51 protein-coding genes and 2 pseudogenes (2 of these 53 cut by a window edge) are annotated in these 57,671 nt (G+C 37.2%); 30 read left to right on the forward strand and 23 right to left on the reverse strand.

The genetic code is table 11. The annotated features are described in order from the left end of the window. Positions 1-190: 190 nt before the first annotated feature. From C0T34_RS13390 to C0T34_RS13405, 4 genes are all read right to left on the reverse strand, one after another. Complete coding sequence (locus tag C0T34_RS13390; protein WP_006535062.1) at positions 191-394, reverse strand: HHA domain-containing protein; 204 nt, start codon at positions 392-394, stop codon at positions 191-193. A 45-nt stretch (positions 395-439) separates the two neighbouring features. Beyond that, complete coding sequence (gene tomB / locus C0T34_RS13395; protein ID WP_098941100.1) at positions 440-802, reverse strand: Hha toxicity modulator TomB; 363 nt, start codon at positions 800-802, stop codon at positions 440-442. A 631-nt stretch (positions 803-1,433) separates the two neighbouring features. Further along, positions 1,434-4,583 carry an efflux RND transporter permease subunit gene (locus tag C0T34_RS13400; protein WP_098941099.1) on the reverse strand — a complete coding sequence of 1,050 codons (3,150 nt, stop codon included), beginning with the start codon at positions 4,581-4,583 and terminating at the stop codon, positions 1,434-1,436. Positions 4,584-4,597: 14 nt separating this feature from the next. Continuing rightward, positions 4,598-5,791, reverse strand: a complete 1,194-nt coding sequence (locus tag C0T34_RS13405) for an efflux RND transporter periplasmic adaptor subunit (RefSeq protein WP_098941097.1) — start codon at positions 5,789-5,791, stop codon at positions 4,598-4,600. Positions 5,792-5,915: 124 nt separating this feature from the next. Between C0T34_RS13405 and acrR the strand changes: the two genes are divergently transcribed. From acrR to mscK, 3 genes are all read left to right on the forward strand, one after another. Continuing rightward, positions 5,916-6,560 carry a multidrug efflux transporter transcriptional repressor AcrR gene (acrR, locus tag C0T34_RS13410; protein WP_098941096.1) on the forward strand — a complete coding sequence of 215 codons (645 nt, stop codon included), beginning with the start codon at positions 5,916-5,918 and terminating at the stop codon, positions 6,558-6,560. Between the two features lie 28 nt (positions 6,561-6,588). Then, a complete protein-coding gene (locus C0T34_RS13415; RefSeq protein WP_098941094.1) occupies positions 6,589-6,942 on the forward strand; it encodes a DsrE/DsrF/TusD sulfur relay family protein in 354 nt (117 codons plus the stop codon). Positions 6,943-7,110: 168 nt separating this feature from the next. Continuing rightward, a complete protein-coding gene (gene mscK, locus C0T34_RS13420) occupies positions 7,111-10,491 on the forward strand; it encodes a mechanosensitive channel MscK (protein WP_231039478.1) in 3,381 nt (1,126 codons plus the stop codon). On the opposite strand, the gene rsmS is transcribed toward mscK, so the two are convergent. Together rsmS and C0T34_RS13430 are read right to left on the reverse strand one after the other, a co-directional pair. Further along, positions 10,492-10,656 carry a pleiotropic regulatory protein RsmS gene (rsmS, locus tag C0T34_RS13425; protein ID WP_098941092.1) on the reverse strand — a complete coding sequence of 55 codons (165 nt, stop codon included), beginning with the start codon at positions 10,654-10,656 and terminating at the stop codon, positions 10,492-10,494. Between the two features lie 11 nt (positions 10,657-10,667). Beyond that, entirely contained in the window at positions 10,668-11,210 is a 543-nt protein-coding gene (locus tag C0T34_RS13430) for a primosomal replication protein (RefSeq protein ID WP_098941091.1), read from the reverse strand. A gap of 137 nt (positions 11,211-11,347) precedes the next feature. On the opposite strand from C0T34_RS13430, the gene apt reads away from it, so the two are divergent. The 11 genes from apt to yjiA all read left to right on the forward strand — a co-directional run bounded on the left by apt (position 11,348) and on the right by yjiA (position 24,533). Then, positions 11,348-11,899: an adenine phosphoribosyltransferase gene (apt, locus tag C0T34_RS13435; protein ID WP_036911661.1), complete on the forward strand. Its 552-nt coding sequence runs from the start codon at positions 11,348-11,350 to the stop codon at positions 11,897-11,899. Positions 11,900-12,152: 253 nt separating this feature from the next. Beyond that, entirely contained in the window at positions 12,153-14,126 is a 1,974-nt protein-coding gene (gene dnaX / locus C0T34_RS13440) for a DNA polymerase III subunit gamma/tau (RefSeq protein ID WP_109850303.1), read from the forward strand. A 54-nt stretch (positions 14,127-14,180) separates the two neighbouring features. Further along, positions 14,181-14,510 carry a YbaB/EbfC family nucleoid-associated protein gene (locus C0T34_RS13445; RefSeq protein WP_023580840.1) on the forward strand — a complete coding sequence of 110 codons (330 nt, stop codon included), beginning with the start codon at positions 14,181-14,183 and terminating at the stop codon, positions 14,508-14,510. Further along, a complete protein-coding gene (recR, locus tag C0T34_RS13450) occupies positions 14,510-15,115 on the forward strand; it encodes a recombination mediator RecR (protein WP_069368552.1) in 606 nt (201 codons plus the stop codon). The genes C0T34_RS13445 and recR overlap by 1 nt, the downstream gene beginning before the upstream one ends. A 245-nt stretch (positions 15,116-15,360) precedes the next feature. Further along, on the forward strand, positions 15,361-16,029 hold the full coding sequence (locus C0T34_RS13455) for a VWA domain-containing protein (RefSeq protein ID WP_226892329.1): 669 nt from the start codon (positions 15,361-15,363) through the stop codon (positions 16,027-16,029). After that, positions 16,029-16,784, forward strand: coding sequence for a PP2C family serine/threonine-protein phosphatase (locus C0T34_RS13460; RefSeq protein WP_098941087.1), 756 nt, complete (start codon positions 16,029-16,031; stop codon positions 16,782-16,784). The genes C0T34_RS13455 and C0T34_RS13460 overlap by 1 nt, the downstream gene beginning before the upstream one ends. Next, positions 16,778-18,253, forward strand: a complete 1,476-nt coding sequence (locus C0T34_RS13465; RefSeq protein ID WP_109850304.1) for a DNA-binding protein — start codon at positions 16,778-16,780, stop codon at positions 18,251-18,253. The genes C0T34_RS13460 and C0T34_RS13465 overlap by 7 nt, the downstream gene beginning before the upstream one ends. 15 nt (positions 18,254-18,268) lie before the next feature. Then, entirely contained in the window at positions 18,269-20,776 is a 2,508-nt protein-coding gene (locus tag C0T34_RS13470; RefSeq protein ID WP_109850305.1) for an energy transducer TonB, read from the forward strand. Positions 20,777-21,112: 336 nt separating this feature from the next. After that, positions 21,113-23,263, forward strand: a complete 2,151-nt coding sequence (locus C0T34_RS13475) for a carbon starvation CstA family protein (RefSeq protein ID WP_098941082.1) — start codon at positions 21,113-21,115, stop codon at positions 23,261-23,263. 60 nt (positions 23,264-23,323) lie between these two features. After that, the gene (locus C0T34_RS13480; protein WP_004245057.1) at positions 23,324-23,530 is read left to right on the forward strand and encodes a YbdD/YjiX family protein; all 207 of its coding nucleotides are present in this window, start codon (positions 23,324-23,326) and stop codon (positions 23,528-23,530) included. A gap of 22 nt (positions 23,531-23,552) precedes the next feature. After that, the gene (gene yjiA, locus C0T34_RS13485) at positions 23,553-24,533 is read left to right on the forward strand and encodes a GTPase (RefSeq protein WP_109850306.1); all 981 of its coding nucleotides are present in this window, start codon (positions 23,553-23,555) and stop codon (positions 24,531-24,533) included. 192 nt (positions 24,534-24,725) lie between these two features. Here yjiA and C0T34_RS13490 read toward each other — a convergent pair whose 3' ends face one another. Continuing rightward, the gene (locus C0T34_RS13490; protein WP_098941080.1) at positions 24,726-26,048 is read right to left on the reverse strand and encodes an L-serine ammonia-lyase, iron-sulfur-dependent, subunit alpha; all 1,323 of its coding nucleotides are present in this window, start codon (positions 26,046-26,048) and stop codon (positions 24,726-24,728) included. Between the two features lie 661 nt (positions 26,049-26,709). After that, positions 26,710-26,949, reverse strand: a pseudogene (locus tag C0T34_RS13495) (C4-dicarboxylate ABC transporter); the annotation flags it as partial. Between C0T34_RS13495 and C0T34_RS13500 the strand changes: the two are divergent. Then, positions 26,941-27,036: pseudogene (locus C0T34_RS13500) on the forward strand (transposase); the annotation flags it as partial. The pseudogenes C0T34_RS13495 and C0T34_RS13500 overlap by 9 nt on opposite strands. Before the next feature lie 178 nt (positions 27,037-27,214). Here the strand turns inward: C0T34_RS13500 and pepT are convergent. Beyond that, positions 27,215-28,468 (reverse strand): peptidase T, encoded by a 1,254-nt coding sequence (gene pepT / locus C0T34_RS13505; protein ID WP_109850307.1) that lies wholly within the window; start codon positions 28,466-28,468, stop codon positions 27,215-27,217. Between the two features lie 459 nt (positions 28,469-28,927). On the opposite strand from pepT, the gene C0T34_RS13510 reads away from it, so the two are divergent. The 3 genes from C0T34_RS13510 to C0T34_RS13520 all read left to right on the forward strand — a co-directional run bounded on the left by C0T34_RS13510 (position 28,928) and on the right by C0T34_RS13520 (position 30,956). Further along, positions 28,928-29,545 (forward strand): hypothetical protein, encoded by a 618-nt coding sequence (locus tag C0T34_RS13510; protein WP_098941076.1) that lies wholly within the window; start codon positions 28,928-28,930, stop codon positions 29,543-29,545. A 109-nt stretch (positions 29,546-29,654) separates the two neighbouring features. Further along, positions 29,655-30,638: a hypothetical protein gene (locus tag C0T34_RS13515; protein WP_109850308.1), complete on the forward strand. Its 984-nt coding sequence runs from the start codon at positions 29,655-29,657 to the stop codon at positions 30,636-30,638. Between the two features lie 3 nt (positions 30,639-30,641). Further along, positions 30,642-30,956: a hypothetical protein gene (locus tag C0T34_RS13520; protein ID WP_109850309.1), complete on the forward strand. Its 315-nt coding sequence runs from the start codon at positions 30,642-30,644 to the stop codon at positions 30,954-30,956. Positions 30,957-31,023: 67 nt separating this feature from the next. On the opposite strand, the gene C0T34_RS13525 is transcribed toward C0T34_RS13520, so the two are convergent. Next, positions 31,024-32,364 carry an MATE family efflux transporter gene (locus C0T34_RS13525; RefSeq protein WP_098941073.1) on the reverse strand — a complete coding sequence of 447 codons (1,341 nt, stop codon included), beginning with the start codon at positions 32,362-32,364 and terminating at the stop codon, positions 31,024-31,026. Positions 32,365-32,564: 200 nt separating this feature from the next. Here C0T34_RS13525 and C0T34_RS13530 point away from each other — a divergent pair, with 200 nt between their 5' ends. Further along, positions 32,565-33,464, forward strand: a complete 900-nt coding sequence (locus C0T34_RS13530) for a diaminopimelate dehydrogenase (protein ID WP_098941072.1) — start codon at positions 32,565-32,567, stop codon at positions 33,462-33,464. Positions 33,465-33,550: 86 nt separating this feature from the next. Here the strand turns inward: C0T34_RS13530 and C0T34_RS13535 are convergent, their stop codons facing one another. Both C0T34_RS13535 and C0T34_RS13540 read right to left on the reverse strand, forming a co-directional pair. Beyond that, positions 33,551-34,378, reverse strand: a complete 828-nt coding sequence (locus C0T34_RS13535; protein ID WP_098941071.1) for a phosphoenolpyruvate hydrolase family protein — start codon at positions 34,376-34,378, stop codon at positions 33,551-33,553. 16 nt (positions 34,379-34,394) lie between these two features. Next, on the reverse strand, positions 34,395-35,606 hold the full coding sequence (locus C0T34_RS13540; protein WP_098941069.1) for a Tm-1-like ATP-binding domain-containing protein: 1,212 nt from the start codon (positions 35,604-35,606) through the stop codon (positions 34,395-34,397). A gap of 232 nt (positions 35,607-35,838) precedes the next feature. Between C0T34_RS13540 and C0T34_RS13545 the strand changes: the two genes are divergently transcribed. The 3 genes from C0T34_RS13545 (at position 35,839) to C0T34_RS13555 (ending at position 39,285) form a co-directional block, all read left to right on the forward strand. After that, positions 35,839-36,471, forward strand: coding sequence for a TetR/AcrR family transcriptional regulator (locus tag C0T34_RS13545; RefSeq protein WP_098941068.1), 633 nt, complete (start codon positions 35,839-35,841; stop codon positions 36,469-36,471). 64 nt (positions 36,472-36,535) lie between these two features. Beyond that, positions 36,536-37,168 (forward strand): PAS domain-containing protein, encoded by a 633-nt coding sequence (locus tag C0T34_RS13550; protein WP_075674283.1) that lies wholly within the window; start codon positions 36,536-36,538, stop codon positions 37,166-37,168. Between the two features lie 218 nt (positions 37,169-37,386). Beyond that, positions 37,387-39,285 (forward strand): hypothetical protein, encoded by a 1,899-nt coding sequence (locus C0T34_RS13555; RefSeq protein WP_109850310.1) that lies wholly within the window; start codon positions 37,387-37,389, stop codon positions 39,283-39,285. A gap of 56 nt (positions 39,286-39,341) precedes the next feature. On the opposite strand, the gene C0T34_RS13560 is transcribed toward C0T34_RS13555, so the two are convergent. After that, the gene (locus C0T34_RS13560) at positions 39,342-39,752 is read right to left on the reverse strand and encodes a GNAT family N-acetyltransferase (RefSeq protein ID WP_098941066.1); all 411 of its coding nucleotides are present in this window, start codon (positions 39,750-39,752) and stop codon (positions 39,342-39,344) included. A gap of 112 nt (positions 39,753-39,864) precedes the next feature. Here C0T34_RS13560 and C0T34_RS13565 point away from each other — a divergent pair, with 112 nt between their 5' ends. Beyond that, entirely contained in the window at positions 39,865-40,920 is a 1,056-nt protein-coding gene (locus C0T34_RS13565; RefSeq protein WP_098941064.1) for an AbrB family transcriptional regulator, read from the forward strand. 123 nt (positions 40,921-41,043) lie between these two features. Here the strand turns inward: C0T34_RS13565 and C0T34_RS13570 are convergent, their stop codons facing one another. Next, positions 41,044-41,394, reverse strand: coding sequence for a YacC family pilotin-like protein (locus tag C0T34_RS13570; RefSeq protein WP_098941063.1), 351 nt, complete (start codon positions 41,392-41,394; stop codon positions 41,044-41,046). A 213-nt stretch (positions 41,395-41,607) separates the two neighbouring features. On the opposite strand from C0T34_RS13570, the gene cueO reads away from it, so the two are divergent. After that, positions 41,608-43,188: a multicopper oxidase CueO gene (cueO, locus tag C0T34_RS13575; RefSeq protein WP_109850311.1), complete on the forward strand. Its 1,581-nt coding sequence runs from the start codon at positions 41,608-41,610 to the stop codon at positions 43,186-43,188. Between the two features lie 159 nt (positions 43,189-43,347). Then, positions 43,348-43,890, forward strand: a complete 543-nt coding sequence (gene hpt, locus C0T34_RS13580; protein WP_098941060.1) for a hypoxanthine phosphoribosyltransferase — start codon at positions 43,348-43,350, stop codon at positions 43,888-43,890. 71 nt (positions 43,891-43,961) lie between these two features. Here hpt and can read toward each other — a convergent pair whose 3' ends face one another. Continuing rightward, complete coding sequence (gene can, locus C0T34_RS13585) at positions 43,962-44,615, reverse strand: carbonate dehydratase (RefSeq protein WP_036932822.1); 654 nt, start codon at positions 44,613-44,615, stop codon at positions 43,962-43,964. A gap of 783 nt (positions 44,616-45,398) precedes the next feature. Here can and C0T34_RS13595 point away from each other — a divergent pair. The 4 genes from C0T34_RS13595 (at position 45,399) to C0T34_RS13610 (ending at position 48,789) form a co-directional block, all read left to right on the forward strand. Continuing rightward, a complete protein-coding gene (locus tag C0T34_RS13595; protein WP_098941059.1) occupies positions 45,399-46,334 on the forward strand; it encodes an ABC transporter ATP-binding protein in 936 nt (311 codons plus the stop codon). Beyond that, positions 46,331-47,101: an ABC transporter permease gene (locus C0T34_RS13600; RefSeq protein WP_098941057.1), complete on the forward strand. Its 771-nt coding sequence runs from the start codon at positions 46,331-46,333 to the stop codon at positions 47,099-47,101. The genes C0T34_RS13595 and C0T34_RS13600 overlap by 4 nt, the downstream gene beginning before the upstream one ends. A gap of 186 nt (positions 47,102-47,287) precedes the next feature. Beyond that, positions 47,288-48,520 (forward strand): MFS transporter, encoded by a 1,233-nt coding sequence (locus C0T34_RS13605; protein ID WP_109850313.1) that lies wholly within the window; start codon positions 47,288-47,290, stop codon positions 48,518-48,520. An 86-nt stretch (positions 48,521-48,606) separates the two neighbouring features. Beyond that, the gene (locus C0T34_RS13610; RefSeq protein ID WP_098941055.1) at positions 48,607-48,789 is read left to right on the forward strand and encodes a DUF2526 family protein; all 183 of its coding nucleotides are present in this window, start codon (positions 48,607-48,609) and stop codon (positions 48,787-48,789) included. 100 nt (positions 48,790-48,889) lie between these two features. Here the strand turns inward: C0T34_RS13610 and htpX are convergent, their stop codons facing one another. The 5 genes from htpX to C0T34_RS13635 all read right to left on the reverse strand — a co-directional run bounded on the left by htpX (position 48,890) and on the right by C0T34_RS13635 (position 54,508). Beyond that, the gene (htpX, locus tag C0T34_RS13615) at positions 48,890-49,855 is read right to left on the reverse strand and encodes a zinc metalloprotease HtpX (protein WP_098941053.1); all 966 of its coding nucleotides are present in this window, start codon (positions 49,853-49,855) and stop codon (positions 48,890-48,892) included. A 76-nt stretch (positions 49,856-49,931) separates the two neighbouring features. Beyond that, a complete protein-coding gene (locus C0T34_RS13620) occupies positions 49,932-50,492 on the reverse strand; it encodes a LemA family protein (RefSeq protein ID WP_098941051.1) in 561 nt (186 codons plus the stop codon). A 304-nt stretch (positions 50,493-50,796) separates the two neighbouring features. Next, complete coding sequence (locus tag C0T34_RS13625; RefSeq protein WP_109850314.1) at positions 50,797-51,615, reverse strand: DmsC/YnfH family molybdoenzyme membrane anchor subunit; 819 nt, start codon at positions 51,613-51,615, stop codon at positions 50,797-50,799. 2 nt (positions 51,616-51,617) lie between these two features. Continuing rightward, complete coding sequence (locus C0T34_RS13630; protein WP_098941048.1) at positions 51,618-52,169, reverse strand: 4Fe-4S dicluster domain-containing protein; 552 nt, start codon at positions 52,167-52,169, stop codon at positions 51,618-51,620. Positions 52,170-52,171: 2 nt separating this feature from the next. Then, positions 52,172-54,508 (reverse strand): molybdopterin-dependent oxidoreductase, encoded by a 2,337-nt coding sequence (locus C0T34_RS13635; RefSeq protein WP_098941047.1) that lies wholly within the window; start codon positions 54,506-54,508, stop codon positions 52,172-52,174. Positions 54,509-54,739: 231 nt separating this feature from the next. Between C0T34_RS13635 and C0T34_RS13640 the strand changes: the two genes are divergently transcribed. Continuing rightward, positions 54,740-55,429, forward strand: coding sequence for a helix-turn-helix domain-containing protein (locus C0T34_RS13640; RefSeq protein WP_109850315.1), 690 nt, complete (start codon positions 54,740-54,742; stop codon positions 55,427-55,429). A gap of 64 nt (positions 55,430-55,493) precedes the next feature. Here the strand turns inward: C0T34_RS13640 and efeB are convergent, their stop codons facing one another. Beyond that, the gene (gene efeB, locus C0T34_RS13645) at positions 55,494-56,759 is read right to left on the reverse strand and encodes an iron uptake transporter deferrochelatase/peroxidase subunit (RefSeq protein WP_109850316.1); all 1,266 of its coding nucleotides are present in this window, start codon (positions 56,757-56,759) and stop codon (positions 55,494-55,496) included. Beyond that, positions 56,749-57,671 carry the 3' portion of an EfeM/EfeO family lipoprotein gene (locus C0T34_RS13650; protein ID WP_098941044.1) on the reverse strand. 1 nt of this gene lie beyond the right edge of the window, so 923 of the gene's 924 nt are visible here — the last part of the coding sequence; only part of the start codon is in view: it crosses the right edge, with 2 bases visible at positions 57,670-57,671; the stop codon is at positions 56,749-56,751. The genes efeB and C0T34_RS13650 overlap by 11 nt, the downstream gene beginning before the upstream one ends. Further along, positions 57,662-57,671: the 3' portion of an FTR1 family protein gene (locus C0T34_RS13655; RefSeq protein ID WP_109850317.1), read on the reverse strand. Its footprint extends 827 nt past the window's final position; only the last 10 of its 837 coding nucleotides appear in the window; its start codon lies off the right edge, out of view; it ends in the stop codon at positions 57,662-57,664. Before C0T34_RS13655 ends, C0T34_RS13650 begins: the two co-directional genes overlap by 11 nt.

The following is a 57,671-nucleotide window of genomic DNA, read 5'->3' on the forward strand; positions in this document are numbered from 1 at the left end:
ATAAATGGAAGGAATATTTGGGTAAAGCAGTGCAGTCATGCCGTAATAAGTCAACGGCATGATGGTGTGTAATCATTCTACTGATAAGAGAACGTGAATAAAACGATATCTAAATTAAGAAATAATAACCCTACTACTATAAAAAATAAAAATAGCAAAAATAAAACTAAGGCAATTAAATAGAACTAGATTATCTTACAAATTTCCAAACAGATGCTGGGATTTTATCATATAGCTTATTCATTGTGAGTTCTGCTAAACGGTGGTCTGCGGCTGAATAAAACAGCTCCAGTTCATCATCAGAGAGTTCATATTTGTTTTTTTCAATCACACGTTCTAATGTTTCGATTGAAGTACATTTTCTTAAACGCATTAGATAGTCTGTCTTAGTCATGTTGTCTTTTCTCTATTATTAAAATAAAACTAAAGATAATTAAATTTACTTAATATAACTTTTTGGGTTTTTGGCAATGAGAGTTAAAAGTGACAAGTTTAACTCTTTCCAATTATTGATATCTGAGTAAGAAATTGATGCATTACCAAATAAACGATAAGTCTCTTCAAGGTACTCTTCTATAAGCGTATTAATGACATGTTTATCTGGGTATTTAATCTTAAATTTCCAACTAAAGTCCATAATGTGTTCAATTAGGACATTAAGGTCAACGCTTTTTGTGCTACTCAGATCATTGTGCCAAACTGTGCTACCTTTATCTAATGAGCCTAAAGCTTGCTGCAATAGCTCTTCACATAAAAATGACAATTCAGCTAAATCTACTTTTTCTGGTGAATATTCGTCCATAATATATCGTAATTGAATTAATAGAAAATATTCATTAATAATGATAAATGCTTAAAATTGAACTTATTAACGAGAGACATCACATAATTCATTAATGGATTAATAAAAAACATAAACTTGAAAATGGGTGTTTATATTTACTCGTATGCTAAAAGAGTTTAATAGTTATATTTATTATTTCTAACAAATTAATAGCATATCAAAAGATAATACTAAGCACTCAATTGCACACAAATGAGTTTGAAATTTATACAATAAGCATTTCTTTGCTTAATATAGCACTATTATTGCATAAGTCACTATCTGAACAACAGAATTTTGTCTATTTTCGTAAAAATCAACAAATCTCAATTAAAGAGTGTTTTTCTTAACGTAATGATTATCTTTGTTTTTATTATGATTTGAATGTTTAAGCGTGCAATTGAGGCATAATTATCGCTGTTATTTATAAATAACAGAACTGTTTAATTTTGACAAAAAGTCACATATAAGAAAAAAAATAAAATGAGTTTATTGATTAAAGAGATATTTCTTAAAAATAATATAATGAGATAAGTTTTCATTTAAAACAATACATCAATAGATAAAGAAAAAGGTCGCTTGCGCGACCTTTTTGGTATTCTCACTCAAATTAGTGTGAATGATTTGGATGTTCTAAATCTTCATTTTTCTTCGCGAATCGTCTACGGATCACGACGAAGAAAATAGGAACAAAGTAAATAGCAAGGGAGGTTGCGGCAATCATACCACCAAATACACCTGTACCTACTGAGTTCTGAGCACCAGAACCTGCACCGTTACTTAATACTAGAGGAATAACCCCTAACATAAAGGCCAGTGAAGTCATTAGAATTGGACGTAGACGCATTCTAACAGAGTCTAACGTTGCTTCTATGAGTCCTTTACCTTCTTTCTCCATTAAGTCTTTGGCGAATTCAACAATTAAGATTGCGTTTTTCGCCGATAACCCAATGGTTGTTAAGAGCCCAACCTTAAAGTAAACGTCGTTCTCAAGGCCCCTTATTGATGTTAGTGCAAGTGCACCAATAACACCCAGTGGAACGACTAACATAACTGAGAACGGTACTGACCAGCTTTCATAAAGAGCAGCAAGGCAAAGGAATACGACTATCAAGGAAATGGTATACAGCGCAGGCGCTTGGTTACCCGATAAACGTTCTTGATATGACATTCCTGTCCATTCATAACCGATACCGCTTGGTAATTTACTTGCGAGATCTTCCATCATCAGCATTGCGTCACCACTACTTTGACCTGGTGTTGCACTACCTTGAATTTGAACTGCTGGTAAACCGTTATAACGCTCTAAACGAGGAGAGCCGTATAACCAAGGATCTTTACTTGTATCAATGAAGGATGAGAATGGAACCATCTGACCGACATTGTTACGAACATAAAGATTACCGATATCTTGTGGCAACATACGGAATTGTGAGCCAGCTTGAACGTAAACTTTCTTAACACGACCACGGTCGATAAAGTCGTTAACGTAGCTACCACCAAACATCGTACCTAATGTTGAATAGATATCGCTAACTGCAACGCCTTGAGCTTGTGCTTTTTCTAGGTCAATATACAGACGATACTGTGAAGTATCTTCCTGACCATTAGGGCGCACACCCATTAACATTTGAGGCTGTTGCGCTGCCATTCCAAGTAATTGATTTCGGGCCTCCATGAGTTTTTCGTGACCGAGGTTAGCTTTATCTACTAACTCAAATTCGAAACCACCCGCAGAGCCTAACTCAACAATTGCTGGAATATTAAATGAGTAAACAAAGGCTTCCTTAATTTGGGATAATGCCATATTGGCACGACCTACAATTGCCGGAACTTTGTCTTCATCTGCTTTACGTTCATCCCAATCGTTCAATACAACGAAAACCAGACCCATATTTTGACCTTGACCACCGAAGCCGAAGCCACTAACGGTAAAGACAGATTTAACGAGTTCTTTTTCATCGGTATTGAAGTAGTCATTTACTCTTTCTAATACGCTTTGAGTTTGTTCTTGTGTTGCTCCAGCAGGTAACTGAACCATTGTCAGTAATACCCCTTGGTCTTCTTCTGGCAAGAACGATGCAGGTAAGCGAACAAACATTAACGCCATACCCGCCACTAATAAAACGTAAATCAATAAGTAACGACCAGTACCACGAAGTGTACGGGATACGCTGTCAGTATAGTGATGGCTACTCTTTTCAAAGGTACGGTTAAACCAACCAAAGAAACCAGTTTGCACACCATGACTGCCTTTCGGTATTGGTTTTAACATAGTCGCACAAAGTGCGGGTGTTAAAATCAATGCAACGAAAACAGACAGAACCATTGCTGATACGATGGTGATAGAGAACTGGCGATAAATCGCACCTGTTGAACCACCAAAGAATGCCATTGGAATAAATACCGCAGAAAGCACAAGAGCGATACCGACCAATGCACTTTGGATTTGTCCCATAGATTTACGTGTTGCTTCTTTAGGTGATAAACCTTCTTCTTGCATAACACGTTCGACGTTTTCTACCACAACGATGGCGTCATCCACCAGAAGCCCGATGGCAAGCACCATCGCAAACATCGTCAAGGTATTTATCGAATAACCAAACGCTGAAAGTATGGCGAAGGTACCTAACAATACAACAGGTACTGCAATTGTTGGGATTAACGTAGCACGGAAGTTCTGTAAGAACAGATACATAACTACGAATACCAGCATGATAGCTTCAATAAGCGTTTTTACCACTTCGAAAATAGAGATCTTAACGAATGGTGTTGTATCATAAGGATAAACGACCTCTAATCCTGCCGGGAAGAACGGCTCCATTTCAGCTAATGCAGCACGCACAGCAGTGGCTGTATCTAATGCGTTAGCACCTGTTGCTAATTTAATACCGATACCGGAAGCAGGTAAGCCATTAAAGCGAGCAATGGTACTATAGCTTTCAGCACCCATTTCAACTACACCAAGATCTTTTAGCTTAACCTGTGAGCCGTCAGTATTGACTTTCATCAGGATGTCAGCAAATTGTTCCGCGGTATTGAGTCGAGTTTGAGCAATAATTGATACGTTTAAACGCTGGCCAGGAACAGGAGGTGTTCCCCCTAATTGACCTGCTGCCACTTGGTTATTTTGCGCTTTAATTGCGCCAATAACGTCAAGTGTTGTCATGTTATATTTCACCAATTTATCTGGATCTAACCAAATACGCATTGCGTATTGGGTACCAAATAACTGGGTTTCACCCACACCGGTTACACGGCTTAATGGGTCTTTAATCGTTGCACCCACATAGTCTGCGATATCATCTTGTGACATTGAACCGTCATTTGAGATGAAACCTGCAACCATCAAGAATGAACTTGAGGATTTATCAACACTAATCCCTTGTTGTTGCACTTCCTGAGGTAATAACGGCATAGCAAGTTGCAATTTATTTTGCACCTGTACTTGCGCGATATCAGGATCAGTACCTGCTTCAAAGGTCAGAGTGATATTCATCATACCGGCTGAGTCACTGGTCGCAGACATATACACCATGTTATCGATACCATTCATATTCTGTTCGATAACTTGGGTAACGGTGTTCTGCACAGTGGTAGCGTCAGCACCAGGATAAACCGCAGAGATAGAAATCGCTGGCGGCGCAATCGTTGGATACTGGGCAACAGGCAGTTTGATGAGTGCCAGAAGACCTGCGAGCATGGTAATTATCGCAATTACCCACGCAAATATCGGTCTATCTATAAAAAACTTAGGCATGGATCACCGACTCCTTATTGAGGATTCTTAGCTGGCTCAGTTTGTTCAGGTGATGGCTTCGTATCTAAATTCTCTTCTTGAGGCGTTACTGTCATTTTTGGTTTTGCTTTTTGCAATCCAGAAACGATAACGCGATCACCAGCCTGAACACCACTATTAACGAGCCATTTATTACCAACAGCTTGTGACACTTCGATGGTACGAACTTCAACAACGTTGTCTTTATTAACAATCATTGCTGTTGCATCACCACGCGCTGTACGAATAACAGCTTGTTGTGGGATCAAAACTGCATTTTGGCGAATACCATTTTCTAACTTAGTGCGAACAAACATACCTGGTAATAATTCCCCATTAGGGTTAGGTACGATAGCACGCATAGTAATTGAGCCTGTTGTCTCATCAACAGTCACATCAGAAAATTCTAAATGGCCTTTCTGTGCGTAAGCTTGCCCATTAGTCAGTGTTAAATGAACAACAGGTTTGCCTTGCTCTTGGCGAATAACGCCACTTTCAATTTCATTTTTGAGCTTCAGGTAATCTTCACTCGACTGCGTCACATTGACGTAAATCGGATCGATTTGCTGAACAGTTGTCAGTGCAACTTGTTGCCCTGGAGCTACAAGCGCACCTTCGGTGACACTTGACTTACCTGAACGACCTGAAATTGGTGATGTTACTTTGGTATATCCAAGATTAATTTTTGCTGTTGTTACAGCAGCTTCGCCTGCTCTAACAGCGGCAACAGCCTGTGCGTACTGAGAAGTTGCAGAGTCAAAATCTTGTTTACTGACATAGTTTGTACCCAGCAGAGGCTTATAACGCTCTACAGTGAGACGAGCTATTTCAGCATTAGCTTTAGCTTTCGCCAGTTCAGCTTGTGCACTATTTAAAGTTGCTTCAAACATGGCTGGGTCGATTTGGTACAAAGATGTACCTGCTTCTACATAGCTACCTTCGGTGTAATTGCGTTTTAAAATAATGCCGCCAACTTGAGGACGAACTTCAGCAATACGGAAGGCTGATGTACGACCAGGTAAATCAGTGGTGATTGTCAGAGCTTGTGCTCCTAAAGTCACAACACCCACAGCCGGTGCAGGAGGTGGGCCCCCAGCGGACTGTTTAGCTTTGTCGTCACATCCAGCAAGAACCAAGCTGCCTGATAGCACTAACAGAGCCAGAGGCAAAACCCCTCTGTTTTTTCGCATAAGAAAACCTCTATTCAAACGTTGTTTCCCGGGATAAAAATAATTAAGTTGATGATTGGTTGCGATGTATAGTACAAACATACATGAATGTATGTAAATTAACTTCAGTCAAAATCGAGGATTAATGGCACGAAAAACTAAACGGCAGGCACAAGAAACAAAACAGCAGATTATTGATGCTGCACTTAGGCTGTTTACTGTGCAAGGCGTTTCTGCCACATCACTTTCAGATATTGCATCCGCGGCAGGTGTTACCCGTGGCGCAATATATTGGCACTTTAAAAATAAAGTGGATTTATTTACTGAAGCGTGCGAACTCACCGACTTAAAAATAGAATCTTTAGAAATAGAGTATCAAACAAAATACCCAGATGATCCACTATTTGTATTAAGAGAATTGCTTATTTACATATTGACATCAATTGTCGATGATCCCAAACATAATGCACTTTTAGAAATATATTTCCATAAATGCGAATTTGTCGGTGAAATGACACCAATTGTTGAAATTCGCAGAGAATTGTGTGCAGCAGATCACTCCAGAATAGAACAGTCTTTATCTCGTTGTATTGAAAAAAAACAACTTCCTGCCGACCTTAATTTAAGAAGATCAGCCATCATGTTAAGAGCAATGATGACAGGTCTTGCCGAAAACTGGTTATTTTCACCAGAAAGTTTTTCTATCAAAGATGAATGTCAATATTTGGTTGATAGCTTTATTGATATGATAAAGTACAGCGCAAATATGAGAATATCAGCGCCATCTTAATTTATTATTAAACTTGAGGAAGATGTTTATGAGTAAGGTATTAGTTATTGCTAATGGTGCCGCTTATGGTAATGAATCATTATTTAACGCACTGCGTTTATCAATAACATTAAAAGAACAGCATCCAGAAACTGAATTAAATATTTTTTTAATGTCAGATGCGGTAACAGGGGCTTTAGCTCGCCAACAACCTAAGGAAGGTTATAACTTACAGCAAATGTTGGAAATTCTAACAGCACAGAACGTTCCAGTTAAACTCTGTAAAACATGCACAGATACCCGTGGTATTAGTGATTTACCGCTTGTTGATGGCGCAGAATTAGGCACATTAGTAGATTTAGCTCAGTGGACATTAGACGCTGATAAAGTACTGACTTTCTGATCACTATTTCGTTTTCTCAGGCGAGAAACAAGCCAAGCAACTTGTGCTGTTTACAATGCCAATTTAAAGCAATTGGATTATAATAATAAACAGTTTTTCAATATTAATTGAACAAGTTGCTTAACTATGCGTACTCAAACTTTTTTTTCTCAGTTTAATAATCGAATAATGACGACTATATTCGTCACGGTTATTATGTTTATTTTTTGGAGTTTCTCCATCACCTCAGTTTTAGCTGCGGTACCTAGTAATTTACCTACTCAAGAAAGCATCCAAAACCAGCTTAATTTATTAAACAAACGTAGTGAGTTAAGTGCAGAAGATAAATTAACGATTGCTGACTTTGAACAATCGCTCTTATTACTTGATAACATTCAACAGTTAGAAAAAAAATTAGCAAGTTATGACAAAACTGTAGAGCAATTACCTGAAAAACTGCGTAATGCACAAAATCAACTTAATCAGTTAAAACAGAAAGCCGCTAATAAAGAAGCAGAAGACTATCAAAAGTCACTAAAAGCATTACCATTAGCAACATTAGAGTCACAATTAGAGACTGTCTTACAATCATTACAAAAAGCGCAAGACGATTTAGCAAATTACAGCAATGAACTTATTGTGTTACAAACACAACCAGAAAGGGCGCAATCTGTTTTATTTAATAATTCAGAAAGACTGCAACAAATAAGAACATTATTGAATAAAAGCAGTGCAGATAAAGCGCAAATGCGACCTTCAGCAGTACAATTATTACAATTAGAGCAATATTACCTTCAACAACAGAATAATTATCAAAAACGTACTTTACAATCTAATGTGCAGTTGCAAAGTTTATTACAACTTCAGCGTGATTATAGCTCTGCTTACATCGATCTTTCTCAAGAATATGCTCAACTCATTCAAGAAGAGATCAGTGATAAACGTTTAGATAGTTCAGAAGAAACAGCGAAAGAGGCACAAAGTGCAGGGCTTGAAAATCAGGTCATTAATAATAATCCTTTCTATTTGGCACAAACAGAAATCAATAAACATCTTAGTGATAAGTTGATTGTTACAACTCAAAATAATAATGAGTTAAACCGCCATAGCCTAATGGTCAAAAATCGTTTAGACAGAGCTATTCAATCTGAGCGAAATTTAAAAGAACAAATTGATGTGCTTAAAGGAAGCTTATTGCTTTCTCGTATTTTATTTGAAGAGCAGGTCGATTTACCTGATGGTATTTTCATTAATAATCTGCCGGATAAAATTGCAGACTTACGTTTAGAGCAGTTTGAAATAAACAAACAACGCGATCAGATAATACAGCCAAGTATTTATATTGATCAGTTGATGCATGAATATCAAGTTGCTTATCCTGAAGTGACAGATCCCAATGCACAAAAAGAGCTACGTAGCGCATTAGAATTACTTGTTGATGCTCGACGTGAATTACTTGATAAGCTCAATAATCAATTGGGTAATCAAATCTCGGGTTCGATTAACCTACAAATGGATCAACAGCAATTACGCAGTGTGGTGAGTTCACTTGAAAATACATTGGCTCAGCAAATTTTCTGGGTAAGCAGTAATAAGCCAATTAATCTCAATTGGTTCTCAACATTTCCTGCTCAGGCGGTTGCTGAGTTTCAAGGTTTTAAACTTAATTGGTCAAATGAAAATCTGCTGATCGGGGCTAAGAAATCACTTCCTGTTCTTATTGTGCTCGTTTTGTTCGGCTTAATACTGATTTGGCAACGTAAGAAACTTGATATCCAGTTTGAAAAACTCAATGGGGATATTAATAAACTCAATAAAGATTCCCAGTTACATACCCCTCTCGCACTGGGAATTGTCTTTCTAAAAACACTACCTCTATCTTGTTTCGTCTTAGCAATAGGATATTGGCTAATCAATAGCTTTAATGTGCAACAAGAATTTATCTGGTCTTTCACTTGGCAATTTGCAGTATTTTGGCTGATGTTTGAGTGGTCTTATCGCTTAATGTCTGACGATGGTGTTGCTGTAAAACATTTTAAAATTCCAATGGAACGAGTCCAACAAAACCGTAAACGTTTATTGCGACTCTCTCTTCCTATGTTGCCTATTATTTTGCTTTCTGCTTATGGGATTAATAATCCATTATTGCTGGTGGGCGATGTTATTGGGCAGTTGATTGCAATTATTTCACTATTTGGTATTAGCTTATGCGCACTGCCATTTTGCCGTGAAATGTGGCAAGAGAAAGGCAATCATGTTGTTAGAACCGTAGTAATTACCTTATTAACGTTTTCTCCTTTAATTTTAATGGGGCTGGTTATTTTTGGTTATTACTATACGGCGTTACGTTTGGCAAATCGTTGGATCGATAGTTTATATCTGCTTATGTTGTGGTTTATTGCTTACCACGCCAGTTTACGCGGATTAACCGTTGCCGCTAGAAGGCTTGCTTATCGCCGAGCTCTTGAACGTAGACAAGCTATGTTAAAAGAGAAAAAAGAAGGTGAAGATAACAGCCTTGAACCTATTCAAGAGCCACCAATGGATATGGATCAAATCAATCAGCAATCATTAAGACTAACAACGATGATCTTATTTATCATCTTTGCTTTTAGTTTCTATGGAATTTGGTCTGATTTTATTACTGTATTTACCTATTTAGATGGAATAACGCTCTGGAGTTACAATTTACCAACAGAATTAGGTAATGTTGTTAAGGCAGTTACTGTTGCTGATCTATTATTGTCTGTTTCTATTATGGCAATTTCTTGGTTTATGACGAGAAACTTACCGGGGCTATTAGAAGTATTAATTTTATCTCGTATAAAACTGCAACAAGGTGCTTCTTACGCAATCACAACTATTTTGACCTACATTATTATTGCTATCGGAACCATCGTATCACTGGGAATATTAGGCGTAGCATGGGAAAAATTGCAATGGTTAGCCGCAGCTTTAACGGTTGGTTTAGGGTTTGGTTTACAAGAGATATTTGCAAACTTTGTGTCTGGCTTAATTATCTTGTTCGAAAGACCTGTCAGAATTGGTGATACCGTTACTATTGGTACTTATTCCGGTACAGTTAGCCGAATTCGTATTAGGGCAACCACAGTGACTGACTTTGATCGCAAAGAAGTGATTATTCCAAATAAAGCGTTTGTAACCGAACGGCTTATTAACTGGACATTATCTGATACGGTGACTCGTATTATTATTCAAGTGGGCGTTGCTTATGGATCTGACCTTGATAAGGTCAAAGAGATCTTAATGAAAGCCGCTAAAGATAATGTCAGAGTGATGACTGAACCAGAACCAGTGGTGCTATTTACTGAATTTGGAGCAAGTACCCTAAATCATGATTTGCGTTTTTATGTCAGAACATTAGGTGATAGAAGTATTGCAATAGATGAGGTTAACCGTGCTATTGATAAGCTATGTAATGAAAATAATATCAATATCGCGTTTAACCAACTTGATGTCTACTTGCATAATAAACAAGGTGATGAAGTACAAGAGATAAAACGTCCTCTGGATGGCTCAACACCTGAAGCCAATACGCCTTTCGCTTAATTAAAGAGATGAACGGGTAGATTGTGTCGCCAATTTTTTTTCATAATCTTGGCGCACAATCTCAAGCGCTTCTAGTGCTGTTTTAGGATCAATATGGTGGCTTTCAAGTAAATAGATAAGATCGACTGCCAATTGAACAGACTCAGGTGCTTCTTTTAAACTCATTGTCACTCCTTTTAAAATTTATCTTCTTGTTTCTCAATGCTCTTTTCGATAGAAAACAGGGCGTTTTTGCAACGCGCAAGGCGATTTTCAAGCGCAGCAATCTCTTTTTGTAACTCTTGTTGCTTTATAAAGCTTTGTGCTTGCGTTAATGAAAGTTCTCTATCTTGGATCATGGATTGTAATCGACGTTCATAATCCTGATGTTGGGCAAGCTTTTGGTATAAATCGACACTTTTTTTTCGTTGAGTAAGCTGGTTCTCTTGCTTTCTTAGTGTTTGTGTCGATAATTCACGAGTTAATGCTTCAATTTGTTGTAGGATTTGTGTGGCCAGAAATTTAACCTGCTGGCTTCGTTGTGCCTCAACACAAGCGATTAACTGGGTAAAATTATCGCGGATCTGTTGCATATAGCCACCAAGGGAATCACTTCGGCGGTGGAACAGTGCTGTGTCGAAGCAAGGTGCTGCAATTTTTTTGTTTGCAATAGGCGCCACTGTTTCGGCAAGATTGTCTATCTGTTTTTTAAACAAGCTTAAAGGATCGGGTTTATTCATCTGGTTCTTGTCCCTGTTTTGATAAAAACATGAATTGACTTAAAGCAACAAAAAAGAGTTGTTAACTGGCTTTCTGTTGCATTTTAACGGCATATTGCATAGATTCTATCGTTTCGTTTTTTATTATGGCACTGATTATGACTGCTAACGCGCAACAACTGCAATTTATTAAAGACAGTATTGAAACCATTCCTGATTATCCAAAAGAAGGGATATTATTCCGTGATATCACTACGTTATTGGATAATCCTGCTGCATATCAGGCAACCATTGATTTATTGGTAGAGCACTATCAAGGTCAGGGTATCACTAAAGTTGTGGGTACCGAAGCGCGTGGCTTCTTATTTGGTGCTCCTGTTGCCTTACGCCTAGGTGTTGGTTTTGTTCCTGTTCGTAAAAAAGGTAAATTGCCTCGCGAAACGCTCAGTGAAACTTATGATCTGGAATACGGCACAGATACTTTAGAGATCCACAAAGATAGCATTACGGATCAAGACAAAGTGTTAATGGTTGATGATTTACTGGCAACGGGGGGCACTATTGAAGCAACTGCTCGTCTTATCCGCCGTTTAGGTGGTACTGTGACAGAAGCCGCTTTCATTATCTGCTTACCTGATTTAGGCGGTATCGAACGCTTAGAAAAACAAGGTGTTCACAGCTTTACACTGGTTGATTTTCCAGGACATTAATATCTTCACTGTTTAGAGAAGGGCTTATGAGCTCTTATCGTAAACACAAGTAAAAGTGCGGGTGTTTATATATCGTTTATAAGTTTTTCTATTTTTATAAATGTATATTGCCCGCACAATTGTTACTTTTTATTTTATCTTCAATTTCTGCTGGTTCTTTCATCAATATCTCATTTGTTTCTTACAAATCTCGCTCAATAGGTCGTCCCTGTGTTAGCATAGAGATAAATCTTGTTCAAATTTAGCGGAATCAATGAGCTATCAGGTACTAGCCCGTAAGTGGCGCCCACAAACTTTTAACGATGTTGTTGGTCAACGTCATGTGTTGACGGCTTTAGCTAATGGTCTTGATCATCAGCGACTTCATCACGCCTATCTTTTTTCTGGCACAAGAGGTGTTGGAAAAACCACTATTGCCCGATTATTTGCCAAAGGGCTTAATTGTGAAACTGGCATTACGAGTAAACCTTGTGGTCAATGTGCAAATTGTCTTGAAATAGAACAAGGGCGTTTTGTCGATTTAATTGAAATCGATGCCGCATCTCGTACTAAGGTAGAAGACACCCGTGAATTGCTTGATAATGTGCAATATGCGCCTGCTCGTGGACGTTTTAAGGTCTACCTAATCGACGAAGTTCACATGCTTTCTCGTCACAGTTTTAATGCGCTATTAAAAACATTAGAAGAACCGCCAGAGCACGTTAAATTCTTATTGGCGACGACCGATCCACAAAAATTACCTGTCACGATTTTATCGCGTTGCTTACAATTTCATCTGCGTGCATTAGATATTGACCAGATTGCGACACAACTCGAAAAAGTGCTTGCAGCCGAGCATATTGAAAATGATGTAAGAGCGCGTCAACTTATTGCGCGTGCCGCTGATGGCAGTATGCGAGATGCATTAAGCTTAACAGACCAAGCTATTGCAAGTGGCGAAGGTGTTGTCAGTGCGGAAGTGGTTAGTCAAATGCTCGGCACGATTGATGATACTCAGCCTTTAGCATTGATTGAAGCGCTGGTAAAAGCCGATGGCCAACAGGTTATGTCGCTGGTTAATGAAGTTGCTTCAAGAGGTACTGACTGGGAAAATTTCTTGGTTGAAACACTCTCATTACTGCATCAAATTGCAATGTTGCAATTATTGCCTAGTGAAGAAAATCCTCAAGAGCAATTTACTCAAGAACGCTTACGTTTATTGGCTAAATCTGTTTCTCCACAAGATTTACAACTCTATTATCAAACCTTATTAGTAGGGCGAAAAGAGCTAGCTTATGCACCAGATAGACGTATGGGCGTTGAAATGACGCTGCTACGTGCGCTTGCTTTTCATCCTAAAACAGTGATTGACGAAATACCTTCTGCGCCATTAGCACAAACGTTACCTTCGGCATCACTGCCTGTGAATAGAATGTCTGAACATTATGCTCCACAAGCGGCGCAAACGCATTCGTCTCAAATGGCTCACCAACCTTCTTCACCAATAGAAAATAGTGCTTCATTAGGCAATAGTCCCGCAGCACAACTTTTAAGAGCAAGGCAGGCAATAAAGGGGACTGAACAACAAACTCCGCCAAAAAAGTCTGAACCGGCTACGCCTAATCGGGCTAAGCCGGCTGCTAGTGCATTAGAGCGGCTAGCAGCCGTGAGTGAAAAACGCCAGCAAGTTGCTAAGCGTCAGACTAATGCGCCTGAAAAGAAGAAAAAAGAAGAGTACCAGTGGCGTCCACAAAACCCTGAATTAATGTCAACGCAAGAGGTTGTTTCTTCACCAAAAGAGATCAAAGAAGTTCTCGAATATGAAAAAACGCCTGAATTAGCAGCAAAAATTGCTAAAGAGTCGCAAGAAAGAGATGTTTGGGCCGCTGAAATTGACAAAATGCCGTTACCTAAATTAGTACAACAACTGGCATTAAATGCGTATAAAGAGACAGTAAGTGAAGAAAACGTTATTTTGCATTTACGAACTAAACAGAAACATTTAAATTCAGCAAATGCGTTACGCACGCTCACTAATGCGTTAAGTGAATTGCATGGAAAAGCAATTTCACTCACAATTATAGAAGATGATGATCCTGCGGTAAAAACACCGTTGGAGTGGCGACAAGCCATTTATGATGAAAAATTGGCGTTATCGCGTCAATCGATTATTACGGATAAAACGATTCAAACATTACAGCAATATTTTGATGCTGAACTGGATGAAGAGAGTATCCGACCTGTTTAATCGCAACATGTTGTATGACTTCATACTGTGTGGCTTTTACAAAGAGAGACAATTATGTTCGGAAAAGGTGGTTTGGGTAATCTGATGAAGCAAGCCCAACAAATGCAAGAAAAAATGCAACAAATGCAAGAAGAGATCGCAAACTTAGAAGTGACCGGTGAATCTGGCGCTGGCTTAGTTAAGATCACTATCAATGGTGCTCATAATTGCCGTCGCGTTGAAATCGATCCTAGCCTGCTAGAAGATGACAAAGAGATGCTGGAAGATCTAATTGCTGCTGCCTTTAATGATGCTGCGCGTCGTATTGATGAAACACAAAAAGAGAGAATGGCCTCTGTTTCTAATGGTATGCAATTACCACCAGGCTTTAAGATGCCATTCTAATGCAAACCAGCCCACTTCTTGAATCATTAATGGAAGCGTTGCGTTGTTTACCCGGTGTCGGGCCTAAATCAGCGCAACGAATGGCATTCCAACTGCTTCAACGTGATAGAAGCGGTGGTATGCGACTTGCACAAGCACTCACGCGTGCAATGTCTGAAATTGGTCATTGTTGTGATTGCCGAACCTTTACTGAAGAAGAGCGTTGCACCATCTGTGCCAATGTTCGTCGTCAGCAAAATGGGCAAATTTGTGTTGTCGAAAGTCCTGCGGATATTCATGCTATCGAGCAGACAGGGCAGTTTGCGGGTCGATACTTTGTTTTAATGGGGCATTTATCCCCTTTAGATGGTATTGGGCCTATGGATATTGGTTTAGATAGACTTGAAGAACGCTTAAGCCAAGAGACTATTTCAGAAGTGATCTTGGCTACAAACCCGACCGTTGAAGGTGAAGCTACAGCCAATTACATTGCTGAAATTTGTGCTCAGTATGATATTGCGGCTAGCCGAATTGCTCATGGAGTACCCGTGGGCGGTGAGCTTGAAATGGTCGATGGTACAACGCTTTCGCACTCTATCGCTGGACGCCAAAAAATCCACTATTAACATCATAAATAATTTATTAAAAAGCACCTTTTTACTTTATGTAATGAGGTGTTTTTTTTTCATCTAAAAGCTCGAAAAGTATCTCAGATTTAGCCAAAAACTAGCTTAATGAGCTTTAAGGCAAGATTTTTATTAGATATATCTTTATCTTCAATTCATTGCTTTTTTCTTTCTGATGAATTTCTTGTCTTTATGTTACATTAATCATTATCATGAAAAATAATAACTGAATGATGGAGCATCTTATGATCCCTGACGTAGCCTTGGTTGATAATAGTGAACAAAGAACCCCACTGATCTTAGTATTAGATAGCTCTGGTAGTATGTATGGACAGCCTATTCAACAACTAAATGAAGGCCTTAAGCTACTAGAACAAGAACTAAAAAATGACGTTATTGCGGCAAAACGTGTGCGTATTTTAGTGATTGAATATGGTGGATATGACCAATGTACAGTTCATGGTGATTGGAAAGATGCAATGGACTTTACGGCACCTGTTTTAGAAGCAAATGGTACAACGCCTATGGGGCAAGCCATTACGCTAGCGCTTGAAGAGATTGAAGCTGAAAAACAGCGCTTTAAACAAGCAGGTGTTGCTTATACTCGTCCTTGGTTGTTTTTAATGTCTGATGGTATTCCTACAGATCAATGGGAACAGGCTGCACAGCTTTGTCGCCAAGCCGAAGAAAGTCAAAAAACAGCGGTATTTCCTATAATGGTTGATGGTGCATCAGCGGAAGTCATGGGGAGCTTTAGCCGTAATGGTGTTAATGGTGTGAAAATGCTTAAAGGACTGCAATTTAAAGAATTGTTCTTATGGCTAAGTGCCAGTATGCAGGTGGTTTCTCAATCTACACCGGGTGGCACTGCACAATTACCTTCAACTGATTCTTGGGCGAGTGTACCTGTTTGATGAATGATTGGTTAGCTTATGGGGCATCTGCGACAGGCATAGCCCATCAAGAACGTCAAATTCCCTGTCAGGATGCTTATTTTATTCGTCGCAAAGGTGAATATCTTATTGCTGCGGTTTGTGATGGAGCTGGCTCTTCTCGCTATAGTGAACAAGGTGCTCAGCTTGTTGCTCGGTTATTTACGCTACGAATTACAGAGTGGCCAAATATTGATTTGTTAACCGAAAAACAGATAACACAAGGGGCTAAGCAACTTATTGAAGATATTCGCCTCCAGCTCGCCGAATATGCAGAAATAAAACAGTGTGCGCTTAATGAATATGCATCAACACTGGTTGCATGTTGGGTTGGTGATGATAGTGGCTATTTGTTCCATTTGGGTGATGGTATTGCTGTGGTGGAATACTGCGATGATACAAGTTATGTATCACAGCCAGAAAACGGAGAATATGCGAATCAAACTTGGTTTGTGACATCAGAAAATTGGGAAGCACACTTGCGCGTTATTCCCCTAAATAAACCAGTAAAACAAGTTATTCTGATGTCTGATGGTGTACAGCCTTTTGCTATGAATAAAGCGTGTGATGCCCTTTATGAACCGTTTATTACCCCCGTGATCCGTTATTTAAAAACAGTTTCAGAAGATAGCGGAAGTGAGGCGTTAGCAGGGACTTTAGCTGATCCTCGAACACATTCAATCACAGGTGATGATAAAACCTTAGTTATTTGCATCAGGGATGAAGAGTTGTGGTAAAAGCGAGAAAAAAAGGGATAGCTCAGCCAGTATCTACGCAACTACAAGATGAAAACGGCAAGATTTATCAAATAGGTAATTTGATAAAAAGCGGTGGTGCAGGTAGCGTTAGCCATATTAATAACGCGCCTTTCCAAGTTTCAAAAGTTTATCATGACAAAATTGATAAAGCCTATTATCTGAAAAAGATCACGGCGATGCAGAAATTAGAACCTGCATTAAAGCCGGTCTCTGTTAACGATACTCCTATTATCCAACTCGCATGGCCCCAAGCTCGTTTATACAATAGCCAAAAGCAATTTGTTGGCTTTGTTATGCCTGAACTTGATGTCAAAAATACTATTGAGTTGGAATACATTCTTCAAGAACGCCAAGCCAAAGCTCATGGGTTACCTACGGGAATGGGGGCGAAAGTTAGTCTCGCATATAACCTTTGTTCATTGATTGATGCTTTACACCAACAAGGGCATCGCATTATTGATATGAAACCGCTGAATTTGCGGTTTTATAAATCAAGTTTGTATATGTCTCTTCTAGATTGTGATGGATTTAGTATTCAAGGTGAGAATACACGTTATCCCGCAGGACAATTTACCGTCGAATATTTAGCGCCAGAATTTCAAGCCAAGCAAACTATTCCTGAAGCAGAGGAAGAGTGGCAAGACCGATTTGCCTTAGCGGTAATTATTTTCCAATTGCTTAATTTTGGTATTCATCCTTTTAGTGGTCGCCCTAAAAACGACACTGTACCTACGGATATTCCAAGGCGTATTGCTGGGCGTTTTTACGGTTATGGTGTAAAAGCGCATAATTTAATTACACCTAGTGTGGCGAGTGGACATAAACAATTACCCGATACATTAAGAACACTCTTTGATAAAGCGTTTTCTGGTGCGCCTTCATTAAGACCAAGCGCCAAAACATGGGCTACGGCGCTTTATGAATATGCACAACCTGAAAAGCAGCAAATGTTGGTTTGTCAGAAAGATAAAAACCACCAGCATTTTGCGGGTAAAGCCTGTGCTGCATGTGCAAGACAAGCTCAATTACAACAAGTTGCAACGACTCAAAAACAAAATGAAACGCAACGAGAGCAGGTAGGTCAAACCAGAGTACAAAATGCTACTGTTAGACAAGCGACAAGACGCACAGCTCCGCCTAAACCGCGACAGCCTCCTGCGATTTTTATTGCTATAAAACAAGCAATAAGCAAAGTTCCTAGGGTTATTTTACATACCGCAATTGCCATGTTGGTTCCTGTGATATTTGGATTATTGCTGATGAGTTTTATTCCGCAGGGTATAAGTAGTGGGTTAGGCTCCAATTGGGTATCGGATTTAATCAAAGCGGATTATATTGAACAAATACTAATAACAATGTTGAGTGTGGTGTTTTTAATGGTTTCAGCCATTATCTTGTTAGTTATTTTTGTTTTCCCTTCAATGCATATTTTGAAAAGAAAGCCATAGTTTAGGGAAAATAATATGAAAAAAAGAATAAAGCTGATCCTCATTATTATTGGCGTTATAACGTTACTGTTCCCTTTTTGGTTGCCAGCCTTCCTAGTTTCAACCTTTAGCTTGATTGATGGTTTTAATAGTAAAATTCTCCCCGCATCAGTTCGCTTTGATGAGCGTAATTTCTTACTGGGATTATGGCTAGGCTCTCTCATTATGACGATTGTTATGTTATTGCAATCGTGGAGAGCTAAAAATATTTACTATTTATTTGGCGGAGGGCTAGTGCTTTTAATGGCGCTAGGTGTGTCATTTTCGGTGATCCCAAAGAATGAATTAGAAGATCGTCGTCGTTTTGTTTTACAAAATATCGAACAATCTGAATGGCAAAATTTTCATTATTTTGTTGTTAATAGTGAAGATGATATTCGTAAAATTATTCGGTCTAATCAAGCTAAAGCATTGGCATCTATTAACGCTATTGAAAAAGCACGAATAGCTTTACCGGGATTAGATTATTTTAGTGATGATGTGGCTGCTGCGACAAAAGCGAAAGAAGCTTATTTAATTCATACAAAAGGAACACCAGAACGTGCGGACGCTTTAAAAACACTCAATTTTTATGGCGACTGGCTATTAAATCAACCTGAGATTATGGTTGCTCAGGCATTAGCTTCCCTTTCAAATAGTCATGATGCTCAATTAACGCAATCAGGTATTAATGTTATTGCTGTTGCCCCCTTATCACCTGAGGCATGGCAAGTTTTAGCATTGACTTATATTGCTCATCGCTCTCCCGATGCTCAGATTGAAAAAGCGATGTTAGCTTTAATGGTGGCTGATACGTTGAAACAGGCTAAGCAAGGGCATAATGATATTTCAGTACAACAATTGTTGAAAAAAGCAATTTCAGAGCTTACTGAAAATCAGCGCCAGATTTATCAAATATTGCAAGCGCGTGTTATCGAAGATCGTTTTTATCGACAAAACAGTACACCACCAGAAGAAGTCACTAAGCTTGCTAATCAGCGATTACCAGTGAGTAATGCAATTAATAATGATTTAACCACTTATCTTGAAATGCAATCAATGATGGGAAAAGAGTATCCCGGAGAAGTGATTGTTGAATCACCTAATGAAGTGAAAAACTTAACTGAGATCCGTTATCCAACCATCAGAAGATATATCCCTAGCGCAGAAGTTATTTTATCCGTTGATGTTGATCCTCAAGGGCGTATTTCAGGGCTTTGGGTGCAAAACAGTAGTGGTGTTGATGCTTTCGATGATCAAGCTGTGAGTGCTGCTCGTCATTGGCGTTTTATGCCAAATAAAGACGGATATCGCCAACGTGTAACAGTGCGTTTTGAAAGCACTCGCCTTGGTTGGAAAGAGTATGCTGTTAAGCTGCAATCAACATTGATAAAACTGGTTAAAGCTTACGCAAGACAAGAAGCTAAAGGGATAATACTTACCGAAAATGATTATTCAGAATTGAAAAAACAAGCGCCAGAATTAAACGATGAAAGAGAAGTAACTCGCTCTAGCTATGATCCTTATGCTTCTTATTACCCTAGATTATCGCAAAAACAGCAAGAAAAGCGTGCAACGTTACAAGCAATCTTAAAAGAGTTGCAGACATTGCCTAATGGCGAGAATAATCATGAAAATTGGGATAACAGTATTCGCTTTTTAAATGAAAAACTCGTTATGAATCAAGATAATGATGATGTTGTTAGAATGGTTGCGCGTTTTGAGTTGCAGTATTACAACGTGGGAACTAACAACTTAGCTAGATCACCTAATATTTATCCGCAAGATAAAGAATATTGGCAAACTTTATTATTGAAAGCGCGTACTCATTTTGAACAAGCTATTGCATTAGATCCTGAGCGTGAAGATATTTGGTTAGGTTGGGGAATAACATGGCTTGATGAAGATCCAGAAATTGCCGCAGGTGCATTTGCGAAAGCTGCACAGCAAAAATCGAAAGAGAGTATTAGTTCTTTAATGCAAATGCTAGAAATGAGAATGGTGATAAATACACTTGAGGGGGCTCGTTTAGAGCGCTATCAAACCTTACGAGCAAGAATGGATATGCGTTATTTACCTGAAGGTGTTGAAGTTAAGCCTTCTGATGATTATCTCAGTGATGACTTAACTCAAATTCAGTTAGCTCAACGTGCAATACCGGCATCAGATCCGAATAGCAAAGTTGTTCGTTCATCTTTGAATACCGATAAAATTGAGCAATCAAATCGGACATTTAGTATTGATTTCTCATCAGCGAATATCAAAGGCAGTAATCAGCCACTACCAAAAGTGAATGCACCTGATCCCGCACCTAAAACAGGAGATATGATCTTACAACTTGATGTTGATCCTCAAGGTGTTCCTACCGTGGTGTTATTGAAATCTAGTAGTGGAGATATGAGCATAGATAATGCTGTTATTGATGCAGCATATCAATGGCGTTTTAATGGTTCACCTACTCGAAAAGGTAATGTACTTTTGATATCAGTTCAATTTAGCCAATAATTACCATTCAATTAAATAATGTTATAAAAAACCTCCTTTTTTGTTAGAGAAAAGGAGGTTTTCTTCTATTTGGAAATTTTCTAACTTATTGAAAGTCATAAAATTGTTATCTAGATCACAAAAAAATCACCATTTAAAAATAACAGAACCACTTAACTGAGAAAACAGACCGCTTAATTCGTTATATAACCGCTAAGAGATTTAGTCACACCATTCCTGTGTAAGAATTCTTATTATGTATCTGCGGGCAGTTATTTCTCAGATTCGCTCAAATCATTCTCTGCTGTCCCGCATTACTCTTTGGCTGTTCGGTCTTGCCTGAAAAAAAGGTGTCTCATGAACAAAAATGCATTTTTAAAGCACGTACCTTGGGTGATCCTCGGGATTATTGGTGCTTTTTGTCTTTCAGTGGTTGCACTTCGCCGTGGTGAACACGTCAGTGCACTATGGATAGTTGTTGCTTCTGTTGCCGTTTATTTAGTTGCTTATCGTTATTACAGTCTTTACATTGCTCAAAAAGTGATGAAACTTGATCCAACTAGAGCAACACCTTCAGTTGTTAACAATGACGGTTTGAACTATGTTCCGACTAACCGTTATGTTTTATTTGGTCACCACTTTGCTGCTATCGCGGGTGCAGGTCCTCTAGTGGGGCCAGTACTTGCTGCACAGATGGGATATTTGCCAGGTACACTTTGGTTATTAGCTGGAGTTGTGCTTGCTGGTGCAGTACAAGACTTTATGGTGTTGTTTATTTCAACACGCCGTAATGGTAATTCACTTGGTGAGATGATAAAGAAAGAGATGGGTCCTATTCCGGGTACTATCGCTTTATTCGGCTGTTTCCTTATCATGATCATCATTCTTGCAGTGCTTGCACTTATCGTTGTTAAAGCATTAGCAGAAAGCCCATGGGGTGTGTTCACTGTTTGTTCAACAGTACCAATTGCCCTGTTTATGGGTATTTACATGCGCTATATCCGCCCAGGCCGTGTCGGTGAAGTCTCTGTTATCGGTATTGTATTACTGATTGCTGCGATTTGGTTTGGTGGTGTTATTGCTCACGACCCATTCTGGGGACCAGCACTAACCTTTAAAGATACAACTATCACCTTTGGTCTTATCGGTTATGCTTTCGTTTCTGCGTTACTACCGGTTTGGTTGATCCTTGCACCTCGAGACTACTTAGCGACGTTCCTGAAAATTGGGGTTATCGTTGGTTTAGCAATTGGTATTGTTATCCTAAACCCTGAACTGAAAATGCCAGCGGTTACTCAATATATCGATGGTACAGGTCCATTATGGAAAGGAGCTTTATTCCCATTCTTATTTATCACTATCGCTTGTGGTGCTGTTTCTGGTTTCCATGCCCTGATTGCTTCAGGTACAACACCTAAGCTTATCGCAAATGAAATGGATGCACGTTTCATTGGTTATGGTGCAATGTTAATGGAATCATTCGTTGCAATCATGGCGTTAGTTGCGGCTTCTATTATTGAACCAGGTCTGTATTTTGCAATGAATACACCGCCAGCAGGTTTAGGTATTACTATGCCAAACCTTCATGAATTAGGTGGTGAAAATACAGCAGTTATTATGGAACAGTTGAGAGAAGTTACTGTACATACTGCTGCAACGGTTAGTTCATGGGGCTTTGTTATTTCGCCAGAAGAGATTCTACAAACGGCGAAAGATATTGGTGAGCCTTCTGTATTAAACCGTGCTGGTGGTGCGCCTACCTTAGCAGTTGGTATTGCAATGGTATTCCATAAAATCATTCCTGCTGCGGATATGGGCTTCTGGTATCACTTTGGTATCCTGTTTGAAGCGCTCTTTATTTTAACAGCGTTAGATGCAGGTACTCGTTCTGGCCGCTTTATGTTCCAAGATTTGTTAGGTAACTTTATCCCTTACCTGAAGAAAACAAACTCGTTCATTCCAGGTGTTATTGGTACAGCGGGTTGCGTAGGTTTATGGGGATATCTGTTATATCAAGGTGTTGTTGACCCATTAGGCGGTGTTAAGAGCTTGTGGCCACTGTTTGGTATTTCAAACCAAATGTTAGCGGCGGTTGCTCTGGTATTAGGTACTGTTATCTTAATTAAGATGAAACGTACTAAATATATCTGGGTAACGGTTATTCCAGCAGTATGGTTATTAATTTGTACAACATGGGCATTAGGTCTGAAACTTCTCAGTGATGACCCACAAATGGAAGGTTTCTTCTACTTAGCAAATGAGTACAAAGCGAAGATCTTAGCGGGTGGTGCCGACTTAACTGCGGCTGAAATTACCAATATGAATCATATTGTAATTAACAACTACACGAATGCGGGCTTAAGTATTCTGTTCTTAGTGGTTGTTTACAGCATCATTTTCTACGGATTCCGTACCGCAATGAAAGCGCGTAAAAACCCAGAAGAAACAGCACAAGAAACACCATATGTTCCTATGCCAAAAGATGTAAAAGTGTCCTCAGGTCACTAATTTTAGGTAGTTAGGTTAACCCCCGTGCTGGCTTGCCAGTGCGGGGCTTAGGAGAAACTTATGTTTGGTAATTTAGGACAAGCTGGAAAATATCTAGGACAAGCAGCACGTATGCTAATAGGTATTCCTGATTACGATAATTATGTGCAACACATGAAAGATAACCATCCAGATAAGCCTGTTATGACCTATAACGAGTTTTTCCGTGAGCGTCAGGAAGCCCGTTATGGCGGTGGTGATGGTAAAGGCGGTTTTCGCTGTTGCTAATGATCCGTAAAGGAGATAAATGATGGAACCTATTGCAGTGACAATACTGACCGGTTTTTTAGGATCAGGAAAAACAACACTTTTACGTCATATGCTTAATGAAGAGCATGGCTATAAAATTGCTGTTATTGAAAATGAATTTGGTGAAGTACCGATTGATGATGAAATCATTGGTGATAGAGCCACCCAAATAAAAACACTGACCAATGGTTGTATTTGTTGTAGCAAATCAAATGAATTAGAAGACACACTATTAGACTTATGTGACAGTTTGGATCGCGGTGAAATCGAGTTTGATAGATTAGTGATTGAATGTACAGGCATGGCTGATCCCGGTCCTATTAGCCAAACATTCTTTTCTCATGAAATTATCTGCCAGCGTTACTTATTAGATGGCATTATCACGCTTGTTGATAATGTTCACGCTCAGCAACAACTGGATCAATTTACGATTGCGCAATCACAAATTGGTTATGCAGATCGCATCTTATTAACGAAAACAGATGTTGCACCAGCCTCTCCTGAACTAATGGCACGACTAAGACGTATTAATGCCAGAGCACCTGTGCATACCGTTATTCATGGACAAATTGATTTAAGATTACTGTTTAACGTAAAAGGTTTTATGTTGAACGATAATCTCGATGTAAAACAGCCTCTATTCCGTTATCAGGCTAATAAGCAAGATGATATCAATTCGATTGTACTAAAATTTGATTATCCCGTTGAGTTACAAGAAGTTTCAGACGTAATGGAAAAATTACTATTAAGTTTCGCTGATAATCTTTTGCGTTATAAAGGGATATTAAATATTAAAGACCACCCTAATCGTTTGTTATTCCAAGGTGTACAACGTCTTTATAGTGCTGATTGGGATAGACCGTGGCATGAAGATGAAACTCGTCAAAGTACATTGGTTTTTATTGGTATTCAATTACCAGAACAAGAGATAAGAGCCAGTTTTGATGCATTGATGCCTAGCACAGAAGAAAAGGCTCATTAACCGAATACCCTGTAGTGAGTGTTAGAAAGTAGTAAGAAGTAGAGCAGTAACCGTAGTAATTGAACCGTAGTTGCCGTAAATAGCAGTAACGAATATTGATAAGCTCCTGACTTGAGGAGGATCCTGTTCCTAGGATCTTATGTTTCACCCCATAATAACCAACATTATGGGGTGTTTTTTTAAACGCTCAAATTAGCCATTGGCAACGGCTTTATATTCCATAATCTCAATAATTTGAACATCGGTATGTTGCATGGCACGGCTTGCTAATGCACATAGGTTTTCAATTGTAGAATCAACGTCATGAGCGACAATACCGTCATTACCTGTCACATAAGTGTTATCTAGAGCCATCAATACAGCTTTATAAGCCGCACTCGCTCCAGTTGAGACTTTCATCGCACAGCTATTAGAAGCGCCATCACAAATCACACCGCTGATATCACCAATCATGCTACTAATTGCCATAGCCATAGATTCGTAACGTTCATCCATTAGCCATGCAATTGCGCCAGCAGCGCCCATTGATGCAGTTGTTGCTGCGCATAACGCAGATAGAGCCGGAAACTTATGGTGAATATAGATTGCCAGTAAATGGGAAAGCATTAGTGCTCTTGCCATTTTTTCTTCGCCAACTTGTAAATATTCAGCAACTACCACAACAGGCATCGTTGCGGCAATACCTTGGTTACCTGAGCCTGAGTTACTCATTGCGGGTAAAACGGCACCACCCATACGTGCATCAGATGCTGCAGAAGTACGGATCATGATTTCTGATAATAAATCTTTTGCTAATAAGCCACGCTGTTGCTGGCGTTGTAAAGTTTGCCCAATATGTAAACCATAAGTATTGTTCAAACCTTCTTTTGATAACGCATCATTTAAGTGTGCTGACTCAAGGATAAAAGAAATTTCTTCTACTGGAGTTTGAGTTACAAACTGGTAAATTTCTTGGGTATTAGTTTGGGTTAACGTTTCTTTAATTTCACAAGGTGATGCAGATTGTTCTGCACCATTGCAAGTGTTATCAAGAACAACATGACCGTTATGAATAATTTTGACGATATTAGTGTGATTACCGGCAATAATTACTGTTGCGCTATTTTCACCATCTTCAACAGTCACTTCACTATATAGAACTTCTTGGCACGCTTTTTTAATTGAAACATTCACAATACCAGCAGTTAATAGTGCTTTACTTTGTTCAATGTGAGCTGGCGTTGCATTCTTTAATACTTCAAGACCTGCTTTACAATCACCCCCAACAGCACCCAAGCTTGCGGCGATGGATAATCCCACCATGCCCGTACCCGGTACAGTTACGCCCATACCATTTTTCATTAAATTGGGAGAAACTTCTGCATTAATGCGGGTAATAGCGTGTTGTAAGTAACTTGCTGCTGTTGCAGCCGCTAATGCAAGCGAGATAGGTTCTGTACAACCTAAAGCGGGTTTAACTTGTTGCTTAACTGCTGCTATCAATATTTTCCAACGAGAAGATAATTGTTCTTTCATTGCATGTATCCAATAAACAGTATGAGAATTCAAAGGGTTATTCTATTTTTAATACCCTCATCATACTGAATTTATTGGAGAAAGTTTTTTCTGAATTTACTAACATTGTACAAATTTTGAGAAAATATTACCCTTTATAGCTTCTGTATTGGTAATTTTTTCCACATAAAATAAAGGCAAACGTTTTGACTCTTTAATGTAATTTATGAGTGCTAAAGAAGGGAGGTTTTGTATCTAATGTATATATTAAGGAAGATAAAAAATGAAGATAAATAAGATAATTTAAAATTGACGATAAAATTAAATAAAAAGGCAATAGAACGAATACACAATTCTATTGCTAGTATAATCATCATACTTAATGTGGGCTAACTCGGAATCGTTAAAATAAAAATAATGAATGAATATTTTCAATATCACATTTTTATTTTAACAAAGCAGATAATAGGCTCATTTTTTTTCAGTGTATAAGAATAATGCTTTATTCTTTTGTTAATATTTTCATAATGATATATTTAATGTTTTTTTTAAAATAAGTAATTAAATATATGTTTATAAAAATAGATAATTAGTTTTTATTTATGAAAATAACAATAAAATATCTTTGCCTATTTTTAATATGTTTATTATTTGAAAATAACCTGAAGCAACAGATATTGCTTCAACTATATTTATCAATAATAGCACTGTGGAATACAAAACCTACCATAAGCGGTATTGCAGTCCTTTTTACAACATCAAATGGTTGTAATTTCGCGCCACTAGATACTGCAATGATAACACCTGCCACTGGAGACATACCTCGTCCCATATGTGATGCTTGTTGCATTGGTAAAATCATGGCAATTGGGTTTACACCCATGCTATGGGCAATTTGTGGAATAAGTTCAACGAACGCAAGGGCATACTGAAATTACAAGTGGCGGGACTCGCCGTTTCTGCCCATGGAGGCCCGCGTAAATCCGTCACACAGACGGTTGTGGCCTGAGAAGTGGGAAGCCTCGCCCGACAGTGAACCGCACCCCAAAAGTTGGACTCTTTTAGTCCGAATTAAAGGGTGCTTTTTTATGCTAAACCCGCAACTAACAAAATAGGTTCTGCTTTATATCCTTTCAAGATCATTCTAGCGACAATAACAACGACAATTAAGACCGCAAGAATTTGGATTATGCTTTAGCTCTAGGTGCAAAGCGCTCAGCCGTGATCTTAACGACAGATTTTAAGACATCACTGGCAGCGTAAAGCGATTTAACGGGTAGATATTCATAAATAGAGTGGAAGTTATGAGCTCCAGTAAAGATATTAGGGCAAGGTAGTCCATTTTGAGAGAGTGCTGCGCCATCATAACCACCACGCATTGGAATTGGGCGAGGTGTAATACCATTCGCTTCATAAGCAGCCACAGCAATATCGATAGGATAACGATTATCACCTTGCAGGCTATTAAAGACGTTGGCATAACGGTCAGCAAGTTTACAAGCTACAGAGCCTTCACCCCATAAACCTTCACAATAATCGGAAAGTTGTTTTAAAAATGCCATGCGTTGTGCATAACCTTTTTCGGTGAAATCACGCACATCCATTTTTAATACAGTACGGGCACTATTACCTGCTAATTGTTTGACCCAATAATAACCTTCACGGCCTTCGGTATATTCAGGTGCTTCACCACCCGGTAACATGGCAACAAATTTGTGCGCCATTAACAGTGAATTTTTTAATTTACCTTTTGCTGACATTGGGTGAGCAGATGCACCTGTAAAGGTGATTTCAACATCACCCGCATTCCAGTTTTCATACACTAATTCACCAATACCACAGCAATCTAAGGTATAGGCAAAATCAGCACCGAATTCTTTAGTATCAAAGACTTTTGCACCACGTAAACCTTGTTCTTCATCGGGTACAAAACCAATTTTAACCGTACCGTGTTTAACTTCAGGATGTTGTTTAAAGTACTGCAACATATCCATAATTGAGGCGATAGCTGCTTTATCGTCAGCGCCTAATAAGCTAGTACCATCGGTTACGATAATATCGTCACCAATATAGTTTTCTAATTCAGGAAACTCGCTTTGACGTAAAAAGATCTCAAATTCTTTATTTAAGCAAAGATCGCCACCTTTATAAGGTAGGATTTGCGCTTTAGTATCATTAGTTTGTTCAGCACTGGTATCTAAATGGCCAAAGAAAGCAACTGTTGGAACTTCATAATCAAGATTAGAAGGCAGTGTTGCGGTAACAATCGCAGTATCACGAATTTTGATATCTTCAACACCTAACACTTTTAACTCTTCGACTAATTGTAGAGCGAGGACTCGCTGACCTTCAGAAGAAGGCATAATACCAGCTGCGCCATTTTCCCTATTTGTGGTGGTGTTAACTTTTGTATAAGAAATAAACCGTTCAACGAGATTCATAACAATACTCCATTATGTTTTTAATTGTATTCTCTGTATTAATACTTACTTATTTCATTTATTAGAAAAGACTAACACTTACTTGTATCATAAAAAAAACAATAGGGAATTATAGAAAAATTATTATTTTTACAATAAATTTTTAATGTTAATTATTGTTTAATTTTTGGTTTTTTATTTATTAAAAAATAGTGTTTTTTGTGGGTGAGGTTATTGTATTTAACTTATAGAAACGTTTTTCTGTGATCTTAATCATGGAAAAAGCACTGTAAACATTAAATATTTTAAAAATATAAAAATAATCATTACTTATTTTAATGTTTTATTTTATTAAATAATTATATTTTATTGACTTTTTTTATGAATCTTTTAGCAAATAATGATTAAAAAAACATAACTTATTGATAGAAGCTAATTATGATATACGTTTTAATTCTCCTAAAACGATTAGGAGGATATATGTATATAAATAATATGGTTAGAAACACATTTTCAGCAATAAAAAATGTTGAAAATAAAAGCAGAGAAATTAAAAATATTTTAAATGGAATAATATTAAGTTGTTATAATACAATTATCAGTTTTATAAAACCAACCATTAACATAAAAAATGATTTTTTAGGATTGAGAAAAAATATTTCTAATGTTGAAAATAAGAACAATCAGGGTGAAAGCACTCCTGTAAAATTAGATAACAAGGAAAAAACAGATAAAAAAGAAAACGAGGAAGTTTTTGATAAACAATTATCCGAAGCCCAAAGAAAAATAAAAAGTGATGAAATAAAAGCAAGCATTATTAATGATATTATCTCCTTCTTGAAGGAAATACCTGAATTAGAGAAAGAAAAAATTACAGAGTTTAAGAAAGAATTAGAATTTCATTCTAAATGGATTTTATTTTCTGGTAATAAAATATCTTTAGAGAATTCTAAAAATAATTTTTTAGAATCAATAGCAGATAGCCTATTAAATTCAGACGATAAAATAAAATCTAATTTTGGAACTATTGATAGCTATAAATTCTTTTTAAAAGAAAGTATTAATAATACTGTTGAAAATATTCTTTATAAGAATTAGTTTAATGTATTCGCAAAATTAATCAATTATATAGATGGTGGATAAATGAAAGAAGAAGAGAAAACAAAATATAGAATAGTTCCTATGTTAAACTAATAGGATGATAATTATGTTTGCTAGCAGTATAAGAATAGGGGCGGAAACAATCGCTGAAATTTCAAAAGATAATACATCAAATAAAGATCTTAATAAAATATCTTTAATAAAAAATACGTCAAATGAGCTTATTGTCACTGAAAGTTTAAATAACAAATCTATAAGTATACAAATAGAGCCAGAGTCTATTTATCTTAATATGAATAAAAAAAACATCTGTCAAGATATGAAGAAAAATAATAATATAGAAGATGATTATAATGATTATATTGAATTAGATAATCATTATGAGTTGGAAATTGAACAAAAATCAAAAATAAAAAGTAACAAGAATAAAGAAAAATCAAGTCTACCACCTATAAATATAGATAGAGAAAAAATTTCACTAGAGAAAATTAAATTAGAGCTTGCTGAGCATTTGGTATGTATTTTTACTGAGAGTAAACTGAAAGTATCAAAAGATAACTTGCTGATTATTTTAAATAAAAATCCGAATTTATTTTTAGAAAAAAATATAAACAGTCAGATTTTTAAATATTTTATGCTTCAGTGTATAAATGAAATTTCAACATTACACTATAAGGATATTAAAGGAAATGAAATTTTAAAAGATTGTATTATAAGTTATCTTTTTTTATATTCTTATATTTTTAATAAATATTCTGCGAATAATCAAGATGAATTCTTTATTGAGGATTTTTCTAAAGTTGAAAAATTAAATGAATTTCAAAAAGATAAATTATATGTCGATATAATAGAGGTTTTGTGTGATGATATTATTGATAAGGATGAAATAATTTGTTTTTTGAGCACTATTTTAGAAAGAAGTGAATTAATGAAATATTTAAACTTTTTAAGAGGTTTAATACGTAGTGGTAAAGGTGAAAATATTCAAGAAAAAGAAAGTAAATATAATTCTATAAAGAATACCATTGAGGGAAGTATTAAAAAAATAAATAAAGAAAATATATTTAATAAAATTGAGTTGTCAGATTAGAGTATGTTTAAAATCTTGCAAGAAATATTAAAATCTAAAGAAGTTGATTCAAAGAAATTTTGTGAGCAATTATCTGAAATAATAGTTGATAAAAGTCAATTGAAAAAAAATATATTTAATTTCTTATCTGATAGACTAAATGATATACCGATTGAATTGTTTGTTATTAATGAAAATAGAAAATTTACAAAGTGCATTATTGAATATCTTATTTATTCTTTAGAGATAAATAATATGATAAAAAAACATGATAAGGTTGATTTATATAATAAGATTGATTATCAATTACAATCTATTTACCAAGACATAGATTTATAATTAAATAAAGGTATATATTTTGTAGCCCTGCACTTTATCTATATTGCAGGGCTTATTGTATTATTATTTAAATATCCAATCGCTTAGTTTGCCATCTGCGAGAGCGCCAACGCCATGCGTTAGTTAAGCCACGTAGCCACTCATCACAAAGGAAGCCAATCCAGATACCAATTAAGCCCATTTCCATCTTAATACCGAGGAAATAACCAATCGGAATAGCCACACCCCACATAAAACAAATTGCTGTCATCAGTGGGAATTTAGCATCACCTGCCGCACGTAAGGCATTTACCATTACGATATTAAAAGTACGACCTGGTTCTAAAAAGACCGATAAAATAAACAGCGGGATCAATTGGTCAATAATGCGTTGATCTTCTGTAATGGAATACAGAATAGGATCACGCATAAACCAATAAACAATAACAACTCCAACCGTAAATATCACGCCTGTCTTTAAGCTTTTCCAGCCTCTAGCAAAAGCATCATCAAAGCGTTTTGCACCGACTAAGTGACCCACTAATATTTCATTACCAATGCTAATCGCAATGCCAAAGAGCATTAAAAATAATGACAGTTGGAAATAGAGAGTTTGTGCTGCAAGAGGGACTTCACCCATTAATCCAATAAAGGCGGACGCAGTCATATAATGTAAAATCCAAACCAAGTTTTCTCCTGCTGCTGGCAAACCAATATGTAGGATTTTCCCTAACATATTTTTAGACCACACCACGAGTTGTTTGGCTTCGAATTTAATACGTAAACCGTAGAACAGTAATCCACACAGTAAAATAACGGCAATAATACGACCGACAACTGTAGACCAAGCAACACCGACTAATCCGTATTGCGGTAAACCAAAGAAACCGTAAAGCACAATCATATTACCAATAACGGTAACAATATTGGCAATCAAGGTGACATACATAGCCGCTTTAGATTTGCCATAAACTCTCAGACAAGCTGCAAGAATAATTGAAATTGCCTCAGGAATAAGGCAAATGCCAATAATATGTAGATAATTGTAGCCATCTTGCACTAAATGCTCAGGCGTATTCATAAGATGCAAAATATTGTAGCCAAAGAAAAGAATGATCAAAGCGCTACTAATACCCAGCAAAGAGTTAAAAGCGATAGAAATATGAATCGCTTGGCTGGCTTTTTCTCTTTTACCTGCACCTAAATATTGTGCAATAACAACACTACAGCCCACACTAATAAAGCTAAAGATAGTGATAAAAAGGTCAAAGACTTGGTTACCTACACCCATTGCTGCCAAGTAAGCGGTAGAAACGTGGCTTACCATATAGGTATTAATTAAAAGAGTGGCTAGATGTAGGAATATATCTATAAATATTGGCCAACTAAGGGAAAAAAGCGAGCGATCCGCTACATCAGACTGATGCATTGAAAACCTTCTTAAAAACAGTGTGAAATCGATATTATTAATATAACGCGTAGGAAGATAGGGAATTCTACAAGGTTTATTTATAAGGTAATAGAGCAAATAATGTTTATCTGGCAAAAAAGATATTTATATGGTTTATTCGTTGATAACTAATCACTATTATCATTAAGAGATGATTAACGTTAAAGTCAGGGGAATTAATGAATACTAAAATAAAAGTGGCCATTGTAGGTTATGGCAATATTGGTCGATTTGCATTAGAGGCTGTTCAAGCTGCTCAAGATTTTGAATTAATAGGTGTTGTTCGTCGTGATATCAATAATATTCCAGAAGAACTGCATAATATTACCGTGACTAACGATATCAAAACATTAGGTAATGTTGATGTTGCGCTCTTATGTTCACCGACACGCGCGATTAAAGAGTTAGCAAAATCTATTTTAAGCTTAGGCATTAATACAGTAGATAGTTTTGATGTTCATAGTGAAATTGTGTCATTAAAAACAGAATTAGATGAAGTTGCGAAAAAGCATGACCGTGTAGCGGTAATTTCTGCGGGATGGGATCCAGGCTCAGATTCTATTATTCGTACTTTAATGTTAGCGATGGCGCCAAAAGGGATAACTTATACTAACTTTGGGCCAGGAATGAGTATGGGGCACAGCGTTGCGGCTAAGGCCATTGAGGGGGTAAAAGATGCACTTTCAATGACTATTCCATTAGGTACGGGGGTTCATCGTCGTATGGTTTACGTGGAATTGGAAGCAGGGGTGAATTTTAATCAAGTAGAGCAGGCTATTAAAGCTGATAGCTATTTCTCTTCTGATGAAACCCATATTAAGCAAGTTGATTGTGTCGATAGTTTAAAAGATGTTGGGCATGGCGTTCATATGATCCATAAAGGGGTATCAGGTAAAACTCATAATCAATTATTTGAATATTCAATGCGTATTAACAACCCTGCATTGACCTCTCAATTTATGGTCTCTGCCGCAAGAGCAAGTATGAAACAACGTGCAGGTGCTTATACCGTTATTGAAATTCCACCCGTTGATTTCTTAGCTGGTGATTTAAATACATTAATTGCAAAATTGGTCTAATTTTAATTAGGAGCTTCTGCATAAAATATTGCCCACATAAAGTGGGCAATATGGATTAACGCTTAGGCAAACTTGATGATTTTGAATTAGCGTTTAATACTTTTAAATTTTTTAGTTGTTGCGGTTAATGCCACTTCTGTTGGTAAGCGTTCCATTGAACTTGCACCATAGAAACCATGGCAGTCAGGGCAATTATCTAAGATATATTGGGCATCTTCTGGCGTTGCAATTGGGCCACCATGACAAAGCACAATAACATCAGAACGCACAGCTTTAGCGGCTTTTGCCCAGTCATTAATTAAAGGAACACAGTCCGCTAATGTTAATGCTGTTTCAGCACCAATATTACCACCCGTTGTTAACCCCATATGAGGGACAATAATATCTGCGCCAGCCTCAGTCATTGCAATCGCATCTTCACGGCTAAAGACATAAGGTGTGGTTAATAAACCTTTTTCATGGGCTTTGCGGATCATATCCACTTCAAGTCCATAACCCATACCTGTTTCTTCTAAGTTAGCGCGGAAATTACCATCAATTAGACCTACTGTTGGGAAATTTTGTACGCCAGCAAACCCTGTTGCTTTAACTTCATCTAAAAATTTATCAAAGTTGCAGAAAGGATCTGTACCGTTAACACCAGCAAGCACAGGTGTATGTTTAACAACGGGTAATACTTCTTTTGCCATATCCATAACGATTTCATTAGCGTTACCATAAGCTAATAAACCCGCTAAAGAGCCGCGACCAGCCATACGATAACGACCAGAGTTATAAATAACAATAAGGTCAATACCACCGGCTTCTTCACACTTAGCTGAAAGTCCTGTACCTGCACCACCTCCAATAATGGGTTCATGGCGTGCAATCATTTCATTGAATTTTTTTAGTAACGTTTCACGTGAATGAGTCATTCTTCTTTCTCCGTGGTTAACAAATAAGTTCCTGGTGTAAATCATAAATTTGCTGAGTAAACTCAGCGGAGTTTATGTGATAAGGACTGATGACTAACTGACGAGTCTCTGTCTCTTTAAATGTTGTTATAAATGCATCAAAAAATGCTTGATTTGCTTTTGGATCCCAAAAAGGACCCCCTTCAATATCCAGAGCTGAAAAACCGCCCTGTGGTAATACAAACCGCAATGGACCTTCACACTGATTGAGTTTCTCAGCGATCCAGACACCTAATTGGCGGTTTTCCTCTGGTGTTGTGCGCATTAAGGTGACTTGTGCATTGTGATGATAAAATTGACGTCCTTTATATTTCTCAGGAACACTTGATGGGCGACCGAAGTTCACCATATCTAATGCACCACAAGAACCTATATAAGGAGTTTTGGTACGGGCGATTGCGCCAAAACGGTCTTCATCACAAGCAAGCACACCGTCAAACAAGTAATCACACACTTCTGTTGTTGTTAGATCGAGCACGCTATGAAGTAAGTGACTGTCTGCCAGTTTTTCCATGGCTTTACCGCCACTTCCTGTTGCATGAAAAACAAGGCAGTCATAATTATTTTCAAGTTTTTGTGTGAGTTGTTGTACACAAGGTGTGGTGACACCAAACATAGTCAGTGCTACCGCGGGCTTATCAACAACATGCTCTTCTTGGTAAAAATAAACAGCGCCAGCTATTTGATTCGCTGCATTTCTTAATACTTTGCGAGAGATTCGATTTAAGCCGGATACATCTGTGACGGAGTACATCATTGAGATATCACTTGCACCGATATAGCCTGAAATATCACCAGACGCCATCGTCGATACCATCAATTTAGGTACACCAATTGGCAGAGATTGCATTGCTGGTGTAATCAGTGCCGTTCCCCCTGATCCGCCTAGCCCAAGAATGGCTAAGACATCATCACAGTGGGTTAAATAGTGTTCAAATGCGATAGACATCGCTTCTATTGCTTTCCCTCTATCGCCACAAAATACAGCTTCTTCGCCATTTGGGTGAAAGCGTGCAACTTCTGTTGCGGAGACATCAGCTTCTCGAGCTAATGCGGTGGGTTTGGTTGTCAAGTCAACGGTTTTAACAGGAAGGCCTGCTTTTTTAATTAAATCACTGACATAAAAAATTTCAGCACTTTTAGTATCAAGCGTTGTGGCAATATAAATAGAACCAGAATACTGTTTCATAAGCCTTCCCATACCTTTTATGATTATCGACGAATAGATTATAATCATAATGAGACTTGAGTTTCATTTATCATAGCATCGTTTTGAGACTCTTGTCTCATTATTTTTATTTTTTGTATATAAAAGGTCGATAAGGTTCGATTGATCACCTAAAGTAAACGTCAAGTATTGTGAATATTTAGCTTAAGATAAGCCAGACATATAAAAGTGTAGAAATAACGAAGGATCTTCTATGAGTTACAGTGATGAAACGGATGCAATGTCCGGTACACGAAAAAGAACCTATCAATTATTGGTGACAACAGCATTGGGTCTTTTTGAGCAAGGAATGTTACCGACAGTGTCGGAATTAGCAGCACATGCCGGTGTTTCTAGAGCAACCGCGTATCGTTATTTTCCCACACAAAGTGATTTAATTAGTGCTACTGTTGATGCAAGTTTAGCACCGATCATTGCATGGACACCCACTCCCGAAGATAATACGCAACAACGCATTACTGAGTTGCTCAATCTTGCCTATCCGCAAATGTTTAAACATGAAGGCGCATTGCGTGGTGCATTGCAAGTCTCATTACAGCAATGGGCAAAAGAGAGGCAATCAAGTGAATATGCAGAAAAACGATTTATTCGCGGTCACCGTAAAGAAATTTTACTCAAAGTTATTGAACCATTAAAATCACACTATCCCCAAGAAATGTGGGATAAGGTTATTAAATCGTTCTCTTTGATTTACGGGTCAGAAGTCTTTTTGGTAATGAAAGATATCTGGAAAATGGATGATCAACAGGTCATTGATATGACTCAATGGATGGCAAAAGCTATCCTAAATCAGGCAAAATCTGATTATCCCGCAGATAACGATTAATTATTTGAATAAATCGGTTAAAATTGTATAAATCATTTACGTTTTAGCTATTGCAGGGATCGTTATGTCACACAAAACAGAAGACCAAGAGTGGCTGGTAGAACAACTACAATTTATTGCACAAGGCATTGGTAAAACATTATCGCCTTTTTGTGAAGTTGTACTTCATGATCTAACCGATAGTGAAAATACCATTATGGTCATTGAAAATAACCTATCAGGTAGAAAAGTGGGGGATAGAGCAACTGAGTTGGGAATGGCGCGTATTGAATCGTCAAATTTCCCTCAAATAGTGGCGAATTACCCAAATCAGTTCCCTGATGGTAGGACAGCAAAAAGTACCTCTATCGGTATTAAGGATAAGCAAGGCAATTACGTTGCTGCGTTATGTTTAAATATTGATATTTCAATGATCAAAGGATTACAAATGGTACTTAACCAATTTGCAACCCTTGAAGAAGGTAATGACATTATTGAAACCTTTAGTTCAGTGACTGAAGACTCGCTGAAAAAACGTATCGATGAATTTTCTGCGACTTATTCAGTGACACCAAGAGCATTAAAACCCCATCAACGACGTGAATTGCTATTGTGTCTACAGGATGAAGGTTATCTTTCATTGCGTAAGGCAATGGAAATTACCGCACAATATCTTGGTGTTTCAAGAGCGACTGTGTATAACGATTTAAAAGAGTAGTAATCTTTCATTATTAGCTATTGCTAAAAAATAAATAAACTTAAAAAAAAGATATCACTTCTTGATATCTTTTTTTATTTCTATTTTTTGAGTCTTATAATATGTCGTATTTTTATTGAAAGTAGTTTGCTGATTATTATTGTGTGATTTTTATAAATCGAAAAAAATAAAAGGAATAAAATATGTTATAGCTGATTTTAATAGATGGGAGATAAGATATGATCGATTTAAATAATATAAGTAATTTTGAGAGGAAAGTTTCGTTTTCAACTAAGCGTGATTTTTTCAATAACGACAATTTAACTATTACGAAAAATATAAAAAAAATTTCAAATACAGAAATTGAGTTTAATTTAGTTAAAAAAATATTTAGTGGAATAAAAAGATTGTCAACATTATTATTTGTAAGTCAAACCGGTAGGATAGGTATTTCAAATAGAAAGGAAAATGTTGAAAAATGCCAAGAAACTATCAGTTTATTACAGGAGAAATTAAATAAAAATAATATTGATTTAAATAATCTAAATTTAGAAAAAGAAAATAATAATATAGCTTTGAAAAATGATTTGGAAGTAGAGCAAAATTCTGATTTAAAAGAAGAAAAGAATGAATTAAATCAAAAATTAATCGATATGACTAAGCTGAGTGATAGTTTACTGAAAGAAAGGGAAAAAATAGATTTATTTATTACTCTTATTAAAAATGAAAATAGTAAGTTTAAAGATAGATATAGTTTTTTTAATTATTTAAATGAATTACAACGAGCAGAATATTTTTGTCGAAAGTCCAATGATGAAACTGAAAAAAAAATTGCAGACGTATTTGAAAATATTTTAAAAGAAAGACTCGGACGAGTAAAAGGAAGTGATATTAAAAAAATATATAATGAAATTATTTCGACCTATCAATTTGAATCAGCTTTTTTAGATGAAAGAGAAAAAGGAAATATTTTATCTAAATTTTCTACAAGTGAAAATAGAGAAAAGTTTCTTTCTAAAATTAACTTTTTAGTTTTATTATTAGTGAATGATCCTAAAATAATGAATGCTTGTTTTAATAAGGTAATGCTAAATAATCTACTCAATATCATGAGCATTATTCTTGGTGAAGGTAACAAAGGAAATAAAGTCGATAGTTTTTTCCATCAAATTAAAGATGCATGGATACCTAAATACATGAATGAGTTTTATGAAAGTAAACGAACAGAGGCACCAACATCAACAGAGGCACCAACATCAACAGAGGCACCAATATTAGTAGATGTATCAACATCAACAGATTTAGAGGATTTGGATAGTTTAAGTGATTTTGATACCTCAATTAATTCAGATGAAGAAACTGATTTTGATAATACTGAATTGGAACAAAAGCTTCAGAGCGATCGGATATCTAGTTTTGGTGTGTTAGAAGGTAATTTTAAAGGTATAATTGAGCATAGTAATAGTGATTTAATATATTTAGATGAACTACAAGATAATGTTAAGGATATAATTGAGCATAGTAATAGTGATTTAATATATTTAGAGGAACTACAAGATAAATATAAAGTAACTAAAAAAGATATTTTAGATGAGCAGAGTTCACGCAATTTAAGTAATTTAACCAAAGAGCTCGAAGAATCACTTAATATAGGATCTCAGGCAATAAAAGAAAATCCTATCTATGAAGCAATACAAAATATTATAACTAGTTTATTTGAAGTAAACACACTCGCTGAAATAGGTTTTTCTGCTTCCAGCAATAGTAATGATCTTATCTATAAAGAGAGTATTGAGAATATAAGAATTAAATTAAATACAGCTTGTAGCCAATTATTCAGTGTCGAATCTCAAATTTCATCTGAAGAACCTAAGAAGACAGAGAGTGATGAAAAATTTCAAGCGGCTATTGAAAATGTTCTTGGCAATCTTCAAGGTTTAATTAATTTTATTGATAAACCTATTTTTGACGAAAGAGCTATGGCTCAGTTAAAAATAAATATGATGAATGTAATTCACAATTCAATTAATAGTCTAACTATCTCTAATTTAGATAAAAAAGTTGAATCTTTAGATAGTGTGTCTAATTTAATTAATGGATTTATTGAAAATCTTAGTAATGAAATTAATAAACTGTAAGAGATAGAGTAAACTATTTCTCGTTAATAAGTATCATGAAATTAGAACATGAAAATCTATAGTGCTTTCCTTAAATAATATTTTTTATCACTCACAGGATAGTTTTCTAGGGTGCCAAATATCTCAAATCCCTGCTTTTGGTAAAAAGGCAGGGCTTGAAAGCTAAAGGTATCGACCTCAGCATATTTGGCTCCTTTTTCTTTTGCTGTATTTTCCATTGTTTGCAGTAATTCTGTACCTATGTTTTGTCCACGATAGGCTTTATCTACCCACAAATAGCGAATACGTAGCCAATTTCCTAAAATATCTCCCGTGATCCCGCCTATTTTTTTATCGTTCTCTTCTTTAAAAACAGCCAGTGGTGAGTATTGTTCCATCTGAATATAACGAAGATTGTGAGTTAACAATCCTTCATAAATTTCATTGATCTCATTCGGTGTTGGACTTGTAGTAATTTTTAACGACATAATCAGCTCTTAATATTAAGAAAAATAATAATCACATTATCACTATTTGTTTATTAAATATTTATATAAATGCTAGGATAAAACCATAATTAAAAAAACTGGATAACACAACATGTCGTTTTTAAAAACTCTGCCCGGTATTCTATTTTGTGCATTAATAGGTGGTGTTCTTACTCTTTCAGGTTTACCCATGGCACTGATGTTTGGGCCAATTCTTGTTGTTATTATCGCTTATCGTTTTAAATGGGAGCTTGCGGTTCCTAAACATACGTTAACCTTTATTCAACTGACGTTAGGAACTTCGGTTGGTTTAATGTTTAACCAAGTTCATTTAGGTAGTGCTGATAATTTAATTATTCTATTGCTCACTCTTGTTATTTGTTTAGCAATTCAATTTCTTGTGAGCTACTTTTGGTTTCACCGTCATATTGGTTGGACGAAAGAAGAGTCAATGCTAGGAGCCGTGCCCGGTGCGATGGCCGCTATTTTAGCATTAACTGATCATACAAAAACACCCCCTCAAAAAATTGTTATTTCTCATACTATTCGTTTAATGGTTTTGATTATTATGGCGGGTTTTATCGTTGGTGCTGATAAAGCCAATATGCCAGAATTTGCTATACCTGAAATGACCATTGTTTCATTATTGTGGTTATTATTGATTGTTGCTTTAGGATTAGGCTCAGGGCTTTTATTGCAGAAAATCCGATTCCCTGCACCCTTTATGTTGACTTCATTAGGTAGTGCGATATTGGTTCAATCATTTGCTAGCGAATCCATTGCTTTTCCCATGTTACTTAATGAATTGAGTATGGTTTTAATTGGGATGAATATTGGTGCTCACTTTGTTGTTTTCCCACTTTCATCACTAATTAAAAATGCTTTTTCTTCTGTGCAAGTAGTTATGATTAATGTGATTTTAACAGTGATTGTTGCATATGGTGCCGCTTATTTAACGGGAGTTCCTTGGGCTACATTAATATTGGCTTGGGCGCCAGGGAGTATGGAAGCCATGACATTTGCTGCGATAACGATGAACGTAGATGCGGCTTTTGTTATGTCGAATCATATTTTTAGAATGTTGATTATTCAAAGTATTCCATCAGTGGCTTTGTATTGGAATGAATATAAACAGAAGAAAAATAATCAGAACAAAAAAGAAGAATAAAATATAAAAGGGATAATTTTGTTTTTTTGATAACCTCTATTTAATTGCCTATGTTGAAAAACAAGCATGCTATTTCAAGAGGTTATCTTATTCTATCAATACAATTGTGACTTAATAGTGGAATTAATAGTTTAATAAACTGAGTGATTTATTAGCTAACAATTGGCATTTCTTATTGTGTGATACTTCAATACCTTTTAGATCATTGTAGCTATCTTCATTTAATGTGCTCATCGGTAACGTTGAGTAATTACTCACATCCCATTGTTGTGAGCGAGAAAAGACCATTAAGGCTCTTTCAATTTTAGATTTTGATATTTGCTCATAACCACAATCTTTATTTAAAAAAAGGTAGATGGCGGTTAAATCTGCCAAGTCTTCTGCTTGTGTATAAGTTAACGCTTTTGCACTCGAAGAAAAAACCAGAGTAAAAGAGAGCGTTAATGTGCAGAACAAGGCGAACATTTTTTTCATTAGGTGTGCTGTTCCTTTGTGTGATGATTTAGCAAGTTTTGTTATTTGGCTTAATGTAGTTAAAAGTTTTGCAAAGACCCGCTGTTTTGTTGGGTTTTAAATTGACCTTCCAGTAAGGGGAAACTTTAGCATTGGTAATAGTTTACAAAACTTCTTTATTCATTTTATTTCGATAAATACAAAATAATTTGTTTTTATTCAAAGGAATATATTATGCAACGTCGCGAATTTTTAAAATTAGGCGCCACATTAAGTGCTGTAACATTATTACCAAGTTGGAGTCGCTTTGCGTTTGCCCAAAGTAACACGCCTTCATTGGCTATTCCACCTCAAATTACCCCTGATGCCCAACAAAAGATTGTTCTGAATATTCAACAAGGTATTTCTAAATTTATACCTACCGCGAATACCACTACATGGGGCTATAACGGTAGTTTATTAGGCCCTGCATTGAAACTTAAACGTGGTCAACCCGTCACAATTAATATCAATAACCAATTACCAGAAACAACAACGGTTCACTGGCATGGGCTTGAAATCAGCGGTGAAGAAGACGGCGGCCTACAAGCAATGATTGAACCTGGAAAATCTCGTACTGTCACTTTTACACCAAATCAAGCTGAATCAACGTGTTGGTTCCATCCTCATACTCATGGTGTTACCGGACAACAGGTCGCTATGGGATTAGGTGGGTTAGTGATTATTGAAGATGATGAAACCGCAAGCCGTAAACTGCCTAATCGTTGGGGGGTTGATGATTTACCCGTTATTTTACAAGACAAGCGTTTAGATAGTGATGGGCAAATCGATTATCAACTTGACGTAATGAGTGCTGCAATTGGTTGGTTTGGCGATATGATGTTAACCAATGGCACTATTCAACCACAGCATATTGTGCCAAAAGGTTGGGTTAGATTACGTTTCTTAAATGGCTGTAATGCACGTAGTTTAAATCTTGCGACAAGTGATGGCAGACCAATGTATGTGATTGCCAGCGATGGTGGATTACTCGCAGAGCCTGTAAAAGTGACTGAATTACCGATTTTAATGGGGGAGCGCTTTGAAGTTTTAGTGGATACCTCTGATGGACGTGATTTTGATATTGTTACTTTACCTGTACGCCAAATAGGAATGGTTTTAGCGCCATTTGATAATGTATTGCCTGTATTACGCTTGCTACCATCCGCAGAAAAAGGACAAGGTCTTTTACCTGAGCAATTAGCGCTTATTCCTACATTACCAACATTAAGCAATCTTTCAACGCGCACATTACATCTACGAATGGATATGCGTTTAGATATGCAAGGTATGATGCTATTAACAGAGCGCTACGGCGATAAAGCACTAGCGGGTATTCATCATGGAATGAGTCATATGCGTCAAGGTAACGGCAGTGGCATGATGGGCGGTGGAATGAATTGCGGTCATGGCAATGGTGATTTAGATATCTATAATGCCAATAGTATCAATGGGATTCCATTCTCAATGACTGAACCTGCATTTGATGTAAAACAAGGCGTTTATGAGCGTTGGGTTGTTTCTGGTCGTGGTGACATGATGTTACATCCATTCCATGTTCATGGTACACAGTTCCGTATTTTATCTGAAAATGGTAGAGAACCAGAGAAGCATCGCCAAGGTTGGAAAGATATCGTGAAAGTTGAAGGGCAATTTAGCGAAATTTTAGTGAAGTTCGACCATTTGGCCACAAAAGAACATCCATTTATGGCACACTGTCATTTATTAGAACATGAAGATACCGGAATGATGGCGGGTTTTACTGTTAGCAAATAATCAATCACTGTAAAAATGATTAATATCAGTAAGATAAATTAATAAAGGGCATGAAATTGATATTTTGTGCCTTTATTTTCATTAAATCAGATCATCGCATGATGAAGGAAGTTCTGGTACAATCGTTTGCTTTCCCCGTTAACCCAATCGAAATTAATCATGAAACATATTGTTGATGTCATGATCTCTGAAGAAGAGATCAAACAGCGTATTGCTGAGCTAGGTCGTGAAATCACAGAACATTACCGCCCACGTCAAGATCAACATGCTCTTGTCTTAATCGGCTTGTTAAAAGGTTCTTTTATTTTTATGGCAGATTTATGTCGTGAAATTGACGTGGACCATGAAGTCGATTTTATGACTGTATCAAGTTACGGTAATGGGATGACGTCAACGCGTGACGTTAAAATCATTAAAGATCTCGATGAAGATATTCGTGGTAAAGATGTTCTGATTGTTGAAGATATTATCGACTCAGGTAACACCTTAAATCGTGTTAAAGAGATTTTAAGCTTACGTGAGCCTGCTTCTATTTCTATCTGTACTTTATTGGATAAACCCTCTCGTCGTGAAGTAGATGTTCCTGTTGAGTGGATTGGTTATTCCATCGAAGATAAATTTGTTATTGGTTACGGCATTGATTACGCACAGCGTTATCGTCACCTACCTTATATTGGGCATGTAACATTATTAGATGAGTAATTTATTTACTTAAAATAGCAGTTAAAAACCCGCTTTAAGCGGGTTTTTGTTATTTAATCGAACATATCTTATTAGCGTGGATGACTCAATTTTGCCATTGCTTGGCGATAAGAAAGTTCAAGTTTCTCACGGCTATCAGAGGTGACATCAAGATCGTGTAGTTCACCGTTATTTAAGCCGTAAACCCAACCGTGGATCATCACTTTTTGTCCACGTTTCCATGCTGCTTGCATAATTGTCGAGTGACCAAGATTGTACACTTGTTCAATAACGTTTAGCTCACAAAGTAGGTTTAATCTATCTTGTGGTGCAAGTTCGCCTAACATAGAACTGTGTTTGTACCAGATATCACGGATATGCAGTAACCAGTTATTGATAAGTCCTAATTCGGTGCCTTCAATAGCGGCTTCAATACCACCACAACCATAGTGACCACAGACAATAATGTGTTCAACTTGTAATACATCAACCGCATATTGGATCACAGAAAGGCAGTTTAAGTCAGTGTGAATGACTAAGTTTGCCACATTACGGTGAACAAATAAGTCACCTGGTGCTGCGTTGATTAATTTTTCTGCTGGAACGCGGCTGTCAGAGCAACCAATCCATAAAAAGTGAGGTTTTTGACCTTTACAGAGATCTTTAAAAAACTGAGGATTTTCTTCAGTAACAGATTCTGACCATTGCTTGTTATTGGCTAACAGCTCTTCAATTTTTCTCATCATGACGTGACTGCCTGTAAATTCGGTTTCCCACCATTTGCGCTGACAGTACGCCAACACGAATAGCTCTTGTGTTATTGCTGGATGCAAGAGATCCATTTAGAAAGGGTATTTTTATACCATTACTTTTGAATTAATCAGAGGGCTTTTTAAAGCCGAGTGACAGATAATTGCTTGTAATTTTTCGCTTTCAAATAAGATAGATCTTTTTATAGCATTTGTTTAATGAATTTATCAATACATTCCTTGATGTAAATCAAATGTATAAAAAGATAACTGTTTGTTAAACCTGCTGTTGTATTATTCAAAAATAGATGCTTATAAATATTATATAAATAAATCTAATGATTATGGTTATTGGTTTTATTTTTGCACTGAAAGTAAAAATGATAAAAATAAAGAGCAATCATTGATTGAGGTGGTAAATGGAGGGATAATATTCATCAGTAAACTTGAGAAACAAAAGCAATAATTTTATTGGTATCAATTAGACTAAATGATTGCATCAATGGATAAATTTATTAAAACATCAGAATATTCGTAAGAAATAAAAGAATCTGAGCCTTGATAGCTAATTTTCTTTCTCTCCATCTCTTATTCTTTATTATTGTAATAGTTAAAAAATATTTATTTATTCGTTTGTGTCATAAGCCCTAAAACGGTTTATTTGCCACCGAATATTCTCTAGAATAACTTATTCCATTTTATTCTTTGAACTAAGCTTATTTTCTGATTTCAGCTCAGTTAATGCTGAATAATGCAGTTGATAAAAGGTAATTCCCACATATGACGTATGCATTGGAGTTAACGGAGTTAACGAAAACTTATCACAATGGCGTAAAAGCGCTAAAAGGAATTGATCTCACCGTTGAGGCTGGCGATTTTTATGCTTTACTAGGCCCTAATGGCGCAGGCAAATCGACCACAATTGGTATTATTAGCTCTTTAGTTAATAAGAGTAGCGGTAAAGTCAAAGTATTTGGTTATGACACCGATACCGATATGGTCAATGCAAAACGTCAATTAGGATTAGTGCCACAAGAATTCAATTTCAACCCTTTTGAAACCGTATTACAAATTGTACTCAATCAAGCCGGTTATTATGGGGTACCTCGTAAATTGGCATTAGAACGTGCCGAAATTTATTTAACCCAGTTGGATTTATGGGAAAAGCGCGAAGATAGAGCGCGTTTTTTATCTGGGGGAATGAAGCGCCGTTTAATGATTGCGCGTGCATTAATGCACCAACCTAAATTACTTATTCTTGATGAGCCCACCGCGGGTGTTGATATTGAATTGCGCCGCTCAATGTGGACGTTTTTAAAACAATTAAATGCTGAAGGCACTACCATTATCCTAACCACACACTATTTGGAAGAAGCAGAAATGCTGTGTCGGAATATTGGTATTATTCAACGAGGTGAACTGGTTGAGAATACCAGTATGAAAGGGCTATTAAGTAAATTAGAGTCTGAAACCTTTATTTTAGATCTTGCGCCCAAAAGCCCATTACCTGAATTACAAAATTATCAATATCGCTTGGTCGATACATCAACATTAGAAGTTGATGTTAAAAGAGAGCAAGGACTAAATAGTGTTTTTGCTCAACTTAATGCACAAGGTATTCAAGTGTTAAGTATGAGAAATAAAGCCAACCGTCTTGAAGAATTATTTGTTCACTTAGTTAATGAAGAGCATACAGTAGAAGGAGAGGGGGAATGATTCAGCTGTATTGGGTAGCCCTCAAAACCATTTGGATTAAAGAAGTCACCCGTTTTGGTCGTATTTGGGTGCAAACATTAATTCCACCAGTGATAACCATGTCTCTCTATTTCGTTATTTTCGGTAACCTGATTGGTAAACGAATTGGCGATATGGGCGGTGTAGATTATATGCAGTTTATTGTTCCTGGCCTGATTATGATGGCAGTAATAACAAACTCTTATGCGAACGTTTCTTCTTCTTTTTTTGGTGCGAAATTTCAACGTAGCATTGAAGAATTATTAGTTTCACCAGTACCAACGCATGTTGTTATTGCCGGTTTTGTTGGTGGTGGTGTGGCTCGTGGTGTTTGTGTTGGTATATTAGTGACCTTAATTTCACTATTTTTTGTGCCTTTAGAAATACATTCTTGGACAATGGTTGTAGTGACATTACTGATGACCTCAATTGTGTTTTCTCTCGCTGGATTATTAAATGCGATTTTTGCGAAAACCTTTGATGATATTAGTATTATCCCAACCTTTGTTTTAACGCCATTAACCTATTTAGGTGGTGTATTCTATTCACTTTCACTACTACCTGAATTTTGGCAAGGTGTATCCAAGCTTAACCCAATTGTTTATATGATTAGTGGTTTCCGCTACGGTTTTCTGGGCATTACGGATGTCTCTTTAACCGTAACGATTAGTGTTTTGTGTCTTTTCATTGCTGTGTTTTACGTTATTGCATGGTATTTAATTGAAAAAGGCCGAGGTTTAAGAAGCTAATCAAAAAAGCAAAATAGAAAGTTATAAAAGTTGAAATCGGTATCTTATTTAGAGATACCGATTTTTTTTAGCCATTTTTTCAGCATAAATGTTAATTTTTCTTTAAATGATAACTTTGCTATTAACAAAGAGATTTTTCTTGTTTAGTATACTAAACACTTTGGCAGGGGATAAAAAGGAAATGTAATGACAACGGCAAGCCAAACAGGTAAAGCACCTGAGGCAATCTCTCGTAATAAGCTTTTATGTATCGCAGGTATGGGATGGACTTTTGATGCAATGGATGTGGGATTACTCGCATTCTTACTCACGGCATTAAAAGAAGATTGGGGATTAACGGCATCACAATTGGGTTGGATTGGTAGTGTAAATTCAATTGGAATGGCTGTTGGCGCTTTTGTGTTTGGCATTATGGCCGATAGAAAAGGGCGTAAGCCCGTCTTTATCTTTACTTTGTTACTGTTTAGCTTAGGTTGTGGGTTAACGGCATTAGCAAGCTCTTTGATGGTGGTACTTGTTTTACGTTTCTTTATTGGAATGGGATTAGGTGGCGAATTACCCGTTGCCTCAACGCTTGTTAGTGAAAGTGTTGAAACCCATGAACGAGGCAGAGTTGTTGTTTTATTAGAGAGTTTTTGGGCTGTCGGTTGGTTAATTGCAGCGTTGATTGCTTACTTTATTATTCCTGATTATGGCTGGCGTATGGCGATGCTATTAAGTGCATTACCTGCGGTATATGCTCTCTATTTACGTTCCAAATTACCTGAACCTACTTCATCGCATATTTCACAGAAAAAAACACGTCTATCGATTCGACAATCAATGGCATTAATTTGGTCACCACAATATCGTCGTTCAACGCTAATGTTGTGGATCTTATGGTTTTGTGTCGTTTTCTCTTATTACGGTATTTTCTTGTGGTTACCTAGTGTTGCCATGTTAAAAGGCTTTAGCTTAATTAAGAGCTTTCAATATGTGCTTATTATGACATTAGCGCAGTTACCTGGTTATTTTACCGCGGCTTGGTTAATTGAGCGTTATGGGCGAAAGTTTGTTTTAGTGGCTTATTTAGCCGGAACGGCCATCAGTGCTTATTATTTCAGTGTGGCTGATTCAACTGCGACACTGCTTATTTTCGGTATGTTGTTATCGTTCTTTAACTTGGGCGCTTGGGGGGCTTTATACGCTTATACGCCAGAACAATACCCCGATGGAATTCGGACAACAGGAGCTGGAACTGCAACAGCAATAGGACGTATTGGCGGAATATTAGGGCCTTTAATGGTGGGATATTTGGTTCAATATCAATTTGAAATAAGCTCAATATTTCTGATTTTCAGTTTTTCAATTGTGATTGGAATATTAGCGGTGATGTTATTGGGGCAAGAGACAAAAAATATGCCACTTAACTCAATTTAATCCTGCTTTGTGCGACTAAAAATATAGAATTTCTCTTTCTTGTAATATGATAGCAGTTAAGATTTTTATGAGAAAAGGAGATCACGATGTCTCATTATGATGAAATGGTGAAACAGGTTGATGACGCTATTGCTACAACCAGTATTCAAACCATGAATGAACTTTTAGTTGAATTAGGTAAAGATAAAACGATTGAATTTCCACTGCGTTATGAGCAACAAGAACGTTTACGTACCGCTATTTTCCATCACGGTGAAAAACAGCGTTAATCGGATTGTTGCTAAGAAATAAGAATTAAAAAAGCGTTTGAACCATATTGATAAACAGGGGAAAACGCTTTTTTCTTTTGACTGCTTTGTATAATAAGAATTAAAACGTCTTTCGACCTTCTAGCACTGCGATCCTATTTTCAATAGATGGGTGCGTTGAGAAAAACGAGTCACCTTTGTTAAAAATAAAAGCGGCTTTTCGATAAGCTCGTCCCGTCGAGCCATCTTCAAAATTTTCAGTGTCATGCTGTGCTGAAATTTTCTTTAGTGCATTAATCATCGCTTGATTGTCTTGGGTTAAATCAACCGCCGCAGCGTCTGCCATATATTCGCGAGTTCGGGATAAATAGAAATAGAGGACCTGTGTAATGATCGGTAAAACAAAGTTGAGAATAATTAAAATTAGTCGAGCTTTGCTTGCAGCGTCATTGCTTTTACCACCTCGATTACCTGAAGCAATATATAAGCGACTGCCAAAGATATTTGTTACTGTCAAAATAACGTTGGCTAATATGCCAACATATAATGTCAGTCGTGAATCACCATGAATAATATGCCCTGTTTCATGAGCTAATACCGCCTGTACTTCTTGGCGATTAAGACGGCTTAATAAACCCGTTGTTACACCAATAAAGGCATTTTTCTCAGACCAACCAGCAGCGAAAGCATTAGCTTCAGGTGTATCAAGAAGATAGAGTTTAGGAATGTAGCCCAGAGTTGCACTTAAACTAAGTTCTTCAACAATATTGAGCAATTGGCGTTCTTGTGCATTTAAGGTGTCATCAGGGCTAATTAATCGCGCGTTCATCCCTGTAAGCATGATTTTATGCCCTTTAAAATGAATAAAGATAAGCAATAAAATCGAAACAGCGAGAATAATTAATGTGGCAATGGGAAGAGATTGAAACGTCAGAAATGCCCACATATTATCGGTCAGATCTAAATAGGGATTTGCGCCAATAGCCGTATCCACCAGCAAACCGATCATAAGCATTAAGAGTAAATATGTTGCTATAACAAAACGAGTTCGAATAGCATTTTTTCGTAGAACATTTCTGAAATCCATTAGTGACTCCAAACAGCACCGTTGAGTGCTGTTTTTATCAATCTAGAAGTAATAACTATCTCTTATTACTATAAAATTAATCGAAATTAATGCGACGCGCTTCTTCCGTTTTAATGGTTCCTTCATCAAGACGCCAGTACTCTTTATCAATAACAAGGCTTGGGAAAATCTTGACGATAAATACCGCAGGGATAGAAGCGATAAAAGCGCGATATTGTTCTAAAGTGCGGTTGTAGCCACGTTTAGCAAAAGAGAGTTTATTTTCTGTTGAAACAATCTCTTCTTGTAAATTTGTCATGATGGTGTCGGATTTTAATTCAGGGTAATTTTCAACCGCAACATTAATGGCACCACTTGAGACAATTTTTGATAATTCATCTTCAGCCGCTTTGGCTTCTTTGGTATTTGCGCTTTGGGATTGTGTTCTTAATTCAGTGATTTTAGTAAAGACTTCAGACTCATGGTTGAGGTATTTTTTTACGGTGGCCAATAAGCTGTCGAACACTTTGCCACGACGATCTAATTGTACTGAGATTTCAGTTTCACTTGAGATAACGGCTTCACGCATAGAGATAATACGGTTGTAATAATAAAAAATAAGACCCAATAACGCGATGGTAATAATTAATCCAGTCATGAGAAGCGTTCTCTTTTCTAATAGTAAACAGGGAATTGTATTAAATCATTAAAGTTAATTTTGCCTATTATTGATAAAGATAGCTAGATGATTATTTCATCAAAGATAAAAAGAGTACCGATAAAGCAAAATCAATAATATTGGGTGAGATAAAAAAATACCCCGAATAAATTCGGGGCAAAATTAAAGGTAATGTTAAGGTAAATAAAATTATCAAGTGAAACATCGGGGATGAAAACTAGGTTAAATAAGCAAACAAACTAAGCCATTTAACCCAGCCATTTAGCCTAGAGAAATAACAAATTTAGAACCAAGGTGCTTGCGCCATGACATTGCCATAAAACAGCATTCTTCCTGTGATTTCACCGCTAAAAAGCATCAAAATAGCGATAACAGAGAGCGATGTTTTGGTAAATGAAGAACGGTGAGATAACGTAATAATACAAATACCCACAATCAAACTAGCAATGACTTGCCACCATAATAATAGGCTTGCTACATCAGCTCCGGGTACTTGCGCTCTCATAACTAATCCCACAAGTACTAATAATGCGCCGATAAACGTTCCTATTTTTAATGAATTGCTAATGGCTTTACCTTGTAAACGTAACCAAGGGATCATCGAGCCAAAACCAAGTAGCAACGCTGTACCAATAAAGCTGATTTGTGTTGCAGGTGTATGCCATAACGGGTGTGCCTGCATTTGGTAATAGATTTGTGCTGTAACCAAGATAATAGGTAAACCAATCACACCACAAAACAATCCAATCAAACTATTACGGCGAATAGCATTAGGCTGTACCCAACTTGCTAATGCCCATAATGAAATCAATCCATTAAGCATAACGAAGGCTATTGCTTCACGGCTTAACCAAGAGTGAGCAATACCTAAAACAGAACGATAAGCACCAAGTGGATCACCTAAATGCCCCATTGACATTGATGAGCCCACAACTTCAATTAGCCAAATCAGTGCAATGGTTGTTCGTAATGCTTTGGTACTTAGCATTGCAACGTTTTGTGTTTGGTTTTGCCATTGATACAGTGAAAGCGCTAATACCGCACCAATGCCCCATTGACTCATTACCGTAAACAGGACTAACGGCAGTTGATAATCATGCATGATTAATCCTCCATTCCAATAATGACAATATTAGGGTTGCTGATGGTGTGATCAGGAACGCCATAGCGTTTTTCTAATAAAGCCCAATTTGTCGTATGTTTTTTACGTAAATCTTCAATTTCGCCAAATTCAATGGCACCCGTAGGGCAAGATTCAACGCAACGTGGTTTCAAACCTTCATCCAGTCTATCTGCACACATATTGCATTTACTGGTTTTGCCTTCAACCGGATCATAAACAGGCGCATTGTAAGGACAGGCCATAATACACATCTGGCAACCAATACATTTGTCATGATCTTGCACGACAATACCATCCTCTCGTTTGGTATAAGTATCAGCAGGGCAGACTTTTAGGCACTGTGGATCATCACAATGATTACAAGACATAGTAATAAAGGCTTGTGCATTAGGTTGTTCTTCGTTGAACTCACGAACACGACGCCATAGCACACCGGGAGGTGTCACGTTTTCAGATTTACATGCCATAGAGCAGGTACGGCAACCGTAGCAATCTTTGGTATTTATCAGAAAACCATACTGTTTCTTCGCCATGATCATGCCTCCCGTCTTACGTTAACTAAGGTGCTATTACAGCAATGACCATTACCTAAAGGTTCTACGTGATCATTGGTGACATGGCTACTACTTCCGCCTTGTTGCTCCCACCATCCATTATCCAATGAGATAACACCTTGCTTAATATGAGTGGTCACAACGGCAATAGCGCGGTGCTCACCTCGATCATTAAACGCGATAGCCCATTCACCATCTTTAATACCGCGAGCTAAGGCATCATTAGGATGGATAAGAATATTAGGCTGATTGCGTTGTACTTCTAAGATCCACTCATTCATACCATGACTGGAGTGAACACTACGGGCTAGTTTGCGTTGTACCGCCATCAGAGGATACTTTTTGGCAAGTTCAGGTGAGCCTTTTGTCGATTCTTTTACTGGGTAATAGGTGACAATAGGGGAGAAGTTTTTGCCCTGCCACTCTTCAATAAAGAAGTGCGCTTTTTTCGTTGAAGTACGGAAAATACCATCTTTAAATGGGACCCAATCACCTTCAACTGGGCGTACTGGGCCTTTTTCAAGCATTTCACGAGTAATGCCAGAACCTTTGAGACAAGCATCAATATAATGTTCAATCGGCTGATTAAAGACTTCACCGAAGCCAAAACGTTCAGCAAGACGAGCAAAGATCCAGTAATCAGGTTTTGCTTCTCCCGGTGGCTCAACAGCTTTTTCCATTAATTGTACATATTGGCTACGAACCCCTGCCATTAAGCTGGTATCTTCAAAAATAGTAGTAACAGGAAGTACGAGATCAGCATAAAGTGCCGTGGATGACATCAAGTTATCAGCGACAACAACAAAAGGAACTTTTTTCAGTGCATTACGCACCATATTGGTGTTAGGAAGTTGCGTCATTACACCCATAGTCATGATCCACCAAAAGTTAATTGGGTGTGGTCTTTCATTGACAATCCAATCACCGACTTTTGCAACAGGGATAGGTTTGATGGGTTTTGCATTCGGTGCTGGTGGAATAATTGGGCTAAATTTCGCCATTTGACGAGCTCCACCCGCATCACAAATTCCAGCGCCTTTTTTACCGATATTGCCGGTTAATAAAGCGAGATAAAACTGGCTTGCAGCAACATAAGCACCGAACTCCGTTCGTTGAGCACCAGACATATTTTGCACAATCATTGCCGGTTTGGTGGTGGCATAATCGCGTGCTAAACGAATAATCGTTTCTTTTGGAATATCCGTTTCTTGGCTCGTTTTTTCGATCGTCCAAGGCTGTGCTTGTTGATAAATTTGCTCAAAGACAGTCATGTAATCAGCATTAGCTGGCAGTTCATCATGAGTTAACGCAGGAACAATATTGGGTGTTTCATGGTGAACAAGTTGCTGGCTCAGGGTATCAAAAACCAGATAGCTATCTTGGTCATCATCAGATTGGCGTAATAGTTTTTGCTGTGCGTTAACAAGATAAACAGCACCCGTATGTGCACGTAAAAAAAGTTTATCAGTGAGATTTTCTTCAATGATAATTTTGATCATACCTAATGCAAGAGCAGTATCTGTACCGGGTACAATTGGGATCCATTCATCGGCTTTAGCAGCAGTTTCATTAAAGCGAGGATCAATAACTACCATTCTGGCGCCGTTTCGACGAGCTTGATTGTAGTTTTTAAAATATGCTTGCATGGTGACAGCAGGGTTATTGCCCCAGCAAAGAATATAACGACTATCTTTTACAGTATCACGAGTATCGGCATAGCGCAGACCTACCATTGGGATCATTGCTGCTGTTACGGCGGAGCAGCATAAAGAGCCTGCTTGTTTTGTTGACCCTCCCAAGTAATCGAAAAATGCTTTACCCATATCATTTTTAATCGAGTCCATATTGCCCGCATGAGTAGAGATAAATATCCCCTCATTGCCAAACTTATCAATGGTTTCTCTGATATTTTTTTCAATAAGATCAAGCGCTTCATCCCAACTAATTGGCTTAAATTCTGCTTTCCCTTTTTCGCCAACACGTAATAAAGGTGTGGTGAGACGATCTTTATGATATACCCACTTAGTTCGGCTCATTCCACGCAAACAGCATTTCACATTAAAGCCATCAGAGGCTTCAACTTTGATCAGTTTCCCCTTATGTGTAAAAGCTGTTAGGTTACAGTGCAAACATTCCATCGCACAGGTTGAACGAAAGGTTTTATACTCGGATAATTTGATCCGTGGTTTCTGGTTAAATATGGGTTTATTTTCATTAACTAGACTGAACGCGTTAGGAGAAAGAGCTGCCACGCCAATGGCGCCCATTCCTTTTAACAATGTTCTTCTATTTAATTCCCATTTTTGATTTTTAGACATAGACATTCTCACGCACAAGAAAAGTTAACTATATATAAACTCAATTCATATATAGTTAACCTTGAGTTAGATCATCTAAAAATAGACAAAGAAAATAATCGATAGAAAATGATTAAAAAACCCTATTTAAAATAAGGTTTCAGTGAAATAAACTAGTAAAAATGACAAAAAAAGAATAATGGGATATCGTCATAAAATAAAGTAAATAACGAATAGGTGTAGGAAAAATAAATGCAGAATTCTCAAGGAGTTAACTCGGTTGATATCGCTATTACCATTCTTGAATTTATTGCTTCGAATGGAGGTATTGCCCGATCGTCAGATATTGCAAAAGCCTGTTCGCTTTCAAAAAGTCGCTTACATAAGTACTTAGTTTCACTTTGTCGCTCTGAAATGCTGTATCAAGAGAGTGAAGGAAGCCAGTATTGTTTGGGCAGTAAAATTCTTTTTTTAGCACAGGCGACGCCAAAGCCACAATCCTTCGTAGATGAGATTAATCAGTTATTATGTGAATTTAGAGATGAACATAATATGTCTACAGGACTGGTGATTTCTCAAGGTAATCAACTGTTTTTAACTCGTTACAACCGTAGCTTTAAACATGTTGATATCGATTTTTTACCAGATACTCCTGTTCCTCATAAAGTTAGTGCAGCGGGTGCTGTTTTTGCCACTTTTAGTGATTTAAAAATTGAAGCCGATTTATCACAAAAGCAGCGAAATACTATTCGCCAACAAGGTTTTGCTATTCGTCATGAACCGGCAGAAGGCATTCCAGGCGCACAATCTATTTCATGCCCTGTACTTAATAAAAAAGGGGAAATGGTAGCGGCAGTATTGACGATGGGATTTATTGAACCTGAAGGGCAAATGGAACTGGGCAATGCATTAAAAGCAAAAATGGCGCATTTCTCCCGCTAATTTGCTAAAGGCGTTATTTAGGCACTTTTGCAGAAAAAGCAAAGTGCCTAAAATCGTGCATTGATTAATCAAATAGCCCTTTCGCCAGAATATCACCTTCTTGAGATATACCGGGTAACACGAAGTAATATCCACCACCAAAAGGTTTGATATAACGTTCTAAGGGTTCACCATCTAAACGTTTTTGCGTATCAATAAAGCCTTTTTTAAGGTTATTTTGAAACGAGATAAAAATCAGCCCCATATCTAGTTGACCCGAAGGTGTTAATCCTAATGAGTAGCTATAACTACGTCGACGTAGTTTGGCACTATAGCGTTCTGGACTTCTTGGTTCAGCTCGTCGCATATGAGAATCAAATAGCACTCTGTCACCGTGAGGATCTTTTTCAAATTGGGGATCGTCCATCTCCTGCTTCATACCTATTGGCGCACCGGTTGAGCGATAGCGTCCAAAGTTATTTTCTTGATCTTCAAGAGGCGTTCTATCCCAAAATTCCAAAGCAAAACGAATAAGGCGAACTGCTTGATAACTTCCACCTAGACACCACTGTGGCTCTTTTTGTTTTTCAGTGATCCATACAAGAGAGTCCATCAAACTATTATCTGAAGAAGGTGCGTTACCAGAGCCATCTTTAAAGCCAAAAAGATTAATCGGCGTTTGTCGATTATCGATATCACGAGCAGGAAGAAAACCATCGATTTTCCATACAGCATAAACCTTCCCGGACAGGTGTTTTAAAATATCTCTTAACGCATAAATCACGCTTTCTTGGCTATTCGCACACAATTGCAGTAATAGATCGCCACCGCACCATTTAGGATCGAGTCGGTCATTAGGAAAGGGTTTCATTGGCTCTAAGCGCTTAGGTTTCTTAGCTTGAAAACCAAAACGACTATCAAAGAAACTATCGCCTAAAGCGACGGTGACGGTTAATTCATCAGGGTGTAACTGTGTTCCTAAAATACCTGATTCAGCAGGAGGAAGGTGTGGATCCACTCTTTGCTGAAGTTCTCTAGGTTGCGTTAAAAATGCAATTCGTTGCGTCAGTGTTGTGAATATTTTTTTCACATCATCGGTGCTTGTTACTGTCAGATTAAGTGCAATAAATGAGGCATTTTTTTGTTCTGGTGTAATAACGCCCGCTTGATGTTGACCTAAATAAGCAATAGCGCGTTGATAACGCGAGGTAGATGAAGTTTCTGGTTTTTCTATTGCTTTAGCTCCCATACTGGCGAGTAATAAGCTTCCACCTAGCCACTTTAACGTTGTACGTTTATTGAGATTAACAGGATTTTTTGATAGCAATTTAAAGAGAGTTTTATTTTTCATCACTTGCTTCTTTATAGTGATAGTAAACATCAATATTGAGCGTGCTACGTAAGTTCGCTACTTGCTCTGCTAATTGTGTCACTTGAGAAAAAAGCCAACTTTTTTCTGTTTCAGGAAGCGCCGTTAAAGGTTGGAATAGACCTTCATCGCGCTGATATTTTAAAAGTAGAGCACCAATATCGTCATATTGTTTGATAAGCGATTGATATTCAGCCGTTGGAATATGATGAGATAAGATCTCTACGATTAGGCGCGATCCAGATAAATTGGCATAACTATCACCCAGATCGCTGTTTGAATATTGATTTTCAATACCAGCGAGTTTGTCAGTCAAAATAAACTCTAGGTTATCACCCGCAGATTGAACCAATTTAGGAATAGGAATATCTTCAATTGCGACACGTTTTTTTAAGTCACTAATGTCTCTTAAAAGGGCTTTTGCCGACTCTGTCGCTTTTTGAGGATCTCTTAATTTAAACAGTTGATATTCAACTAAATGAAATCCTGAAAAACGAGGTGAATTTTCTCTTTCAAGAAAGAAATCAGCCCGATTATTTAATAAACGTTCGCTTGACCCAAAAAGAGCGATAATAGGGCGAATAACCTCATAATAATAATGCGCTTGTTGATAAGCATTTTGCGCATTAATAAGCTGATTTTTTTCACTATTCTCGATTAATTTATCGAGCGATTTTTCAACTAGTGTTAATTGCTCAACGGCTTTTTCTCGATAACTTAAAATATCAGTTTCGAACTTTTTAGGAGTCGGGATATCCCCTTTGGCAATAACGATGTTTTCACTATCTTGAATAATGCCCTGAATAATTTTTTCGGCATAAACAGGAAAAGAAAATAACAAGATAAATAGAAAAGCGGTGAGCTTTTTACTTTTCAATTTTGCATTATTTAGCA

The organism is Proteus sp. CA142267 (genome assembly GCF_003336825.1).
Lineage (GTDB): Bacteria > Pseudomonadota > Gammaproteobacteria > Enterobacterales > Enterobacteriaceae > Proteus > Proteus terrae.

Excerpts from the sequence above, each read along its gene's own strand:
- C0T34_RS13390 (WP_006535062.1), bottom strand. The coding sequence starts at position 394 with ATGACTAAGACAGACTATCTAATGCGTTTAAGAAAATGTACTTCAATC.
- tomB (WP_098941100.1), bottom strand. The coding sequence starts at position 802 with ATGGACGAATATTCACCAGAAAAAGTAGATTTAGCTGAATTGTCATTT.
- C0T34_RS13400 (WP_098941099.1), bottom strand. The coding sequence starts at position 4,583 with ATGCCTAAGTTTTTTATAGATAGACCGATATTTGCGTGGGTAATTGCG.
- C0T34_RS13405 (WP_098941097.1), bottom strand. The coding sequence starts at position 5,791 with ATGCGAAAAAACAGAGGGGTTTTGCCTCTGGCTCTGTTAGTGCTATCA.
- acrR (WP_098941096.1), top strand. The coding sequence starts at position 5,916 with ATGGCACGAAAAACTAAACGGCAGGCACAAGAAACAAAACAGCAGATT.
- C0T34_RS13415 (WP_098941094.1), top strand. The coding sequence starts at position 6,589 with ATGAGTAAGGTATTAGTTATTGCTAATGGTGCCGCTTATGGTAATGAA.
- mscK (WP_231039478.1), top strand. The coding sequence starts at position 7,111 with ATGACGACTATATTCGTCACGGTTATTATGTTTATTTTTTGGAGTTTC.
- rsmS (WP_098941092.1), bottom strand. The coding sequence starts at position 10,656 with ATGAGTTTAAAAGAAGCACCTGAGTCTGTTCAATTGGCAGTCGATCTT.
- C0T34_RS13430 (WP_098941091.1), bottom strand. The coding sequence starts at position 11,210 with ATGAATAAACCCGATCCTTTAAGCTTGTTTAAAAAACAGATAGACAAT.
- apt (WP_036911661.1), top strand. The coding sequence starts at position 11,348 with ATGACTGCTAACGCGCAACAACTGCAATTTATTAAAGACAGTATTGAA.
- dnaX (WP_109850303.1), top strand. The coding sequence starts at position 12,153 with ATGAGCTATCAGGTACTAGCCCGTAAGTGGCGCCCACAAACTTTTAAC.
- C0T34_RS13445 (WP_023580840.1), top strand. The coding sequence starts at position 14,181 with ATGTTCGGAAAAGGTGGTTTGGGTAATCTGATGAAGCAAGCCCAACAA.
- recR (WP_069368552.1), top strand. The coding sequence starts at position 14,510 with ATGCAAACCAGCCCACTTCTTGAATCATTAATGGAAGCGTTGCGTTGT.
- C0T34_RS13455 (WP_226892329.1), top strand. The coding sequence starts at position 15,361 with ATGATCCCTGACGTAGCCTTGGTTGATAATAGTGAACAAAGAACCCCA.
- C0T34_RS13460 (WP_098941087.1), top strand. The coding sequence starts at position 16,029 with ATGAATGATTGGTTAGCTTATGGGGCATCTGCGACAGGCATAGCCCAT.
- C0T34_RS13470 (WP_109850305.1), top strand. The coding sequence starts at position 18,269 with ATGAAAAAAAGAATAAAGCTGATCCTCATTATTATTGGCGTTATAACG.
- C0T34_RS13475 (WP_098941082.1), top strand. The coding sequence starts at position 21,113 with ATGAACAAAAATGCATTTTTAAAGCACGTACCTTGGGTGATCCTCGGG.
- C0T34_RS13480 (WP_004245057.1), top strand. The coding sequence starts at position 23,324 with ATGTTTGGTAATTTAGGACAAGCTGGAAAATATCTAGGACAAGCAGCA.
- yjiA (WP_109850306.1), top strand. The coding sequence starts at position 23,553 with ATGGAACCTATTGCAGTGACAATACTGACCGGTTTTTTAGGATCAGGA.
- C0T34_RS13490 (WP_098941080.1), bottom strand. The coding sequence starts at position 26,048 with ATGAAAGAACAATTATCTTCTCGTTGGAAAATATTGATAGCAGCAGTT.
- pepT (WP_109850307.1), bottom strand. The coding sequence starts at position 28,468 with ATGAATCTCGTTGAACGGTTTATTTCTTATACAAAAGTTAACACCACC.
- C0T34_RS13510 (WP_098941076.1), top strand. The coding sequence starts at position 28,928 with ATGTATATAAATAATATGGTTAGAAACACATTTTCAGCAATAAAAAAT.
- C0T34_RS13515 (WP_109850308.1), top strand. The coding sequence starts at position 29,655 with ATGTTTGCTAGCAGTATAAGAATAGGGGCGGAAACAATCGCTGAAATT.
- C0T34_RS13520 (WP_109850309.1), top strand. The coding sequence starts at position 30,642 with ATGTTTAAAATCTTGCAAGAAATATTAAAATCTAAAGAAGTTGATTCA.
- C0T34_RS13525 (WP_098941073.1), bottom strand. The coding sequence starts at position 32,364 with ATGCATCAGTCTGATGTAGCGGATCGCTCGCTTTTTTCCCTTAGTTGG.
- C0T34_RS13530 (WP_098941072.1), top strand. The coding sequence starts at position 32,565 with ATGAATACTAAAATAAAAGTGGCCATTGTAGGTTATGGCAATATTGGT.
- C0T34_RS13535 (WP_098941071.1), bottom strand. The coding sequence starts at position 34,378 with ATGACTCATTCACGTGAAACGTTACTAAAAAAATTCAATGAAATGATT.
- C0T34_RS13540 (WP_098941069.1), bottom strand. The coding sequence starts at position 35,606 with ATGAAACAGTATTCTGGTTCTATTTATATTGCCACAACGCTTGATACT.
- C0T34_RS13545 (WP_098941068.1), top strand. The coding sequence starts at position 35,839 with ATGAGTTACAGTGATGAAACGGATGCAATGTCCGGTACACGAAAAAGA.
- C0T34_RS13550 (WP_075674283.1), top strand. The coding sequence starts at position 36,536 with ATGTCACACAAAACAGAAGACCAAGAGTGGCTGGTAGAACAACTACAA.
- C0T34_RS13555 (WP_109850310.1), top strand. The coding sequence starts at position 37,387 with ATGATCGATTTAAATAATATAAGTAATTTTGAGAGGAAAGTTTCGTTT.
- C0T34_RS13560 (WP_098941066.1), bottom strand. The coding sequence starts at position 39,752 with ATGTCGTTAAAAATTACTACAAGTCCAACACCGAATGAGATCAATGAA.
- C0T34_RS13565 (WP_098941064.1), top strand. The coding sequence starts at position 39,865 with ATGTCGTTTTTAAAAACTCTGCCCGGTATTCTATTTTGTGCATTAATA.
- C0T34_RS13570 (WP_098941063.1), bottom strand. The coding sequence starts at position 41,394 with ATGAAAAAAATGTTCGCCTTGTTCTGCACATTAACGCTCTCTTTTACT.
- cueO (WP_109850311.1), top strand. The coding sequence starts at position 41,608 with ATGCAACGTCGCGAATTTTTAAAATTAGGCGCCACATTAAGTGCTGTA.
- hpt (WP_098941060.1), top strand. The coding sequence starts at position 43,348 with ATGAAACATATTGTTGATGTCATGATCTCTGAAGAAGAGATCAAACAG.
- can (WP_036932822.1), bottom strand. The coding sequence starts at position 44,615 with ATGATGAGAAAAATTGAAGAGCTGTTAGCCAATAACAAGCAATGGTCA.
- C0T34_RS13595 (WP_098941059.1), top strand. The coding sequence starts at position 45,399 with ATGACGTATGCATTGGAGTTAACGGAGTTAACGAAAACTTATCACAAT.
- C0T34_RS13600 (WP_098941057.1), top strand. The coding sequence starts at position 46,331 with ATGATTCAGCTGTATTGGGTAGCCCTCAAAACCATTTGGATTAAAGAA.
- C0T34_RS13605 (WP_109850313.1), top strand. The coding sequence starts at position 47,288 with ATGACAACGGCAAGCCAAACAGGTAAAGCACCTGAGGCAATCTCTCGT.
- C0T34_RS13610 (WP_098941055.1), top strand. The coding sequence starts at position 48,607 with ATGTCTCATTATGATGAAATGGTGAAACAGGTTGATGACGCTATTGCT.
- htpX (WP_098941053.1), bottom strand. The coding sequence starts at position 49,855 with ATGGATTTCAGAAATGTTCTACGAAAAAATGCTATTCGAACTCGTTTT.
- C0T34_RS13620 (WP_098941051.1), bottom strand. The coding sequence starts at position 50,492 with ATGACTGGATTAATTATTACCATCGCGTTATTGGGTCTTATTTTTTAT.
- C0T34_RS13625 (WP_109850314.1), bottom strand. The coding sequence starts at position 51,615 with ATGCATGATTATCAACTGCCGTTAGTCCTGTTTACGGTAATGAGTCAA.
- C0T34_RS13630 (WP_098941048.1), bottom strand. The coding sequence starts at position 52,169 with ATGGCGAAGAAACAGTATGGTTTTCTGATAAATACCAAAGATTGCTAC.
- C0T34_RS13635 (WP_098941047.1), bottom strand. The coding sequence starts at position 54,508 with ATGTCTAAAAATCAAAAATGGGAATTAAATAGAAGAACATTGTTAAAA.
- C0T34_RS13640 (WP_109850315.1), top strand. The coding sequence starts at position 54,740 with ATGCAGAATTCTCAAGGAGTTAACTCGGTTGATATCGCTATTACCATT.
- efeB (WP_109850316.1), bottom strand. The coding sequence starts at position 56,759 with ATGAAAAATAAAACTCTCTTTAAATTGCTATCAAAAAATCCTGTTAAT.